Genomic DNA, 57,671 nt, shown 5'->3' with positions numbered 1-57,671 from the left:
ACGACTCTGGAGGAGCTGGGTCTTCTGAAAATGGATTTCCTGGGGCTTCGTACCCTGACGGTCATCCAGAATGCCCAGAAGGAGATCGAGCGAGAGACCGGCGTGGCCATTGACATGGACGCGATCGATTACGATGATAAAAAAGTGCTGGCTTCCCTGGGAACCGGCCATACGGACGGCGTGTTCCAGCTCGAAAGCGCGGGTATGAAAAGCTTCATGAAGGAGCTGAAACCCCAGAATCTGGAGGACGTGATCGCCGGTATCTCCCTGTACCGGCCGGGGCCCATGGATTTTATTCCGAAATACATTGAGGGAAAAAATAATCCCGAAAACATCCATTACGACTGCCCGCAGCTGCAGCCGATTCTGGAGCCTACCTACGGCTGTATCGTTTACCAGGAGCAGGTTATGCAGATCGTCCGGGCGCTGGGTGGCTACACGCTGGGGCGGAGTGACCTGGTGCGCCGTGCGATGTCAAAGAAGAAAGCGGCCGTCATGGAGAAAGAGCGCCAGAATTTCGTTTACGGAAACAGGGAAGAAGGCGTACCCGGCTGTATCGCCAACGGCATCGACGAAAAGACGGCCAACAAGATTTACGACGATATGATTGATTTCGCCAAATATGCCTTCAATAAATCCCATGCGGCGGCCTATGCGGTGGTATCTTATCAGACAGCCTGGCTAAAATATTATTATCCCACGGAGTTTATGGCGGCTCTTATGACCTCGGTCATCGATAACCCGGGAAAAGTTTCCGAGTATATCTATACCTGCCGTCAGATGAAAATCTCCATTCTCCCGCCGGATGTCAACACCGGAGAGGTAGGCTTTTCCGTGGAAAAAGGCGGCATCCGCTACGGGCTTTCCGCCATCAAGAGCGTGGGCCGTTCCTTCATCGAGGGCATGTTAAAAGAGAGAAGGGAAAACGGGGCCTTCCGCTCCATCAAAGATTTCGTGGAGCGCATGACTGGCAAGGATCTGAATAAACGTGTCATCGAAAACTTCATCAAGGCGGGAGCTCTGGATGGCCTCGGCGCTACCCGGCGTCAGCTCATGATGATCTACGCTTCACTCATGGATCAGGTGGCCCAGGAGCGGAAAAACAGCCTTTCCGGTCAGATGAGCCTCTTTGATTTCATGGGCGAAGAGGAGAAAAAGGAGTTTGAAGTCCACCTGCCTGACGTGGGTGAGTACGAGAAGGAAGAGCTCCTTTCTTTTGAAAAAGAAGTTTTGGGCATCTATATCAGCGGCCATCCGCTGGAAAAATACGAGACCATGTGGCGGAAAAACATTTCTGCCCTGACCAGCGATTTCCAGCTCGATGAGGAGACGAACAAGAGCCAGGTGGAGGACGAGTCCCGGCAAATCATCGGCGGTATGATCACGGCGAAAACCGTCAAGTACACGCGGACCGGAAAGCCCATGGCCTTTGTGACACTGGAGGATCTGGTGGGAACCGTGGAGGTTATCGTTTTCCCGAAGGATTATGAGAAGTACCGGAGTCTTCTCGATGAGGAGAAAAAGGTCTTCATCAAAGGTCACGTCAACGCCGAGGATGACCGGCCGAGCAAGCTGGTCTGCGAGCGTGTCTGGGCTTTCGAGGAGGTTCCGAAGGAACTCTGGATCCAGTTTGCGACCCTGGAGGATTTCAAGGCCAGAGAGCGGGAACTCTATGATATTCTTCGGACTTCCGACGGAAAAGATCATGTGGTTTTATACATCCGTTCCCCGAAAGCGGTGAAGAAACTGGCCGGAAGCTGGGATATCCTGGTGACGGAAGCACTCTGCCGGGAAATTGCATCGCATTTTGGGCAGCAGAATGTGAAAGTTGTGGAAAAGTCTATTGAAAATCTGGGAAAAATGAATTAAACTAATATCCATAGGCAAAAGAAAGGCAGAGTTTTCATGCCAATAAAACACCATTTATTTTTGGAGGGTTCAATCATGGCAAATGCGATTAAAACGATCGGAGTTCTTACAAGCGGCGGCGATGCACCTGGCATGAACGCTGCCATCCGTGCGGTTGTCCGCAGTGGTATTGCAAAAGGTCTGAATGTAAAAGGCATTTATAAAGGATACAATGGTCTGATCAACGGCGAGATCGAGGATCTGACAGCAAGATCTGTTTCTGATACGATTTCCCGCGGAGGTACGATGCTTTACACCGCCCGCTGTGCGGAGATGCGTACACCGGAAGGCCAGGCACAGGCTGCAAAGGTCTGCCGTGAAAACGGAATTGAGGGACTGGTAGTTATCGGTGGCGACGGTTCCTTCGCAGGAGCACAGAAACTGGCTGCTCTCGGCGTCAACACCATCGGTGTTCCGGGAACTATCGACCTGGATATCGCCTGCACCGAGTATACCATCGGTTTCGATACCGCAGTCAACACGGCAATGGAAGCCATCGATAAGGTTCGTGATACTTCCACCTCCCATGAGCGCTGCAGCATTATCGAGGTAATGGGACGTAACGCCGGTTATATCGCTCTCTGGTGCGGTATCGCCAACGGCGCGGAGGATATTCTTCTTCCTGAAAAGTACGATTACGACGAGCAGAAGCTCATCAACAATATCATCAACAACCGGAAACGCGGCAAAAAGCACCACATCATCATCAACGCTGAGGGTATCGGTCATTCCACCAGCATGGCACGCCGGATTGAGGCAGCCACCGGAATCGAGACCAGAGCGACGATCCTCGGTCACATGCAGCGAGGTGGAAGCCCGACCTGTAAAGACCGTGTATACGCTTCAATGATGGGCGCATACGCCGTAGATCTTCTGGCAGACGGCAAGACCAAACGGGTAGTCGGCTACAAAGGCGGCGAGTTTGTGGATTACGATATCGACGAGGCACTGGCTATGCAGAAAGAACTGCCGGAGTACTGGCTGAGAGTCGCTAAGGCGATGTCCGTATGATCACCAGCACATCCAACCAGCAGGTGAAAAATCTCCTTCAGCTTCAGAAAAAGTCCAAAGCCCGCAAGGAGCAGGGTGTTTTTGTGGTGGAAGGAGTCAAGATGTTCCGGGAAGCTCCGGCGGACTGGATCGTAAAAACCTATGTTTCCCAGGAATTTTTGAAAAAAGAAGAGGCCTCTGTCTTAAAAGGCAGGGAGTACGAGATCGTGGAGGACCGGGTTTTCAAGACCATGTCCGACACGATGACCCCCCAGGGAATCCTAGCGGTTGTGCGCCAGCCGGTGAGTAGCCTTGAGAAGCTTCTTAATGATCCAGCTCCCTTTTTCATGGTTCTGGAAAATATCCAGGATCCGGGAAACTTAGGCACTATCCTCCGCACGGCGGAAGGAGCAGGTGTCAATGGTATCCTCATGAGCCGTGACACCGTAGATATCTTCAACCCCAAGACTATCCGCAGCACGATGGGTTCCGTCTACCGGGTGCCCTTCCTCTATGTGGAGGATATCTGTGAGACGGTCCGGAAGCTGAAAAACAAAGGCATCTCAGCTTACGCCGCCCATTTAAAAGGCACCGGCTCCTACGATGAGCAGAATTACACAAAAGGCACAGCCTTCCTCATCGGTAACGAAGGAAACGGCCTCACCGATGAGCTGGCGGACCTCGCGGACACCTACATCCGCATTCCCATGTATGGAAAAGTAGAGTCTCTGAACGCGGCGATTGCGTCGGCGGTGCTGATGTATGAAGCGCAGAGGCAGAGAAGAAATATTGAAAGATGAATGGAAATACAGAGAAAAGATGGCTTTTAAGCTGTCTTTTCTTTTTTTGAAAGTTTTTCTGCCCTAACCCCTTGACGGAAATCGTTTTCCTCTGCTATAATACAGGCGATTCAGTGCAGTGCCGAAAGGCTGCTATCATAGCAATGGGAACGAAGTAGAAGCTTCGACAGCCCCCGCTACTGTAGGACGGACGAGTTTCTCTAGGAAGTCACTGTGAAAACGGGAAGACGGAGAAAGGTAGGATGAAGTCGAGTCAGGAGACCTGCTGTACTGAAACAGTGATCTTCGGTGGGAAGATATGCACTGTGCGGAAGTTTTATATCGTGGGTATTCTGGAGCAGCAAAGCAGAGTATGTGCGTATTTTGCTGTCCAGCCAATCACAGAATAGCTTTACGCAAGTGGAACCGGGGAGGTTCCTATTTTTGTGCCCAGCTCAGAGACAAGCAGATTTTTGCGTGTAAGTGCGAGTCATGCTTGCATGAACGAGCACTTATGCGCGGAAATCTATTTGGCGAGAGCCAACAGCGAGATGCAGCGAAGCGGAATCGAGCTGGCTTGCCTCTGAGCGTTCTCACTCCCCCTAAATTTCATCGGAAGATCTGCAATTAAAAACGCGGTCAGAATAGCCGCTCAGATCAAACGAAAGAGAGGAATCAACAAATGAAGAAACGTGTACTCACCCTGTTACTTGCCGGAATTATGGCTGTAAGCACCACTGGAGTGTCCAGCTTTGCTGCTGAAACCGAAACCGAGACTGCAACCGAGGCTGCAAGCGAAGCAGACGAGGAGTATGGCGAGGTTGTCATCGAGGACGGAGACCGTACCATCACCTTTACCGAGATGCCGAAAGGAATCCTTTGCCTGTACAGCGGCGAGGTTCTGATGAAACTGGGCTTAAAAGACTACATCGTTGCAACTAATGAGAACAACAAAGGACGCAAATCTCCGCTGGAAGGTGTTGCAGATGACTTCGAGGGAATCCCGGAGCTGGAGAAATCCCAGGAGAACGCTGTTGCATCCGGAGCTGACCTGATCATTGGCGAGATCAGCGCCTTCAAAGATACCAACTGGGGAACCTTTGAGTCTCTGGAAGATAAAGGAATCAACTGCTACGCTCTGAACGGTACCGTTGTAGCAGACGAGACCATGGACAGCATTTACCAGGATATCGAGAATATGGGTAAAATCTTCAAGGTAGAGGATAAGGCAGAGGCCCTCATCGAGGATACCAAAGCACAGATCTCCGAGATCCAGGATGCAGTCAAAGATGTCAAAGAAGAGGACAAAGTAAAAGCTTTCGTTATGGACAGCCTGAGCGGAAACGAGATTTACACCACCTCCGCAGGTCTTGAGAGCAACCTCATCGAGCTGGCTGGCGGAATCAACACCACCAAAGGAATGTCCGATTCCAGATGGTTTACCACCAGCGTTGAGACTCTGGTAACTGCAAATCCGGATGTTATCATCTTTAACGATTACGGCGTAGAGGGCCAGGTTCAGGAGAACATGGACTTCATCACCAACAATGCTGCTCTGGCAGACGTACCTGCTGTTAAAAACCAGAACTATGTGGTTGTTCCGCTGGCATATGTTATGCACGACCTGAGCGCAGTTGTTGCCTGCCAGGATTTCGCAGAAGCTTTCTATCCGGACTGCTTCACTGAGTAAGAGAGGTTTCTGGAAAAGATGAAAGAAATCAAACTTCGAGAGGGACTTCTGTTTCCGATTCTTATTGCGTTTCTTCTTTTTTCCATGGTTGCTGTCATATCGGTGGGCTCCGCGTCCATCGATATGGGCACCGTTTACCGGATTTTGGTTGACCAGCTCTTTTTCCAGGGAAAAGGAACAGAGGCGGGTCTGTGGGAGAAATCTTTTTATCAGATCGTATGGAATATCCGTCTGCCAAGAGTGCTCTTTGGTGTCTGCTGCGGCGCCGGCCTTTCGATTTGTGGAGCTGCCATGCAGGCGCTGGTACTGAACCCCATCGCAGAACCTTATATTTTGGGAGTTTCCTCCGGAGCATCGGCAGGAGCAGCCTGGGCGCTGCTGATGCCGATTCCTTTTTTCAGGGGACAGTATCAGACCACGGCTATGGCTCTCTGCGGCGCTTTGGTGGCCTTTGCCTGTGTTTACAGCATGGCGAAGATCGGAGGCGGCGGAAAAATTCAGCCCATGACGCTGCTTCTTTCCGGAACGGCAGTCAATGCAGTGATGAGCGCCATCACGAGCCTTCTCATCTTTCTGGCCAAGAGTCCGGAGAGCATTTCTGCCGTATACAACTGGCAGATGGGAAGCCTGGCGGCGGCTCAGTGGAATACCTTGTGGATTCCCGCGGTGGGCGTGCTGTCTGGCTGTATCTGCTTCACATGGAAAAGCGGCACCTTCAACCTCATGATGATGGGAGACGAGGACGCCGCCGCCATGGGTGTGGATGTGAAAAATTTCCGGCGCTGGATGTTTGTGGTCTGCGCCATTATCGTGGCTTCTCTGGTTTCTGTCACCGGAATCATCGGTTTCGTAGGCCTTATGGTGCCTCATATCGTGCGCCTCCTTTCCGGAACCAGCAACAATAAGGTAATCATTCCGCTGAGTGCGATCTTCGGAGCGACTTACCTGATCTGGGCGGATGCAGCTGCCCGCGGTCTTTTTGGCGCGGCAGAACTGCCCCTTGGTATTATCACAGCCTTTGTGGGAGCACCGTTTTTCTTCTATCTTATGGCTGCAAAGAGCAGAGGAGGGAACGGCCGTGGTGCTTGATTTTGAAAATATTCATGTGCAGTATGGGCGGAAGGAGATCCTCCACGGAGTTGATCTTTCCGTGGAAAAAGGCAAGATTACCGGTATCGTCGGCCCCAACGGCTGCGGAAAATCTACGCTGGTAAAGACCGTCTTCGGCATCGCGCCAATGAAAGAGGGAAAGATCATTCTGGAAGGACAGGACACCGGGAAAATGACCCGCAAGGAGCTTTCCGAAAAGCTCGGTTATGTGGGTCAGGAGACGGCCTGTGTCTTTGACTTCACCGTTGAAGATATCATCGGCATGGCCCTCTATAATCGGAAAAAAGAGAAAACTTCCTCCAAAGATATCATCCGCCATGCTATGGAGGAGCTGAAAATCACCGATTTTTCCGGGCGAAACATTCAGACACTCTCCGGCGGCGAGCGGAAAATGGTCTTCCTTGCCCGGGCGGTAGCCCAGGGTGTGGACACGATCATTCTTGACGAGCCCACGAACCACCTGGACATCTGCCATCAGCTCTTCCTTCTCAATTATCTGAAGCAGAGCGGCAAGACCATCCTCATCGTGATTCACGATCTGCGCCTGGCGTCCTACTACTGCGACACCCTCTACCTCATGGAAGAAGGCCGCGTCCTCAGCCACGGCACCCCCCAGAAAGTCCTGACCCGTGACCATGTGGAAAAAGTCTTCGGCATTTCCGGCTACATGGTGGAGAGAGAAGACGGAGAAGCAGACTTCGCCATTGATTTTGAAAAAAGAATAGAAAATTAAAATGCACGCAGAAGACTTGCAGAAAGGGAGAAGTCTTCTGCGTGTTTTTGCGTGCATTTTTTATTGCAAATAGATATAGTAGATGAAGGGAGGGCTTTGCCATGAAGAAACTGCCAGTTGGAATTGATGATTTCAGGAAAATCAGAGAAAACGACTACTACTATGTAGATAAGACGAATTTAATCAGGGATATTATCGACAATGGCTCGGAAGTGACACTTTTTACCAGGCCGCGCAGATTTGGCAAAACTCTGAATATGTCTATACTGAAGGCATTTTTTGAAATTGGAGCAGATCCTGCATGGTTTGAAGAGCTGAAAATTTCAAAAGAGAAAGATTTATGCGATAAACATCTGGGAAAATATCCGGTTATCTTTATGAGTTTAAAAGAAGTTTCCGGTTTGAATTATGAGGAAGCAGTAAGCAAATTTCGGAATCTTATGGCGGAGATTATTGGAAAATATGAATTTATGCTGTATGATCATAAGCTTTCTGCTTTCCAAAGGCAGCGCCTGGAGAAAATGCTTCTTGGGGATTGGAGCGGAGTCAATCTTTCTTTATCATTGAAAATATTGTCCGATATTTTGTTTCAATATTATGAAAGAAGAGTCATTATTCTGATTGATGAGCATGATGTTCCCCTGGATAAGGCGTATCAGTACGGTTATTATGAAGAGCTGGTCGCTTTTATCAGGAGCTTTTTTGGAGCTGCGTTGAAAAGCAACAGCAGTCTGGCCTTTGCAGTGTTGACCGGCTGTCTGAGAATTTCAAAAGAAAGCATTTTTACGGGGCTCAATAATTTTGATGTGAGGACGATTTCGGATGTTCAGTTTGACGAATGTTTTGGGCTGACGGATGCCGAAGTGCAGCAGATGATGGACGACTATCAGCTGAATGCCTATTATATGGAAGCAAAGGAATGGTACGATGGCTATGTGTTTGGCAGGAAATATGTCTATTGTCCATGGACTAAAATCGTAGATCATACCGCTGAAACTTTTGATTACTGGATAAACAGCAGCAGCAATTCCATTATAAGGGAATTTTTAAGCAAACGGGAATATGATGTGTCGGAAAAGTTCGAGAGACTGCTTCAGGGTGAGGCTATTCTGAAGGAGCTTTCGGAAAATCTGACTTATGATGAAGTGATGGATTCCGAGTCAAATATCTGGAGCCTGCTTTATGCATCCGGCTATCTGACGAAGGATTTATACAGGGACAGCTCTTTTGCAGGCAGAAAAAAATGCTTTTTAAAAATACCTAACAGAGAGATTGAAGATGTATTTGAGGAAACCATCAGAAAATGGACTACAGATACGATTAAAAGCAGCGATCGGACTTCCTTTTTTCAGCCTTTCTGGGAAAAGGATGACAAAAAATTAAGCCAGATTTTGTCAGATTTACTGTTTACGACCATCAGCTATCATGATTATTCGGAAAGCTTTTATCATGCAATCCTAGTCGGTCTCTTATCGAAAGCAGGCTATATTGTGGAGTCCAATTTTGAAAATGGCCTGGGGCGTTCTGATATTGCAGTGAAAGACAGAGCCGACAGGAAAGCGGTTGTGATCGAGGTAAAAGTCTCAGATTCAGAAGCTTGTTTGGAGGCAGATTGTGAGAAGGCACTGGCTCAGATCAGAGAAAAGAGATATGCAGATAAGATCAAAACAGAGGATTACAGAACGGTGCTGAGCTATGGGATGGCTTTTTATAAGAAGACTTGCCTGGTAAAGATAATGATAAACAAATAAAAGAAAAAGAACAAGTCGCCATAAGGCAGATAAAGAAAATCTGTTTTATGGCGACTTTTTTGGTATGAAATAAAGAGTGAAAATTGACGCTTTATAAAGGAAATGATATAATATCACTAATTATATCGAAAAAAATAGAGAAAAATCGGATAAAACGCACAGAAAGGCAGCAAAGGTATGTATGCAGATTTAAAAATGGAGTTAGACTCCCCAATACTTACATTTCAGCAGTCATCAAATTTGCAAGGGGTTATAATGGAAAATATTCAAGCGGAGTATGCGGAGAGATTGCATGAAAATCGTTTGAATCCGTATAGCCAGTGCCTTGTAAAAGAAAATGGAAAATTGGTCTGGCATATAAAAACACTGACAGAAGAAGCCTATGAAAACATCATTCTTCCAATGGCAAAATTGAATGAGTTGAACATAAAGAAAAAACAGTTGCTGGCTCCGATTAAACGAAAAAATGTAGAATTGTATGATGAAAGCAACCTGATAAAAGAATTTTACGATAAAAAGTGTGAAAGATATCTGGAAGTAAATTTTCTGACGCCAACAGCTTTTAAACGTGATGGAAAATATATGATTTATCCGGATTTACAGTTAATTTATGGAAGTTTAATGCGTAAATACAGCGAACTTTCAGCTGAACTGAATATGATAGATGAGGATACGCTAACGGAATTAACAGAAAAAAGTGAGATCAGAAGATATCGTCTGCAGACAGTTGCATTTCCACTGGAAAAGGTGCAGATTACAGGATTTGTTGGAAGCATTTGCATTCATATGGGAGGCACAGACACGCTGGCGAAATATGCGAGAATGTTATTAAAATTTGGGGAATTTTCTGGCATAGGAATAAAGACAGGTATTGGAATGGGCGCGATAAAATATGGCAGGAGGGAGAAGGATGAATGATCAGAAAGCAAAACTTGGTATAGGAGCACTTTTACATGATATAGGAAAGGTTATTTACAGGCAGGGGAATGACCGTAGAAATCATAGTACGTCGGGTTATGATTATTTAAAAACAGAAGCAGGAGTGAACGATTCGGAAGTTTTGAATTGTGTGCGATATCATCACGCGTCACATCTGAAGAATGCTTCCATTGCAGATGAAAGTCTGGCATATATCGTTTATATTGCGGATAATATCGCTGCCTTTGCTGATCGGAGAAAAAGAGAGAACACAGAGGAAAAGGGATTTGAAGTATCTGTTCCGCTGCAGAGTGTTTTTAATATTTTAAATGGGAACCAGGAGGAATTGTATTATCAGCCGGGAGACATGGACCCGAATGGAGAAATTAATTATCCATCAGCAGAAAAGAAAAAATTTTCGGAAAATTTTTATCAGAAAATACGGGCAAGACTTACAGATAATTTAAAAGGAATTGATTGGACAGAAGAGTATTTAAATTCATTGCTGGCGGTTATGGAAGCGAATTTGTCTTATGTACCTTCATCAACTGCGAAAGCAGAACTTACAGATATTTCTCTTTTTGATCATGTAAAAATGACAGCGGCAGTTGCTGCCTGCATTTATGATTATTTGAATGAAAAACAGTTGAACTATAAGGAAACACTTTTTACAAAAGAAAAAGAATTTTATGATCAAAAAGTATTTTTGCTGTTCTCTATGGATATTTCCGGAATCCAAAATTTTATTTATACAATCACATCTAAAAACGCATTGCGGACTTTAAGAGCCAGATCTTTTTACTTGGAAATTCTGATGGAACATATTATCGACTTGCTTTTGGAAAAATTGGAACTTTCCAGAACAAATTTAATTTATTCTGGAGGCGGACATTGTTATATGCTTTTGCCTAATACAGATGGTGCAAAAGCGAAGATTAAAGAATTTGAAGAAGAATTAAAAAATTGGTTTTTACGATATTTTCAAACAGAATTGTTTGTGGCTTGTGGTTATGCAATTTGTGATGCCAATACATTAAGAAACATTCCAGAGGGAAGTTATGCAGAAATATTTCAGACTGTCGCGAGAAGAATAGCAGAAAAGAAACAGCATCGGTATTCGGCAGAGGATATCATATGGTTAAATAATAGAAAGATAAATGATTATACAAGAGAATGCAAAGTATGTAAGAAAATTGGCAATGTAGATGAAGAAGGGGTATGCCCGTTATGCAGAAAAATAGAAAAATTTTCTGCAAATGTGTTATACAGTGATTTTTTTACTGTTGAGTTGGAGGGCGGCGAGGAAGGGCTGCCTCTTCCGGGAAACTGTTATCTTTTAGCTGATGGGGAAAGGTCATTAAAAAAGCGTATGGAAAAAGATCTGTATTTTGTAAGGACCTATGCGAAGAATCAGATGTTTACCGGAAAGCATGTGGCAACGAAACTCTGGGTAGGGGATTATACGACAGGAAATACCTTTGAAGAATTTGCCGAGGAGGCAGAAGGGATTAACCGGATCGGAATTTTGCGGGCAGATGTGGACAATTTAGGCCAGACATTTGTGGTCGGTTTTCCAGAACAATATACAACATTGAGCAGAACAGCAACTCTTTCAAGACAGTTGTCGATTTTCTTTAAGTATTTTATTCGTTCTATATTAGCAGAAGGGGAATTTAGTCTGACTGGGGAAAATAAGGGTGTAGAAAGAAAAGCAACGATTATTTATTCTGGCGGTGATGATGTATTTATTGTGGGAACTTGGAATGATGTAATAGAGCTGGCTGTAGATTTAGAGGAAAAGCTAAAGAAGTATACTCAAGGGACACTTTCTATTTCAGCGGGAATTGGCATTTATGAAAAATCTTATCCGATCAGTGCGATAGCGGAAGAAACTGGAGATTTGGAATCGAAGTCAAAAGATCTTCCAGGGAAAAATGCGGTAACGTTGTTTGAAGATGGAGAATCACATTTCCTTATTGATGGAAAGACAGAAGTCAGCGATGGAACCTATAAGTGGGAAGAATTTATCAATGGAGTAGTGGTTGAAAAATACCGGGTACTTGAAGATTTTTTTGGAAATTTAGAAGATAGAGGAATGGTCTTTTTGTATCGAATGTTGGAATTGATTCGGAATCAAAAAGAAAAGATTAATTTTGCCAGGTTTGTTTATCTGCTTTCGAGACTTGAACCGACGGATGAAGGGGAGAAAAAAGAAAAATACAGATGGTTTTCAAAAAAGATGTATGAATGGATTCAGTCAGAGAAAGACTGCAGAGAGTTAAAAACGGCTATGAATCTCTATGCTTACAGTCATCGCGAGAAAGGGGAATTTTAAAATGAGAATAAATGAAAGTACCTATGTAGATGCTGCAGAAAAAGTGATTATAGAATTAGTGGAGGAGTCAAAGCGAAAAAACAGAGGAAAAATAAACATTGTTACTACATCTAAAATCAGGAACCTGTTGGCTATGACGGCGGATATCTATAATCAGGTATTGACAAGCCAAAAAGAAAATTTAAATGAAGATTTGAATGGGCGCATTGAGTATCTTAGGGTCAGATTTATGTATGAGTGTGGACGAGAACCGAAAGTAAATGAGTTTGTACAAAAGGCACAGATTCTTGATATTCTGAAAGAAATTAAGCAGAGTAAAAAGAACTATCTGTTGTTTAGCAGATATATGGAGGCATTGATTGCGTTTCATAGATATTATGGCGGACGAGATGAATAAGAGAGGGGAAGAATTATGTACGCGAAGATAAAAATTTCAGGTGATATTTTATTAAAAACAGGAATGCATATTGGGGGAAGTGGAGCATTTGCAGCGATTGGGGCAGTTGATTCGCCTGTGATCAAAGATGTGCTTTCAGGTTATCCCATGATTCCAGGGAGCTCTTTAAAAGGAAAAATAAGAAGTCTTCTTGCCAGAGAATTAAATACTGTTGTAATAGATCCAGATGGGGACGATGAACGGATTTTGCGCTTGTTTGGATCGGCAGGAAAAGGTAAATCAAAAATTAGAAGAAGCCGTCTGTTATTTTCAGATATGGTTCTGGCAAATGAAAATGAATTGCGAAAAGCGGGGCTTCAGAGCATGACAGAGGTAAAATTTGAAAATTCCATTTCAAGGACAACAGCGGTAGCGAATCCCCGTCAGATCGAACGGGCAGTAAGGGGAACTATTTTTGAACTGGATCTTATTTATGAGTTGGAAGAGGAAAATGAGTTTATCGAGGATATGGAAACTCTGGCAGAAGGATTAAAGTTATTGCAATATGATTATCTGGGAGGAAGCGGTTCCAGAGGATATGGCAAGGTAGGATTTCAGGATCTCTATGCGGAAGTGGTAGTGGGAGAAGTCGCTGATGGATTGATGGATCAGTGTAATAAAATTTTGGAGGAAGCAGCAGGAGAGTAAAGGAGCATTTCTGTAATTCATTAAAAGCGCCAATTGAATAAAAAAGAACCTCAAGGTAAGATTGAGTTGCATCTTGGCGGATGTAAACAAAACAATCAAACACCGGAGGTCCCAAATGAATTATACACAGAATGAAAAGATTGAGCAAGTAATAGATTCAACAATGGTTGTCGGAGTTGATATCGGAAGCCAGATACATTATGCAAGAGCTTTTGACAACAGAGGGCGCGAACTTACAAAACGTGTTTTTTCTTTTTATAACGATCTGGAAGGTTTCAATTCTTTCAATCTTTGGGCTGAGACACTTAAGACTGAGAATAACAAGACCGCAGTTCTGATCGGCTGCGAGCTAACAGGTCATTACTGGTTTGCATTTGCGAAGTATGTAAATAATCATCAGAAAAGATTAGTAATGGTCAATTCATTCTCAGTTAAGAAGATCAAGGAACTTGATGATAACAGTCCAAAGAAAACGGATTCAAAAGATCCTAAAACAATTGCAAAACTGGTTGTGGATGGGAGATATTCAATCCCATACATGCCAGAAGGCATTTATGCCGAAATAAGAGACCTGGTATACAGCCGTGACAGGATCATGAAGCAGCACAACATATCTGCAAACAGGATCCAGAGATGGCTTGCAATACATTTCCCGGAGTATCTGGGATTATACACAAGATTTGATGCAATAAGCGGCCTGGCAGTGCTTGAAAAAGCACCATTGCCAAAAGATGTGATCGCACTTGGAGTAAATGGGATTCGAAAAATCTGGCATGACAAAAAGATGCGTGGCAGAGGAGTTACAGAAGATAGGGCAAAGACCCTGGTTGAAGCTGCGCACAACAGTGTTGGACTTGGCGGAGGGATTGGAACGAAAAGTGAATTATATATGCTGCTTGAGGAGCATCGCTTATGGACTTCACAGTTAGAAGCCGTCAATAAAGTACTTGAGAAAATGATCCTGAAAGTACCGTATGTGGAGAAGTTACTCGCCATTAAAGGAGTAGGGAGTATCACAATAGCAGGATTCATAGCTGAGGTTGGTGATATCAGACGCTTTGATTCACCAAAACAGATCCAGAAATATGCAGGACTGGAACTGGTGGAAAACAGTTCAGGAAAGCACAAAGGAAGAACGAGGATCAGCAAACGTGGGAGAAGGAAACTCAGAAAGATCCTGTATCAGGTAATGGTACCGTTGCTTGCAGGAAACAGAGAGTTCCGAGAGATCTATGATTGCTATGTAACCCGTGTAAAGAATCCGCTGAAACGAAGGCAGGCAATGGTTGCTGTCAGCTGTAAGCTGATCCGTGTGTTTTATGCGGTATTAACGAAAGGTGTAGACTATGACAGATTGAAAATGATGTCAGATATTCACCGGGAAGGCAACTTTATAGCAGCCTGAGCAATAAGTACTGTAAACAGGAAAGCGTCCGCCATCAATGGTGCTGTGAAACAGGAATGCAAAATATATAAGACAAAGTAGAGCCAGTAGCTGCGTTGACATTTTTAATAGGGCAACGACCCTGCAAAAGGAGCATGAGCAGCATCCAACTATGGATAAGCAGAAGGAAGGAATTTAGGACCCGTCAGAGGATGGTGATCCTGGTAGACATGAGAGGTTAGTTGCTGTAGGTGAATTTGGGAGACAAGAAGGCCTTCATAAGAAAAGACAAAGACGTTTTATTTCTTGTACCTAAAATCATCAGAAATGGACTCCACGAAGTCACCTCATATCCAGAAAACTCTATTTTGTAGATATATGTAACTTATTAACAGTTCAACAAAGTCAGTAAAATCAAGGCTTTTTGTTGAACATGCACTAAAAAGAATAGAGAGAATATGGTGGACTACAAATTGTATAAACTGGAATTTCAAAACGGTGTCCGTTTTGGAAAAGGAAATCTGGAAAATGCAGAGCTTACTTTTCATGCAGATACTTTGTTTTCAGCGCTTTTTATGGAAGCATTGAAATTGGGGATGGAAAGAGAGTTTCTTGGTTATGTCAGAAAAAATGAATTACTTTTTTCTGATGCTTTTCCCTATAAGGAAAGACGGTATTATATTCCAAAGCCAATGATTTCTTATAAAGCAGTAAAAGATGAAAAAAAGGGAAATTCAGTAGAAAAAAAGCGTTTTAAAAAAATGAAATATATTCCACAAGAATATCTGGAAAATTTTTTGAAAGGAGAATACCCGGAGGAAGAATTAAAAGAAGAACAAAAATTTGGCGTACATAGTATGAAAGTTTCAGTGGGACTTCGGGGAAATGAAGAGTCGGAGCCTTATCGGGTGAATGCATTTTATTTTTCAGAAGGAAATGGATTGTATTTGATTTTGGCTTATCAGGAACTGGAGGCAGTAGAATTATTTAAAAAATTGCTGGATAGTCTTTCTTATAGTGGGCTTGGAGGAAAGCGAAGCGCTGGTTTGGGCCGTTTTGAATATATGGAACATGAAATGCCAGATGAGCTAAAGGAAAAATTACAGAAAAAAGCGGATAAATATATGCTTCTTTCTGTTGCTTTGCCAGAAGATCAGGAGATGGAAAAGATTCTTGAAAATGCATCTTATAGTGTTTTGAAAAGAAGTGGATTTGTGAGTTCAGAGACCTATGCAGAGCAGCAAAGAAGAAAAAGAGATTTGTATGTTTTTGATGCCGGCTCATGCTTTGAAAAGATGTTTGAAGGAAGATTAATCGAAGAAAGAGAGGGTGGAAGACATTCAGTGTTTCGATATGAAAAGGCACTTTTTCTGGGGGTAGATATATGAATCGGTCGTTAAAAGTATATGATTTAAGTTTGAAAGTTCAGGGACCAGTTTTTGTGGGAAGCGGATATGAAATTCAGAAAAAAGAATATCTTTTTTTAAATCGAAGTACGGTTGGAATTGTTGATGCTGAAAAGTTATATCTGTTAGCGAAAAGGAGACATTTGGAGACAGAACTGGAACGGTTCATGGTAAAGGATACAAAAGAAGATTTGAAACATTGGGTTCAGAAAAATAAGATTCCGACCAAAGAAATAGAAAGCTGTATGAAATATGTGTTGAATGCTGGAGATATCCAGATGGAACGGGGGAAAATGCAGATTATGGCATGTATGGTAGATCCTTATGGAAATCCGTATATACCAGGCAGTTCTATTAAAGGTATGTTGAGAACTATTTTGTTGTGTGCGGACATTATACAGTATCCTGAAAAATATCGTATAGAACGAACAAGTATAAAACAAGATATTCAGATTCCATGCAATAGAAAACGGGTACTTTCAAAAAACATAGAAGCTATAGAGAATAAAGCATTTCATACTCTGAAAAAAAGTGAGAAAGTAAATGATATCATGGCGGGGCTTATAATTGGAGATAGTGATGTTTTGGAAAGAAAAGATATAATCCTTTGTCAGAAATGGGATCGCCATATAGATGGAAAGGAAGGAACGATCAATCTTTTGCGTGAATGTGTAAAGCCTGGAACTGTGATTCATACCAGCATGACAATAGATCAGAGTATTTGTCATCTTAACCCAGAAGAGATTTTAAAGGCAGTTGAAATTTTTTATGACAGATATTATGATGTATTTCAGAGTAAGTTTTCAGGGATGGACAGGGCATCCGATCAGACAGTGTTTTTAGGTGGCGGTTGTGGTTTTGTGTCAAAAACTATGACTTATGCAATGTTTGAAGGACAAGAAGGGGTAAGCATTGTAAAGGATATTTTTGAAAAAACTGGTGTGCCACGAGATCATAAACATGATGAAGATGTAAGAAAAGGTGTTTCACCACATGTGCTAAAATGTACTCGTTATAAAGGAAAAGAATATATGATGGGGCAATGCGAGTTATCAATTTCTTGATTTTCCCGCGCACCGCAGAAATATAACAAATTTTGAGCTTTTTTATAATTTCAAAAAGCTGTATTTCTCAAAATAATTTTTCTCACGCAAATTGTAAAATGAACCCAGATAAAATGCGAGGTTTCAAGGAGGGTGTTAGAGAAATACAGTCCCCGTTAGGGGACGGAAACTTTCTTAAATACGGCATTCTTACACCCCCTTGTTAATGTTAGAGAAATACAGTCCCCGTTAGGGGACGGAAACTTTGCCCTGGAGGAACATGCGGTCAACTTTTGCTTGTTAGAGAAATACAGTCCCCGTTAGGGGACGGAAACATCTGCATAAGTCATACGTTCCGCAAGAATTCTTTGTTAGAGAAATACAGTCCCCGTTAGGGGACGGAAACTTGTTCAATACCCTTTTTGTTTTTGGTGTAGTTGTATTCCGTTAGAGAAATACAGTCCCCGTTAGGGGACGGAAACCTTTCTTGCTTGTCAATCTATAAGTTGTCAATAGTCAGTTAGAGAAATACAGTCCCCGTTAGGGGACGGAAACAATTCTTTGCCGCAAATGACACATTTTGACATTTTATCAGGTTAGAGAAATACAGTCCCCGTTAGGGGACGGAAACTTGCTTGTGATAGTCTTTCCCCGTGTCGGTTTATGTGGTTAGAGAAATACAGTCCCCGTTAGGGGACGGAAACAAAACAGCTGTCTTTTTGGTAAAGGCAAAGTTAAACAGTTAGAGAAATACAGTCCCCGTTAGGGGACGGAAACTATTACTCAACCAGTTCGCAAGCTCTTCTCTATCCTTGGGTTAGAGAAATACAGTCCCCGTTAGGGGACGGAAACTGCTGAATCTCACGTTTGAGCGTTGTGAGTTCACGATTGTTAGAGAAATACAGTCCCCGTTAGGGGACGGAAACAATCATACCAACGGATGTCCATATGAAACTTTTCGTTAGAGAAATACAGTCCCCGTTAGGGGACGGAAACGTTAAACCTTCACTTGTTTTAATTACTTTTGCACTCATGGTTAGAGAAATACAGTCCCCGTTAGGGGACGGAAACCATTTAGTAAATCAATAGTTTTTTTCATATCAGTTAGAGAAATACAGTCCCCGTTAGGGGACGGAAACACGTTCCTTGTAGTCCATACGCACTCCCTCCTTTGGTTAGAGAAATACAGTCCCCGTTAGGGGACGGAAACGTATTGTAGTCTGGCATTCTGGCAAGACTGCTTTGGGTTAGAGAAATACAGTCCCCGTTAGGGGACGGAAACTCTTCCAACGAAGTAATCAAATTTACTTATCAGTTAGAGAAATACAGTCCCCGTTAGGGGACGGAAACCAGTGAGACTTTGTTCAATACCCTTCTTGTTTTTTTAGAGAAATACAGTCCCCGTTAGGGGACGGAAACCAATATCTCACACTTACATACAAGGCTTTCTATTATGAATTAGAGAAATACAGTCCCCGTTAGGGGACGGAAACTAAAGTTACCACTTGACAGACCTTGTAGAGTTGAGTTTAGAGAAATACAGTCCCCGTTAGGGGACGGAAACGTTTTCCGGGATGATTGTAGAGTTAATAGTTGCAAGTTAGAGAAATACAGTCCCCGTTAGGGGACGGAAACGGTTCTGCGTTGACATATAAGACACGAAGAGTTGGATTAGAGAAATACAGTTCCCGCTGGGGGACGGAAACGCCAAGCAGATTTCTGGAGTTTGGTTTTTAACATATTAGAGAAATATATTCCCCGTCAGGGGACGTGTTACATAGTTGGTAATGAAGGAGGAGATCTGTTATGGGTTTACTGTATGTAAATGAGAATGGGGCAGTAATTGGTGTAGAAGCAAATCAGTGTACGGTTACATACAAAGATGGAATGAAAAGGATGATTCCTATTGAATCTTTGGAAGCAATCACAATCATGGGTCAATCACAGATGACGACTCAATGTGCAGAAGAATGCATGGAACGAGGAATATCAGTATCTTATTTTTCTAAGGGTGGAAGATATTTTGGACGACTCATTTCTACTGGACATGTAAATACAGAACGACAGAGGAAACAAAGTGCTTTGTATGATACAGAATTTGCAGTAAAGATAGGGAAAAAGATCCTGAATGCAAAAATCAAAAATCAGAGTGTAGTTTTAAAACGATATGAAAAAAGTAAAGGAATTACTTTGAATGAAGAACAAAAAATGATGAATATTTGTAGGAATAAAGTTCTCGAATGCCAAAAAATAAGTGAAATGATTGGTTTTGAAGGACAGGCTGCAAAGTATTATTTTAAAGGTCTTTCTGAATGTATAGATAAACAATTTTATTTCCAAGGCAGAAGTAAAAGACCACCCAGAGATGAATTTAATTCTATGATAAGTCTGGGTTACTCTATCCTTATGAATGAAGTCTATTGTAAAATTGAAATGAAAGGGTTAAATCCATTTTTTGGATTTATTCATAGGGATGCAGAAAAACATCCAACTTTGGCCAGTGATTTAATGGAAGAATGGCGGGCAATTATTGTAGATGCTACGGTGATGAGTATGATCAATGGACACGAAATTGCTAAAGATGGTTTTATTTGTAATGAAGATCGGCCTGGGTGTTATATGACGAAAAATGGATTGAAAGTTTATTTGAATAAACTGGAAAGAAAATTTCAGACAGAAGTTCGCTATCTGAAATATATTGATTATCCAGTTAGTTTCAGAAGAGGCATCTTTTTACAGATGGAAAGTTTGGCAAAGGCAATTGAGGAGGGAGATGCAGAGCTTTATGAGCCAATTATCATTCGATGATGAGGATTATTATTTTCAGATAGCGGAAGAATTAGAAGATGATAAGCAGTTTATATTGATTATTTATGATATTGTAGATAATAAGCGTCGTGTAAAATTTGCAAAATTTTTAGAAGGTTATGGAAAAAGGGTTCAAAAATCTGCTTTTGAAGCAATGCTTTCTTCACAACGGTACGAAAAAATGGTCAGAGAAATTCCAAAATATATAGAATTAAAAGATAATGAAGATAATGTGCGGATTTATCGAATCACAGGAAAGGGTAAAGTAACATCCTGGGGAACAGTACCGGAATTTGAGGAAGAAATTATTTTGATTTAAAAAGGAAGGGAAAAATGGAAAAGAAATATTTATTTTCACCTGTGGGAAATACTGACCCGATAAAATATTTTCATGACGGGTCTTTACTTCATATTTGCAGGCACTATTTACCAGATGTGGTCTACTTATATCTTTCAAAAGAAATGTTGGAGAATCATAAAAAGGATAATCGTTATGTAAAAACATTGGAACTTTTAGGAGAAGCCTTACATCACGATTTTGAAGTTCATGTGATAGAAGCACCAGAGATGGTGCAAGTACAGCAATACGATGTTTTTTATAATGAATTTCGTAAGATCATAGGAGAAATAGAAGCAAAGAAAGGGAAAGAAGAGCAGTTGTTGTTAAATATGGCATCAGGAACTCCTAGTATGAAAAGTGCTCTTCTGGTGATGGCAACTTTGGCTGAGTATCGTTTTTTACCGATACAAGTCTCTACGCCTAAAAAAGAAAGTAATTTGGAACATGAAGAACGAAAAGAATATGATGTAGTGGCAAACTGGGAATTGAATCAAGATAACGAGATAGGTGCAGAAAACCGGTGTGTTGAGGTACGTTGTATCAATTTAATGAGACTTTTAAAAATTGATATTATAAAAAAACATTTATTATCTTATGATTATTCGGCAGCTTTAGAAGTAGGAAAAGATATTCGGGAAGATTTGTCATCAAGAGCATTTCGGTGGCTGGAAGCAGCAGAAGCACGATCTTCCCTAAATTGGGAAAAAATGAATCTTGTTTTACCGGAAAAAAATAGGGTTTTATCTGTTATTAAGGAGAATAATATTAAAAAGATTTTGTTCGAATATACACTTGTGCTAGACTTAAAGGTGAGAAGAAAAGAATATGCAGATTTTATTCGAGCAATTACACCGTTGGGAGTAGACCTGCTAGAGATAGTTCTTGAACAGTATTGTGATGTGGAAATTCAAAAGTATTATGCGAATGGAAACATACGAAAATGGAGCAGATCAAAACTGGAAGGAACAGAAATGTTGAGGTTGCTTCAGGGGGAGTATCTGCAATTCAATTTTGGACCAGTATATTCAGCACAGCTTAATAACGTAATACAGAAAAAATGTTCTTCGGAAAATCTTGCAAAACGAGTGCAGGATTTGGTTGATGTAGAGCACAATGTGCGTAATATTGCTGCTCATAATATTGTATCTGCTACACCTGATTGGGTGAAAGAGAAGACTGGAAAATCTATTTCAGAAATAATGGGTCTGATAAAATATATTTGTGAGCAGGTAAAAATTAATCTTAGAAAAGAAAACTGGGATTCTTATGACTTAATGAATCAAGAAATTATAAAAGAACTTGATCAATGTTAAGTAAAATTTTTCTAGAATTTTTATTTGTTTATGAAAAATGGTAGGCGTTAAAATAATGAGTATAGGAGAATGATGTTTATGGCATGGGTTGATATGAGATGTCCAAAATGTGGGGAAATATTGCCGGATTTTGTGGATAGTTGTTATACATGCGATTATAAGTTCATTGCAAAAGAATATGACCCGCAGACGTATCCGGACACACGAAAAAGAGACAAGGAATTATGGAAGTATAAATATGATACAATGAATTATCCAAATAGAGAGTTTGGTTATGCTTTTGATTATAAGTTGATTGACTGGTCAGATATTGTTTTAATGAATAATATAAAAGATATATATGACGATGAGGGAAAAATAAAAGAAAATTTAACTTTTGAAGAAGAATTAAAGCATTATAATATAGCAAGACCAACTAAACCCTCAGGATTGCCTGAAAATTATGAAAAATATGTAAATCGGCTGAAATATAAGGCAGAATACTTTGAAAACTTGGCTTTTATTTTTTTCTTTGTTCCAGCTATTATTTCGTTTATATTAGTTTATTGTTGTAGAGACTGGCCTTTGATTTTGGATCTTACTCCATTATGCTTGATGTTTCTATTTCCTGTAATGATAGAAGCTGGAAAATCGTCTCGTGAAGAATTAGATCGGTTATTACCACGGTTAAAACAATATGAAGAAGCAGAGATGGATTTTACGGCTTATGCCAAAAAGGAAATAACCAGATTTAAGAGAATGGAAGAGTTTCAGAATATGGTAAAACGAAAATGCCAAAAATCACGATCTGGAGAAATTATTTCTGGCGATCCGGAAATGGTGTGTATTTTTAATAAAGGTGAGTATAATCAATGTGAGTATAATTTGACGAGTTTTTATGCACGAATAATGGAAAATAAAGTAGATTCTGCTCAAATGAATCAAGTAATTCAAGAATTATCACAAATGACGGGCATTCTTCCAAGAGAGTTAAAAAAATTTATATATGAGACAAAAATCACAGGAATGTTTCCGGAAAAATATCAAGGAAAAACGATTGAAGAGGAGAAAGAAGAAAGAGAAGCGATAGCCATTGCGAGAGCGGAAAGTCGGATTGTGAGATGTCCAAAGTGCGGTTGTCAGGATATTGGAGTTTTAAATCGTGGATATGATCCGTTTTGGGGATGGGTTGGATCCGGAGAAGTTGTAGATGTTTGTAAAAAATGCGGATATAAATGGAAACCGTAAATAAAGGAGGCTATTTTTGCCACCCTTCCCCACCCCGAGAAATCAGTTGACAAACCCCTGTCATTATAGTAAAATGCTCCTGTAACAAAGTTTAACAAATTTGTAATATTTGTAACGGAATTGTAGAAAAAACAGCTTCTGCAATTCATTCAGGAGGTAATTTATGAAAGGTAATCATATAAAGAAGGTACTGATTTCTGCGGCGACCATTGCGGCCTGTTCGATTCTTACGGCGCTTCCGGTCTATGCGGATGATACATACAGCGACGATGTCTGGGCTTACCGGGCAGTGGCCAATGTGGTGGAGGCAGTAAATATCCGTGCGGCCGCTTCTGAGGACAGCACGATCGTCGGCTATCTGACGACGGCGGCTTCCGCTGATGTGATAGAGAGAGGGGAGACTTGGTCTCTTGTGATCTCCGGCGGCGTGGAAGGTTATGTAAGAAATGACTGCCTTGCCTTTGGCGAGGACGCAAAGAATCTTGCCGGTGTTTACGGTTCCGAGGGTGTAAAAACTTACTGGGATGGCGTGAGTCTTTTTGCAGCGCCGGACGGTTCTTCTGAGGTTCTGGCGACTGTGTCAGCAGGAAAAGAGTATGAGGTTCTCAGCAATGACGGCTCCTGGGTAGAGGTGCAGATGGATGACGCTACCGTGGCTTATGTGCCGGCTGAGGATGTGATGGAAACCACGATTCTGGATAAGGCTGTATCTACCGGAGATGCTTATGGCAGTGTGAGCGGTTCCAGCAATTCTGGCAGCTATGACGATGGAAGCAGCTATAGCGATAGCAGTTATGACAGCTATGATGACGGAAGCTCCTACAGCGACAATAGCTACGACACGAGCTATGATAGCAGCTACAGCGATACCAGCTACGATGACGGAAGTTCCTACACTGATAGCAGCTATGACACGAGCTACGACGATGGAAGTTCCTATGACACGAGCTATGACAACAGCTATACTGACAGCTCCTACGACGATGGCAGCTCTTATACCGACAGCAGCTCCGACACAAGTTACGATGATGGCAGCTCCTATGACAGCAGCTCCGACACAAGTTACGATGATGGCAGCTCCTATGACAGCAGCTCCGACACGAGTTACGATGACAGCAGCTCTTCTGACACCACCGACACATCCACCAGCGCCTCATCCAGCGACCGCGAGCTTCTCGCCGGCCTGATCTACTGCGAGGCAGGCAACCAGAGCTGGGACGGAAAAGTGGCCGTGGGCGCGGTTGTTCTGAACCGTGTGGCCAGCAGCTCCTTCGCAAGCACGATCAAAGGCGTTATCTATGAGAGTGGTCAGTTCAGCCCGGCAGGTTCCGGCTGGCTGGACAGCGTCATCGCAAATGGCTCCATCCCCAGTAGCTGTTATGATGCAGCAGACGCAGCTCTGGCAGGAGAGAATCCGATCGGAAGTGCCATGTACTTCAACACCGGTTCCGGCAAAGGAATCAAGATCGGAGCACATCAGTTCTATTAAGATATTCACCAAAGAAAAAAGCGTTGTACAAACAGCGCTTTTTTTGTTATACTAAACAGGGTATGACCTGTTTGATTTGAGGTGAAAAAATATGGAAAATATCATATACACAATCTGTGCGAAAGCGGATGAAGCTTCCATTCGCCAGGCTGGTCAGATTTTGAAAAGAGGAGGCCTGGTGGCATTCCCCACGGAGACCGTTTACGGCCTGGGGGCAGATGCGCTGAACGAGGATGCGGCGGCGAAGATCTACGCAGCCAAGGGACGGCCTTCCGATAACCCGTTGATCGTACATATCACAGAGCGAAAAATGCTGGATGCCATTGTCTCGGAGGTGTCACCCCAGGCGGAGCTCCTGATGGAAAAATTCTGGCCGGGTCCCATGACGCTGATTTTTAAGAAAAGTGACTTGGTGCCCTACGGAACCACCGGCGGGCTGGATACTGTGGCGGTGCGTATGCCCTCCCATCCGATCGCGCGGGCGGTCATCGATGCAGGCGGGGGCTATATTGCAGCTCCCAGCGCCAACACTTCCGGAAGACCAAGCCCCACAAAGGCTTCCCATGTGGAGGAAGACCTCTGCGGAAAGATCGACATGATTCTGGACGGCGGCGAGGTGGACATCGGTCTCGAGTCCACGATTGTGGATGTGAGTACGGATCAGCCGATGATTCTTCGACCGGGCTACATCAGCCAGGCGATGCTGAAGGAGGTCATCGGGCCGGTGGAGATTGACCGGGCGCTGCTTCTTGACAGCAGCAAGGCCCATCCCAAAGCGCCGGGCATGAAATACAAGCATTACGCTCCCAAGGCAGATCTCAAGATCGTCGAAGGCAGAGAAGACGAAGTCATCGCTGCCATTAACCGTCTGGTGGAGCAGGGAAACAAGGCTGGAGAAAAAGTCGGTGTCATCGCCACGGAGGAGACGAAAGGTCTCTACGAGGGCGGCATTGTAAAATCCATCGGAAGCCGGAAGGACGAGCTCAGTATTGCCCGCCATCTCTTCGGGATTCTCCGGGATTTCGACGAGCTGAAGGTAGACCGGATCTATTCGGAAGCTTTCGACACACCGAGAATGGGCCAGGCCATCATGAACCGCCTGATGAAGGCGGCGGGCCACCAGGTCATCAGTCTTGGGGAGAAAAAGGATGAAAAGGTTTGACAGATTGATTTTTGTGAGCAACAGCGATACCTGCCGCGCGCCCATGGCAAAAGGAATTATGCGGAGTAAATACCTTTTGAGCGATCTCGAGGTGGACTCGAGAGGGCTGGTGGTGCTTTTTCCGGAGCCTGTAAATCCCAAGGTGGAGGCGGTTATGGAAAAGCATAACCAGAGCCTGAAGGATCACACGGCGGAGGCGCTTCGGGAATCAGATTTTGATGAGAGAACTCTGATCCTCGCAGTGGATGAGGAGAATCAGAGGAAGGTTTTTGAAAACTATGAAAACGCGCAGAATGTATTTCTGCTTTCAAACTATGTGAGCAGTACGGAGGAGATCAAAGACCCCTACGGCGGTTCCCTGGAGGATTACGGGGCCTGCTACGATCTGATGGAGAGCCTGATCTCAAAACTGGTCGTGCTGTTAAATGAGGAGGAATTGTTATGTTAGCAATCGGATGCGATCACGCAGGATATGAACTGAAACAGGAGATCATCAAACATTTGGAAGAAAAAGGCATCGAGTATAAAGATTTCGGCTGCTACAGTGAGGAAGCCGTGGACTATCCCGTTTACGGCAAGCTGGTTGGCCATGCAGTAGCTGACGGCGAGTGTGAAAAAGGCATCCTGATCTGCGGAACCGGTATCGGTATCTCCATGGCAGCCAACAAGATCAAAGGCGTCCGCGCAGCTCTCTGTTCCGACTGCTTCAGCGCTGAGGCTACCCGTCTCCACAACGACGCGAACATCCTGGCTATGGGTGGAAGAGTCGTAGGCACCGGCCTGGCCCTGAAGATCGTAGATACCTTCCTGAATACGGAATTTTCCGGCGCGGAGCGTCACATCGCCCGAATCCGCCAGATTGAGGAAGATTGATTAAATGTTCAGGAGCCACTGTTCCGCGAGGTGTTTTGGCATGAATATGCCAAAATCCCGAGAGGTGCACGCAAAAATCCCATCGCCGAAGGCGATTTTTGTTGGATTTTTGCTCGTAACTGTGAAAATACTGAACAGTTACGACTGATCCTTGTAAGGGGGAAAAATATGATCGAAAACAAATCGGCAGCCATCATGGCAGAGATCACCAAAGCGGTGATCGGAAAAAATGACATTGTGGAAAAAATCCTCATGGCCGTTCTGGCCGGTGGACATGTGCTGATGGAAGATATTCCCGGCGTGGGAAAAACGACCATGGCTCTGGCTTTTTCCAGGGTACTGAGCCTGAAGGAAAACCGTATGCAGTTCACTCCGGACGTTATGCCCTCGGATATCACTGGTTTTTCCATTTTTCAGAAAGATAAAAACGAATTTGTATACCAGCCCGGTCCCATCATGTGCAACTTGTTCCTGGCAGATGAGATCAACCGTACCTCACCGAAGACCCAGTCGGCTCTTCTGGAGGTAATGGAGGAGGGTAACGTGACTGTGGACGGCGTGACGAGAGAGGTTCCGAAGCCCTTTATCGTGATCGCGACCCAGAACCCTATCGGTTCCGCCGGAACCCAGATGCTTCCCGATTCCCAGCTGGACCGCTTTATGATCTGTACCTCTCTTGGTTACCCGGATGTGGAGACAGAGATCGAGATCATCAAGCACAACAACGGCCAGAGTCCGCTGGACGGCCTCAAACCGGTGGTCAATGCGGAGGAACTTCTGGAGCTTCAGAAGGAAGTGGAGCAGGTCTTTGTCCATGATGTGATTTTCCAGTATGTGGCCCATCTGGTGGCAGCGACGAGAGAGCATCCGATGTTGGACCTTGGCATCAGCCCCAGAGGAACCATCGCCCTCACCCGTATGGCGAAGGCTTCCGCTTATATAAAAGGAAGAAACTATGTGGTTCCCACGGATGTTTCCGATGTGTTTAAGGAGGTAGCCGTTCATCGTCTGCAGCTCTCAGCCAAGGCCAGAGTCAACCATGTGACGGCGGAGGGCATCATTTCCACGATTCTTGAGAGCGTGCCGCAGCCTCTTCCGGAGAAAAGACAGGGGTAGCCTATGAGGAAGATCGCATATCTGATCCTGACGACGGTGAGTTTTTACCTTTGTATCATGTATGACGGGGCGGCTCCTTTTTATCTCTTGGGCTTTCTGCTTCTTCTGGCGGCGGCTCTGTACGGGAGTTCCTGGTATCTCCGGGCGCATCTTAAGATTCATCTGAACGTGCAGATTCCCGTGGTGGAAAAAGGCCAGGAGTTTCCAGTAGAAATCTGGGTGGAAAATACCGGCTTTCTTCCTATGCCGAAGATCCGCCTGACTCTGCTCCACGACAGCGATTATGTGGGAAAACCGGAGAAAAAACGACTGACGCTTGGCATTGGTCCGAAGAAAAAAGAACGGCAGAAAGAGAAATTTACGATGAAATATGCCGGCCGCTATTATTTCTATGTGACGGAGGCCAGAGTCTACGATGCTATCCGGCTTTTTTCAAAAAAAGTCCAGGTCCGGGATGACAATGTGTTTGTGAACGTCCTGCCCACGATCCGGGAGATACCTGTGGAGGTGGATCCGCGGACCAGACAGCATATGCCGGACAGCGACGAGTACGCCACGGACCGGAAGGGCGAGGATGTTTCCGAGATTTACGCGATCCGGGAATACCGACCCGGCGATTCCATGAAAGCGATCCACTGGAAGCTCAGCGCCCGTACGGAGCACTGGATGGTGAAGGAATTTTCCTTCCCCCAGGGCGTGCAGGTGCTTTTGCTGCTGGATCTTTACACAGCCAGCACGAAAAACTTCCGGGAGGAGGAGATGGATGCCCTTCTGGGAAATTTTTCCTCCCTTTCTTACAGTCTGGCGGGAAAAGGCGTGAGCCATGTGGCGGCCTGGTATGACGATGCGGCGGGAGAACTTCGCCGCTGCAGGATCGACGACGAGGAAGGGACCTATGCCATGGTGGACCAGCTTTTGGCTGCCGTCCCCTACGGCTGGCAATATGATATTGAAAACGGCTACGACAAGGAATATCCGGGCGAAGTTTTTGCGGCCACCCTGATTTTTGATACGGAAGGAAAGCTTCAGAACAACGGAAGGGTGATCGCAGAATTTGGAACGGAAGGCCAGGAGCAGCAGGTGATTGTATGATACAGGATTTTCAAGTTTTTCTGAATATCGTCGGACAGGGACTGTCCTGGTTTTTCGGTCTGGAGCTTTCGGACTGGTGGGCTGCTCTGGTGCAGAATGGGACGGATAAATTCTGGGTGGCCGGAATTGTGATTTTTCTCGGGCTCATTCTGGTGGGCGGCTTCTTTTTCTGGGGACTTCGCTTCCTGTCCTACTGCCTCATCGCCAGTTATCTCGGCCTGATTCTGGCAGGTGGCGAGAGTCCGTCGGTCTGGACCATGACGGCAGCGATCCTCTATGTGACTGTCACGCTGGCAGCCGGGACCGGGAAAAGAGGAAAGCATTTCAAAATGGCCGGGAGCAGTGCTTTGTCTGTCCTGATCTTAAGCGGCGTTCTTCTGGTGGCGAGCGCCCAGATCGGAGTACCCCTCCTTCAGAAGGCTTTCGGCGATGTGCTTCCCCTGCGGACACGAATCCAGCAGACCTCACTTCTCCATGTGTTGAACCAGTTTCTGCCGGAAGAACTGAAATTTCAGGACGGAACCGGCGAGTACGAAGGTGGAAGCCTGGAGGTGCAGGGCGACGGACCGGATTTCAGCGGACGGACGGTGGTCACGGTGGAGAGCGATCAGAAGCCCGAGAACCCGGTCTACTGGTCCCGCTATATGGGAAATCTGTATACAGGTTACAGCTTCAACGACGAGGGCGATCTGGATGACCAGAAAAACCGTTACAACATCCAGTATCCGAAGCGAAAACTGGCAGAGCTGAAAGCTTTCTGTGATGCCAATCCCCAGGAGACGCCGCAGGATATCGTTGATTTTATCGTAAATACCCTGAGAGACAACACGGTATACAACCTTCAGGTGGATTCCCCGCCGGATGGGAAGGATTTCATCGAGTATTTCTTTTTTGAGAAAAAGGAAGGCTACTGTATTCATTATGCAGCTACGGCCGTGATGATGCTTCGGATGTACGGGATTCCGGCCCGCTATGTGACGGGCTTTCTGATTCCACCTTCCCTCTTTTATCTCAACGATGAGGGAGTCTGGCAGGCAGATGTTCCCGATGACCATGCCCATGCCTGGGCGGAGGCCTACATTGATGGCCGCTGGGTACGGGTGGAGACTACGCCATCCGGAGGCTTCACAGCGGATGTGCAGGAGGCCATGGGAGAGGAACCTGAGACAGAAAACGCGACAGAGATGGAAACACAGACCGAAGGGGACAGCCCGGAGGCCGGAACCGAACTAGCAGCTGAAATAGAGGGCGGCAGTGAAAATGCAGCGTCCTCCGGAAATGAAAATCAGACGGAAAACGGCGGGGCAGCAGGGACCCTTGGAGAACTTGAGGCCTCTGGCGGTCTTCCGGAAAACATCGGTCCTTCCTGGGTTTTCCTGCCTGTGGTTCTTCTGCTGGCAATGGTTTTGATTTGTATTGGTCTTTTTATCCGCCGTTTCATGATTCTTGAGAAACGGAAAAAAGCTTCTGTGCAGGAGGTCTTTGCAGCTATCTTCGAGGTGTTGACCGTGGGAGGCCTTCCGGCTTCCTACAGTCTTCTGACGGAAAATCTGGAGGATGAGATTCTGGAACGGTTTGTCTGGATTCAGGAGCCGGAACTTCACCGTGTACTGGAGATTGTTCTCCGCACGACCTACGGACCGGAGACGGCCACAGAAGAGGAGCGGAGAGAGGTCCAGAACCTTTACCGGGCCATCTGCCGTCAGCTTGGCAGAGAACAGAAGGGCATGTCGAGATTTGCCTTCTATCTCATTGACGTATGGATTTAACGAAAAGAGCAGCTTTGAAAAAGGCTGCTTTTTTCACGCCCATTTTGTCCCGGGCATATCCTTATTATGGGGGTGAAGGAATGAATTTTGAGATGATCACGCCAAAGGAACTGGACCGGTATCTCCATCGCGGGGATACCTTTATCATAGATCTTCGGCCGCCGAAGGAGTACCGGGAACGCCATCTGAAAGGAGCAGTAAACATTCCCTATGAGAAGCTTTCTGGCTGCTGTCTTTTTCCAAGGGACCGTCTTCTTCTCTTTTACTGCGACCGGGGCTCCATGAGTATGGCGGCGGCCAGGGAATATGCGGAAAAAGGCTATCGGACCAAAACGGTGGTGGGCGGTTTTCTGGCCTATCAGGGCCGGGAGACAGAATCTTTCCGTTGACAGAGTCGCATTTCCTAACTAAGATAGAAGAGAAACAAGAAACAAGAGAAGTAAAGAACAGGAGGATAGGCTTATTATGAAGCTTATGTTTGCATCCGATATCCACGGCTCCGCTTATTACTGCAGAAAAATGCTGGAGGCGTTTCAGGAAGAGAAGGCAGAGCGTCTGGTTCTGCTTGGAGATATTTTATACCACGGACCGCGCAATGACCTGCCAAAGGAATATGCGCCCAAGGAGGTCATTGCTCTTTTAAATCCCATGAAAGACAAGATCTATGCCGTACGGGGAAACTGTGAGGCGGAAGTCGATCAGATGGTTCTGAATTTTCCGGTGATGGCAGACTACTGCGTGATCCTGGCTGACGGAAAAGCGATTTACGCCACCCACGGCCATATCTATAATGAAAACAATCTGCCGCCGCTGAGTGAGGGTGATGTGCTGATCCACGGCCATACCCATGTGCTGAAAGCCGAGCGCCGGGAAGGCTACACCCTCTTAAATCCGGGCTCCGTTTCCATCCCCAAGGAGGGCAACATCCCGACCTATGCGATTCTGGAGGACGGCATTTTTACTATCAAGGGCTTTGAGGGCGAGATCGTGAAGACTCTGGATCTGAATGAGAAAGGAACAGAAAAAGCATGAAAATGATTGAACTGGTAGCACCCTGTCATTTTGGAATGGAGGCCGTGCTGAAACGGGAAATCCTGGATCTGGGCTATGAGATCAGCCAGGTGGAGGATGGCAGAGTGACCTTTCTGGGAGATCTGGAGGCGGTGGCCTACGCCAACGTCTTTCTCCGTACCACGGAGCGTATCCTGATCAAAGTGGGAAAAATCCACGCGGAAACCTTCGACGAACTTTTCGAGGGAACCAAGGCCCTGCCCTGGGAGGATTTTATTCCCGAGGACGGAAAATTCTGGGTGGCAAAGGCCAACTCCATCAAGAGTAAGCTTTTCAGCCCTTCCGATATCCAGTCCATCATGAAAAAAGCGATGGTGGAGCGCCTGAAGACCGTTTATCACCGGGAGCGTTTCGAGGAGACCGGGGCGGAATATCCGATCCGCGTTTCGATTTTGAAGGACGAGGTTCTTATCGGTCTGGACACGAGCGGCGTTTCTCTTCATAAGAGAGGCTACCGCCAGATGACGGCTCCGGCTCCGATCACGGAGACGCTGGCCTCCGCGCTGATTCTTTTCACCCCCTGGAAAAAAGACCGGATTCTGGTGGATCCCTTCTGCGGAAGCGGCACTTTTCCCATCGAGGCGGCTATGTTGGCAGCAAACATGGCTCCGGGCATGAAACGTCATTTCCTGGCGGAAAAATGGGAAAATCTTATTCCGATCCGTCATTTCCAGGATGCGAAAGAGGAAGCAGCCGATCTTGTGGATTTGTCAGTGGAGACCGATATTCAGGGTTACGACATCGACGGCGAGATCATCAAGGCGGCCCGGGCCAACGCTAAAATGGCCGGTGTGGATCATCTGATCCATTTCCAACAGCGCCCGGTGTCCGAGCTTTCCCATCCGAAAAAGTACGGCTTTGTCATCACAAATCCGCCCTACGGCGAGCGTCTGGAGGAGAAAAAGAACCTTCCTGCTCTCTATAAGGAGATGGGCGACGCCTTCCGCCGCCTCGATTCCTGGTCCGAGTATGTGATCACGGCCTATGAGGACGCGGAGAAATACATCGGAAGAAAAGCGGACAAGAACCGCAAGATTTATAATGGTATGATGAAAACCTATTTCTATCAGTTTCTGGGGCCGAGACCTCCGAAACGGAAACAAGAGGAGAACGCTTGATCAAAAAGTTAGAAGGAATTTTGCGGCTGGCGATCCTCTGCCTGGGCGTTTATCTGGTTTATACCTTATACCGGCCCCAGGCGGACCGACTGATCCGAGAAGTGAAGGAGCAGGTCTTTACCACGACGGAAAATCCTGCCGCTCTTCTGACGGAGGAGAGGCAGGAAGAAACGGAAGCGCAAAAAACACTCTCCTTTCCGGCGCGCTACGATTCCAGAGATTACGGCCGGGCGCCTGACGTACGGAACCAGGGAAGCCTTGGTACCTGCTGGGCGGTGGCGGCTGTCTCCGCATTGGAGGCGTCGCTGCTCCCTGAGGAGCACCTTCGTTTTTCGGCGGATCATCTGTCGCTGCAGAACGGTTATGCGAAAAGCCAGGATGACGGCGGGGCCTACACGATGACGATGGCTTACCTCACGGCCTGGAAGGGACCCGTGCTGGCGGAGGAAGATCCTTACGGGGACGGCTACTCGCCGGAAGGCTTAAGTCCCAGGAAGCATGTGCAGGAAATTCAGATTTTGAGGGACCGTGCCTCTATCAAGGAAGTGGTTCAGGCCCATGGGGCGGTTCAGACCTCTCTATATATGGATGTGCAGTCGGATTACAGTTCCGTTTATTATAATGAAAGAACGGCTTCTTACTGTTACCCGAAGGAGGAAGCGCCGAATCATGATATTCTCATCATCGGCTGGGACGACAATTTTCCGGCTTCCGGTTTTACCTACAATGTCAAGGGAAACGGGGCCTATATCTGTCAGAACAGCTGGGGAACCTCTTATGGGGAAAACGGAATCTTTTACGTTTCCTATGAGGATCCCAATATCGCGGGCTATGCGCTGGCCTATTCAAGGGTGGAAGAGCCGGATAATTACGATTCGGTCTATCAGTCGGACCTTTTAGGCTGGGTGGGTCAGCTGGGCTACGGGACCGACAGCTGCTATTTTGCCAACGTCTATACGAGCCGCGGGGCAGAAGAGCTGAAAGCTGTAGGTTTTTACGCCGTGGGGGAGAATACGGAATATGAGATCGCTATTGTGGATGAATTTCAGAATGAACTCTCGCTCTCGGCCTTTTCACCGGTGCAGACCGGAACGCTTGTCCATGCAGGTTTTTACACGATCGATCTTAACGAGCCAGTGTCTTTGAGTGAGGGGCAGCGCTTTGCCGTGGCCGTGAAGGTGCGGACGCCGGGGGAAAGTTATCCAGCAGCAACCGAATACAAAGCGGACGAATACACGGAGACTGTGGACCTTTCCGACGGGGAGGGCTATATCAGTATGAAGGGCTATCAGTGGACGCGGACGGAGACAGAATACAGCTGCAACATCTGTCTGAAAGCCTATACAGATAAGGAAGGATAAAAAATGAAACGAATTGTTTTTGCAACAGGAAATGAAGGAAAAATGAAAGAGATCCGCATGATTCTGGCGGATCTTCAGGTGTCGGTCCTCTCCATGAAAGAGGCGGGCCTTCAGATCGATGTGGAGGAAAATGGAAAAAGCTTTGCGGAAAATGCGGATATCAAGGCCACGGCTATTCAGAAGCTTTCTCCCGGGGATATCGTTCTTGCCGATGATTCCGGTCTGGAGATCGACGCCCTGAACGGAGAGCCGGGCATCTATTCAGCCCGCTATATGGGCGAGGACACCTCCTACCGGATCAAGAATGCGAACCTCATCGAGCGCTTAAACGGGGTTCCAGATGAAAAAAGGACCGCCCGGTTCGTCTGTGCCATCTCCGCAGCCCTGCCCGGCGGAAAAATCTTGAGAAGCCGCGGAACCATCGAAGGCCGGATCGGCTATGAGGAGAGAGGGGCCAACGGTTTCGGCTACGATCCGATTTTCTATCTGCCGGAGTACGGCTGCTCTACCGCAGAGCTGGATCCCGAGACAAAGAACAAACTGAGCCACAGAGGCAAAGCCCTGGAAGCCATCAAAGAAGAGCTTCGCCCCTTCCTTGAGGAGGAAAAAAGATGAAGATACTCATCGTCAGCGATACCCACGGTCAGGAAAAGAACCTGGAAGAGGTCCTGAAAAAAGAAGAACCCATCGACGCTCTGATCCATCTGGGAGATCTGGAGGGCGGAGAGGATTTTATCAGCACCCATGTGAAATGTCCCGTTTATCTGGTCAGCGGAAATAATGATTTCTTTTGCTCTCTTCCGAGAGAGCGGGAGATCACCCTGGGAAAATATAAGGTGCTCATCACCCACGGCCATTATTACTATGTGTCCCTGGGCGTGGAGGAGCTCCGGCGGCAGGCTGTGGCCCGGGGCTATCAGGTGGCGATGTTCGGCCACACCCACAAGCCTTATCTGGAGACGAAGGACGGCGTCACGATCCTGAATCCCGGAAGTCTGTCCTATCCCCGGCAGGAAGGACGGCGGCCAAGCTACATGATCATGGACATCGATGAGGCGGGGGAAGCCCATTACACCCAGAAGTATCTTTAAAAAAGCTGTCCGGCGGCGGGAAAACAGCCCTGTTGCCGGGCGGAAAATGTTGAATTTTCGCATAGTTCTAATAGTTTGAAAAACTTTGAAAATTTTTTAAAAAAAGGTGTTGACATTTAAGAGACCTTATAATATAATATGTCTTGCGTCAGGGAAAAGACGCAGGACAAGAGCGCCAAGAACGGGGTGTGGCTCAGCTTGGCTAGAGCGCCTGGTTTGGGACCAGGAGGCCGCAGGTTCGAATCCTGTCACCCCGACTAAATTTTAACACTTGCGGGTGTAGTTCAATGGTAGAACACCAGCCTTCCAAGCTGGATACGTGGGTTCGATTCCCATCACCCGCTTTGAGTCTGTAGCTCAGTTGGATAGAGCAACGGCCTTCTAAGCCGTGGGTCGGGGGTTCGAATCCCTTCAGGCTCGTTTGCACGACCTGTGCAAGGAATATGGTGGATATAGCGCAGTTGGTTAGCGCGCCAGATTGTGGCTCTGGAGGCCTAGGGTTCGAATCCCTATATCCACCCTTTCTTTTTGGGCTATCGCCAAGCGGTAAGGCACAGGACTTTGACTCCTGCATTCGCCGGTTCGAATCCGGCTAGCCCAGCTAGGCGATAAGCCAGTTGGGGCAGAAGAAAAAAGAAGTCCTTTCTTATATAAATTGAATATGGGGTATTAGCTCAGTCGGTAGAGCACTTGACTTTTAATCAAGTTGTCCGGGGTTCGAATCCCCGATGCCTCACTCTTTGAAAGTGGCGGAAACTCAGCAGTTATGCGGGTTTCCGCTGTTTTTGCGTGTATTAACGAGTTAAAAGTTTCTTTTTGTTGCACATGATTTTAGAAGACGTCTGCATGGCGAAAAGTCCTGTTTTTAAGAGCTTCCAACAGAACCCAATCTGCTGAAAGCTGTTTTCTATTTATGCGGCCAGTGGGACTTGAACCCACACATCTTTCGATACAGGAACCTAAATCCTGCGCGTCTGCCAATTCCGCCATGGCCGCCGACCCATTCATTATACCCGGAAGGCGGCGGCCTGTCAACTCTTCCAACGGGCCGTTTACAGCAGCTTTTTCTTCTTGAAATAGAGAATCTCCAGAACGATAATTAGGATACTGATGAAGATGACGGTTGGATACCCATATTTCCAGCCAAATTCCGGCATGCCGGGAAAATTCATGCCATACCAGCCTGCGATCAGGGTCAGGGGAAGGAAAATGGTGGTAACAACGGTCAGGATACTCATGACGCGGTTTTGCTGGACTTCAATCTGGGACTGGTACAGTTCCCTCAGCTGCAGGAGATATTCCCGGAGCATTTCCACATGGTCATGGAGGCGCTCGCTTCGTCCGGCATATAGCTGCCAGCCGGCACATTCCTCCCGGGTCAGGGCCTGACTGATATTTGCCTGCATGAGATCTCCCATATTCATCAGCTGTTCATAGTAAGAGTGAAGTCCGGAGAGCTTTTTCCGATATCGGAGGAGCTCTTCATTGAAATGCTGAGGCTGTCTGGAAAGAAGCATTTCTTCTACCTGATTCAGCCGTTCTTCAAATTTCTGAAGATAGAGAACATCCTCCTCAATGAGGAGTTCAAAGAAATTCAGGAGAAACTGATTCAGGGTACAGCCCTTTGTGGAATCTTTTCGCATCCGATCCAGATAAGATTTAAGTTCGCCGGTCTCTGTGATGAGAATCAGCGTCTGGTCTTTCTGATAAAAACCAAAAAGCAGCAGAGAAGTGTTCTCCTGTTTTACGGGGATCTTCATGGTTCCCTGGATGCAATCGGAAAAAGTTTCGATTTTACAGTACTGGACAGGTGAGAGGCTTCTTTTTAACGTTTTCCGGTGGGGATAGTCCCCGGAAAGATCGCTGAATTCTTTCTCGTCCATAAGCAGGACTTCCCAGCTTGCCGGGAGCGTCTGGCTGTCATTTTCTTTCGCCGGCCGGAGCTGGCCGCGTTCCATATCAAAAACATATCGGATCATACTCTGCCTCCTGTAAAAATAATATTTTTATCCTACCACATTTTCATAGAAAGTCCATAAGATTTCATGAAGATTCTGTGTCATCTCTTGACAAAGGAAGAAACAGGTATTTATACTGATTTCAGAAACTGTTGACTGCTTAAGAAAGGCAGGAATGTAGATTGTCCGAAAAGAAAGAAATCTGCCTGAAAAACGAAGAGGAGTTTTTCAGGATCTTAAAAGAGGTAAAAAAAGAATCCAGACTTCAGGAGACGGACCAGTATCTCCAGCATGGTGTGACCAGCGTCTACCGGCACAGTCTGGCCGTGGCTTATTTCAGCTGTTATCTGGCAGAGAAGATGCACCTGAAAGTCCGGACCAGAGAGATGATCCGGGGAGCCCTTCTTCACGATTATTTTCTCTATGACTGGCATGAAAAGTCAAAGGACCACCGGCTCCACGGCTTCACCCATCCGGCCAGAGCCTTGAAGAATGCGGAGCAGATCTTTGACCTCACGCCCGTGGAAAAAGATATCATCAAACGTCATATGTTTCCTCTGACACCGGTTCCTCCGGCCTATCGGGAGAGCTATCTGGTCTGCCTGGCTGATAAGATCTGTTCCTCGTATGAAACTTTCCACCGGGACCGGGTGGACTGGCTTCTCTACCATCTCAAAACCCGCGCAGCCAATGCCAAATGATTACAGGGCATTATGCAGGAAAGTGGAAGGTACTGTAAAAGGAAACTGTCGAAAATAGACAAAGGAGAAAGAAAAAAACGCGTAAAAAGCAGTGCAAATTTTTGTTAAAGTATTGACAAAAGGAAAAATGTGGTGTATACTGATGCCATCATATGAAGAAGTTCTGATTACTGACGGATGATTGTGGAGTACCACAGGGGAATCAGAATTATAAAGGGTCGACCGTCTGGGCAGCATTCCATCACGGGAGTGTTGCTTTTTTTCGCGATAAGGTCCGGAAAATCCGCCGGGCTGGACGCCAGTTGAAGTGGAATATTAAATTTTACCCAAGTAGAGTAGATGTTATACGTTAAGTGTCACAGGAGGGGAAGACTTCCTGCGAACGAAGGTTCAGCCGCGTTATAATATCGCTTCCGCTACTGCGAAATTTTTCACTCTTGAGCCGTATGTGAGATACGGACGGAGTCATGAGAGATGCTTCCAGTGTATGGAAGTCGCATGGCGCCTGAATTTAATTAAAAAAGCGGATATTTAATTATTGAAAGGAGATATTATATCATGGGTTACAAATCAGACATTGAGATCGCACAGGAAACTGTCATGGAGCCGATTACCGCTATTGCAGAGAAAGCAGGTATCGATCCGAAATATCTGGAGCAGTATGGTAATTACAAGGCAAAAATCGACTACAACCTGTTAAGAGAGACAGAGGGCAAGGATGGCAAGCTGATCCTGGTTACCGCTATCAACCCGACACCCGCAGGAGAAGGAAAAACCACTACTACCGTAGGTCTGGCAGATGCTATGCAGAAGCTTGGCAAGAACGTAATGGTAGCTCTTCGTGAGCCGTCCCTCGGACCTGTATTCGGAGTAAAAGGCGGAGCAGCAGGCGGCGGATATGCCCAGGTAGTTCCCATGGAGGACATCAACCTGCACTTCACCGGTGATTTCCATGCGATCGGCGCGGCAAACAACCTGCTGGCAGCAATGATCGACAACCACATTTTCCAGGGCAATGCTCTGAACATTGATCCGAGAAAGATCACCTGGAGAAGATGCGTAGATATGAACGACCGTCAGCTTCGTAACGTAGTAGATGGTCTTGGCGGAAGAACAAATGGCATGCCGAGAGAGGATGGCTACGATATCACCGTTGCATCCGAGATCATGGCTGTTCTCTGCCTTGCAAAAGACATTACGGACCTGAAAGAAAGACTTGGAAGAATTATCATTGGATATACATATGGAAAACCGTCTGAGCAGAAACCGGTTACCGCAGCAGACCTGCACGCACAGGGCGCTATGGCAGCTCTTCTGAAAGACGCTCTGAAACCGAACCTGGTTCAGACTCTGGAGCATGTACCGGCAATCGTACACGGCGGTCCCTTCGCAAATATCGCACACGGCTGTAACTCCGTAACCGCTACGAAGATGGCTCTTCGTCTTGCTGACTATGCCATCACAGAGGCTGGTTTCGGTGCAGACCTTGGTGCAGAGAAATTCCTGGATATCAAATGCCGTATGGCAGGTCTGAAACCCAACGCAGTTGTTATCGTAGCTACTGTTCGTGCTCTGAAATACAACGGCGGCGTTCCGAAGGCTGACTTGAACCAGGAGAACCTGGAGGCTCTGGAGAAAGGACTTCCGAACCTTCTGAAACATGTAAACAACATCAAAAATGTATACAAACTGCCTTGCGTAGTTGCTATCAATGCATTCCCGACCGATACCAAAGCCGAGCTGGATCTGGTAGAGGCTAAATGTAAAGAGCTGGGTGTAAACGTTGCTCTGTCCGAGGTTTGGGCAAAAGGCGGCGAGGGCGGTATCGCTCTGGCAGAGGAAGTTATCCGTCTGGTAGAGGAGCCGAACGACTTCACCTACTCCTACGAGCTGGAAGGAAGCATCGAGGATAAACTGAACCAGATCGTTCAGAAAGTATACGGCGGTAAGAGAGTTGTTCTGACTGCTAACGCTAAGAAACAGGCTGCTCAGCTGGAAGCTCAGGGCTTCGGCAACTGCCCGATCTGTGTAGCTAAGACTCAGTACAGCCTGACAGACGACCCGACAAAACTGGGTGCTCCGACTGACTTTGAAGTTACCGTTCGTAACCTGAAGATCTCCGCTGGTGCAGGCTTCATCGTAGCTCTGACCGGTGATATCATGACCATGCCTGGTCTGCCGAAAGTTCCGGCTGCTGAGAGAATTGATGTAGACGAGACCGGTAAGATCACAGGACTGTTCTAATCAGAAAAATTTAAAATCAGGAGTTCTCCGCTCGATTTTGGGCGGAGAGCTTAGGAAATAGCATGAGAGCTCTGGGCCCGCATTGTTTCTCATGCTATTTTTGTAACCATTTGTCCATGCTGCTGTTTTTCCGAGTATGGCTGGTGTTTTTTTGATTCAGGTATGCGGAATGTCTGCGGATCAGACAAAAAAATTCCGCTGATCCGCGGCAGAAAAAAGGCATTCTGCATATCCCAAATACAGGAGGTAGGAATATGTATCAGGATGCATTTGAGGCAGTCTGTAACGCTGCCAAAGCGAAAACGAATTTATTTAAGAAAAACCCGCTGGGATATTTTGTATCTGCCATGGTTGCTGGTATGTTTATTGCCTTTGGTGCTTTCATCAGCAACGCAGCTGCGGCTCCTTTTGCGGATGCACAGGATCCCATGCAGAAATTTATGAACTCTATGACCTTCAGTGCCGCACTGAGTATGGTATTGATGGCAGGAGCTGATCTTTTCACCGGAAATAACTTCATCCTTTCCTCTGCGGCTTTTGCCAAAAAGATGAAATGGAGCGATGTGGTGAAGATCTGGGTGGTATGTTATCTTGGAAACCTGGTGGGAAGCCTGATCGCAGCCTTTATTTTCCAGGCCAGCGGAGCTGCTTCCGGAACCGTCGGGCAGCTTTTTGCAGCGGCAGCAGAGAAGAAGATGACCGCGCAGGCCATCAATCTCGTACTGAAAGGTCTGCTCTGCAACACTCTGGTATGTATCGCCGTATGGTGCAGCATTAAGCTGAAAAGCGAGGCCGGAAAGCTCATCATGATTATGTGGTGTATCCTTACCTTCATGCTCTGCGGCTTTGAGCACAGCATCGCAAATATGACAACCATGGCAGTCGGAATGATGAATTCCACGAGCGGAACCCTGACCATCGGCGGTTATATTTACAACCTCGTCTGCGTTACCATCGGAAATATGATCGGCGGCGTTGTCTTCGTGGCTCTGCCCTATTATCTGATTTCCAAAAAAACAGAAGCATAAAAAATAAGAAAGAGTACAGACAGAACATGGGAAAAATCCTGTGGACTGTCTGTATTTTTTGTGCTCTGCTAACCTCGTTAAAATAAGTTGTTACATAAATATTACAAAAAGGTTGCGTAAATGATAGAAAATATGTTATAATGATTTAAACGCGAAGATTTTTACAAGGAGGAGCAGTATGAGAGAGCGAATGAAAAAGTTTTTTATGGCAGGGATTTTTCTGCTGTTTCTGATCGTTCTGACCATACCGGCTGAGAGCCAGGCCGCCGTACGTTATAATCTCATCAAAGATGTGACCAGACAGGAGACTCCGGAAGGACAGCTGATCGATGTGGCAGGAAAGAAACGATACCTTCTCAACTCCGGCACTTACCTCAAAAATCAGTGGATCAGCACGAATGCAAGGATTTATCATTTTAACAGATATGGGTATGCCGATACCGGATGGATTACTTATCAGGGAAATAAATATTTTTTACGGGCATCCGGAGCGCTTCATCAGGGAGGCCTTTTGTGGATCAAAGGAAGGATTTACCTTTTCAGGTACGGATATGGCCATCTGATCACCGGCTGGGTGACGCTGAGAGGGGAACAATACTATTTCCGCGAGACCAACAACAACGGAGCTATGATTAAAAACTGGTGGGTGGATGAAAAGTGCCTGGGCCCGGATGGAAAAATGAAGAAAAACGCCTGGGTCGGCCAGTATTATGTGGGCGAGGATGGCGTACGGGTGAAGGATGCCTGGGTTGATGACTGCTACCTTGGCTCTAATGGAAAGAAAGTGACCAACAGCTGGGTGGGAGACTACTATGTGGGCGAGAACGGAAAGAAGCTTACGAACACCTGGCAGGATGGCTATTATCTGGATGAAGAGGGAAAGATCACGAGAAACGCCTGGGTCGGCGATACCTACCTCGGTGAGGACGGACTGCCTGCGACGCCTCCGGATTCCGATGTGAGCAATGAGGTGAAGCGGATTTTTGTGGGAGATTCAAGGACCGTGGGCCTCTATCAGATCATGACGGAGGATACGCTGGTGAAAGCAGGCTCCACACAGTCAGCATTGAATCAGCTGGCCAAGGGCCGTACGGACCTCTATATAGGAAAGGTTGGAATGGGATACGACTGGCTGGCTGCTTCCGCTGTGGAAGAGCTGAAGACCGTACTGATGCGTTATCCGAAATCAAAAGTGGTTCTCCGTATGGGAATCAACGATCTGGGAAACATCAGCGCCTACATTGCTCTCTATAAAGAACTCATGAATCAGTATCCAAACGCTTCCTTTTATACAGAGTCTGTGACGCCGGTGGATGAGACCCTCGGAAGGCAGAATGGCTACTCTGTCACCAACAAGCAGATCCTCCAGTTTAATGTCCGCCTCAAAGCGGCTTTTCCGCAGAATTACATCAGCTCTTACAACTATGTGGTGAAGAACAAAGGAAAGACCGTGGACGGCATTCATTATATGCCGGATACCTACCGGATGATCTATCGTTTTCTTGATTCCGTGGTATAACGACAGCTGTCTTTATATACCGTGAAAACCTTGTAAAATACAGGAAAAATGAGAAGAAAGCCCTTGACACGGGGGCTTTCTTCTTTTATAATGACCTAGGTGCGCGAAAAACAGTGTTTTTGCGCCCTGATATGAATTTTTCCTAAGCAACCACAATACTACAGGAGGTGAAAGGAATGCCAACATTTAACCAGTTAGTAAGAAAAGGCAGACAGACTTCTCAGAAGAAATCTACTGCACCCGCACTTCAGAAAGGATTTAACTCCCTGAAGAAAAAAACTACAGATACTTCCGCTCCGCAGAAACGTGGCGTGTGTACTGCAGTAAAGACCGCTACCCCGAAGAAACCGAACTCAGCTCTTCGTAAGATCGCCAGAGTACGTCTTTCCAACGGAATCGAAGTAACCAGCTACATCCCCGGTGAAGGACATAACCTTCAGGAGCATAGCGTGGTTCTGATCCGTGGAGGCCGTGTTAAGGACCTTCCGGGTACCCGTTACCATATCATCCGTGGTACTCTCGATACCGCAGGTGTTGCTAAGAGACGTCAGGCCCGTTCCAAATACGGTGCTAAGAGACCGAAAGACGCTAAGAAATAATCAATATCGATTCACGAACAGAACTATTACCGCGTAAGCGGAGAGTGCCGGGATTCTATTCACCAGGTGGTTGCAGGTTAAAGATAGAATATACTGGCATGAACACAATAGAACGACACATTGTGAGTACCGATGAATTAATCAGCAGTCTGTACAGGCTGTGTAAATTGTTAAGGAGGGAAGTACCGTGCCACGTAAAGGACATACTCAGAAAAGAGACGTATTAGTCGATCCGTTATACAATAACAAAGTGGTTACCAAACTGATCAATAACATCATGTTAGACGGTAAGAGAGGTATCGCACAGAAAATTGTATACGGAGCATTCGATCGTGTTGCAGCTAAGACTGACAAACCCGCTATCGAAGTATTCGAAGAGGCTATGAACAACATCATGCCTGTTCTGGAAGTTAAAGCAAGACGTATTGGTGGAGCTACCTACCAGGTACCCATCGAGGTAAGAGCTGACAGACGTCAGGCTCTGGCTCTTCGCTGGATCACTACCTACTCCCGTAAGAGAGGCGAGAAGACCATGGAAGAGAGACTGGCTAACGAGATCATGGATGCTGCTAACAACACCGGAGCATCTGTGAAGAAAAAAGAAGACATGCACAAAATGGCAGAGGCCAACAAAGCATTCGCGCACTACAGATTCTAATCCAATCTGCCGCGGGATGGACTTCATCCGTCCCGCAGTGCTGCTTTTTCTGCGTATTATAAATAGGAGGAAAAAACCTTGGCTGGAAGAGAATATCCCTTAGAGAGAACCAGAAATATTGGTATTATGGCTCATATCGATGCTGGTAAAACAACACTGACTGAGCGTATCCTGTATTACACTGGTGTAAACTACAAAATTGGTGATACTCACGAAGGTACTGCTACCATGGACTGGATGGAGCAGGAGCAGGAAAGAGGTATTACCATTACTTCAGCCGCTACGACCTGTCACTGGACCCATCAGCTCGAGTGCAAACCTGCACCGGGTGCTCTGGAGCATCGTATCAACATCATCGACACTCCGGGCCACGTTGACTTCACCGTAGAGGTTGAGCGTTCTCTGCGAGTACTGGATGGCGCTGTCGGTGTATTCTGTGCAAAGGGTGGTGTAGAGCCGCAGTCTGAGAACGTATGGCGTCAGGCTGATACCTACAACGTTCCCCGTATGGCATTCATCAACAAGATGGATATCATGGGTGCAGATTTCTACAATGCTGTTGAGCAGATCAAAACCAGACTGGGCAAAAATGCAATCTGCATCGAGCTGCCCATCGGTAAAGAGAATGATTTCAAGGGCGTCATCGACCTGTTTGAGATGAAAGCTTACATCTACAACGATGACAAGGGTGAGGATATCACCATTGAAGAGATTCCGGATGACATGAAAGACGATGCAGAGCTGTATCATACCGAGATGGTAGAGAAGATCTGTGAGCTGGATGACGACCTCATGATGGCTTATCTTGAGGGTGAGGAGCCCAGCGTCGACGAGATGAAAGCCGCTCTTCGTAAAGGTACCTGTGAGTGTACCGCTGTTCCGGTTTGCTGCGGAAGCGCTTACCGTAACAAAGGTGTTCAGAAACTTCTGGATGCTATTCTGGACTTCATGCCGGCTCCGACCGATATCCCGTCTATCAAGGGTACCGATCTGGAAGGCAATGAGGTTGTAAGACATTCTTCTGATGAAGAGCCCTTCTCCGCTCTGGTATTCAAAATCATGGCTGACCCGTTCGTTGGTAAGCTGGCATTCTTCCGTGTATATTCCGGAACCATGAACTCCGGTTCTTACGTTCTGAATGCAACGAAAGATAAAAAAGAGCGTGTTGGACGTATCCTTCAGATGCATGCAAACAAGAGACAGGAGCTGGATAAAGTTTATTCCGGAGATATCGCAGCAGCAGTAGGATTTAAGTTCTCTGGTACTGGTGATACCATCTGTGATGAGCAGCATCCGGTAATCCTTGAGTCCATGGAGTTCCCGGAGCCCGTTATCGAGCTGGCTATCGAGCCGAAGACTAAAGCTGGTCAGGGTAAGATGGGTGAGGCTCTTGCAAAACTGGCTGAGGAGGACCCGACTTTCCGTGCTCATACTGATCAGGAGACCGGTCAGACCATCATCGCTGGTATGGGTGAGCTTCATCTGGAGATCATCGTTGACCGTCTGCTTCGTGAGTTCAAGGTAGAAGCTAACGTTGGTGCACCGCAGGTTGCATACAAAGAGGCTATTACCAAGGAAGTAAACGTAGACAGCAAATATGCAAAACAGTCCGGTGGTCGTGGACAGTACGGTCATTGTAAAGTTATCTTCACTCCGATGGATCCGAATGGCGAGGAGACCTTCAAATTTGAGTCTACTGTAGTCGGCGGTGCTATTCCGAAGGAGTACATCCCCGCTGTAGGCGAAGGTATCGAAGAGGCTACAAAGGCTGGTATCCTTGGCGGATTCCCGGTTCTGGGTGTTCACGCTAACGTATATGATGGTTCTTACCATGAGGTCGACTCTTCTGAGATGGCATTCCACATTGCCGGTTCTCTGGCATTCAAAGAAGCAATGCAGAAGGGTGCTCCGGTACTTCTTGAGCCGATCATGAAGGTTGAGGTTACTATGCCTGAGGAATACATGGGCGATATCATCGGTGACCTGAACTCCCGTCGTGGCCGTATCGAGGGTATGGATGACCTTGGCGGCGGTAAGATCGTAAAAGCATATGTTCCGCTGGCTGAGATGTTCGGATATTCCACAGACCTTCGTTCCAAGACCCAGGGTCGTGGTAACTACTCCATGTTCTTCGAGAAATATGAGCAGGTTCCGAAGTCTGTACAGGAGAAAGTCCTGAGCGCGAAAGCGAAATAATTGAAAAAAATTAGGCTTGCAAATATCTTAGATTTGAAATATAATCTAAGATAGCCTGATATAAAGAAAATTAAAGGTATGCCGTAAGGCGAGATTTTTAAGGAGGACAATCAAAATGGCAAAAGCTAAGTTTGACAGAAAAAAACCGCATTGTAATATCGGTACCATTGGTCACGTTGACCATGGTAAAACTACTCTGACCGCTGCTATCACAAAAGTACTTGCTGCTAGAGTAGCTGGTAACACTGCTACTGATTTCGAGAATATCGATAAAGCTCCGGAAGAGAGAGAGCGTGGTATCACCATCTCTACCGCACACGTTGAGTACGAGACCGAGCACAGACATTACGCACACGTTGACTGCCCGGGCCATGCTGACTATGTAAAGAACATGATCACTGGTGCAGCTCAGATGGATGGTGCTATCCTTGTAGTAGCAGCTACTGATGGTGTTATGGCTCAGACTAAAGAGCACATCCTTCTTTCCCGTCAGGTAGGTGTTCCCTACATCGTTGTATTCCTGAACAAATGTGATATGGTTGACGATGAGGAGCTCCTTGAGCTGGTTGAGATGGAAGTTACCGAGCAGCTGGAAGAGTACGGATTCAACGATTGCCCGATCATCAGAGGTTCAGCTCTGAAAGCTCTGGAAGATCCGAATGGTCCGTGGGGCGACAAGATCATGGAGCTTATGGATACCGTAGATTCCTACATCCCGGATCCGCAGCGTGATACCGACAAACCGTTCCTTATGCCTGTCGAGGACGTATTCACCATCACTGGCCGTGGTACTGTAGCTACCGGTCGTGTAGAGCGTGGTGTTCTTCATCTGAACGATGAGGTTGAAATCCTTGGCGTTAAAGAGGAGAAGAAGAAAACTGTTGTAACCGGTATCGAGATGTTCCGTAAACTCCTGGATGAGGCACAGGCTGGTGATAACATCGGTGCTCTGCTTCGTGGTGTTCAGAGAACAGATATCGTTCGTGGACAGGTTATTGCTAAACCGGGTACTGTTACCTGCCATACCAAATTCACCGCTCAGGTTTACGTTCTGACCAAAGATGAGGGTGGCCGTCATACTCCGTTCTTCAATAACTACAGACCGCAGTTCTACTTCCGTACCACCGATGTAACTGGCGTTATCAGCCTGCCGGAAGGCACCGAGATGTGCATGCCTGGTGATAACGTAGAGATGACCATCGAGCTGATCCACCCGATCGCTATGGAGCAGGGTCTTACTTTCGCTATCCGTGAAGGTGGACGTACTGTAGGATCAGGACGTGTTGCTACAATCATCGAGTAATCACTGATTAATATATATTGAGTACCGCAAGGTACATGTGTCCAAACGTAAGATACCCCGGAACCGCAAGGTTTCCGGGGTTTTTCTGTTGTGTAAAAAGTTTAAAATAAGGCTGTAAAGAATAGCGAATAAATTAAAAACAGGCAGGTATAGGAAGAAAATGAAAATCTTCGCATATCTGCCTGTGATACTGTTATGATACTATTTCTGTTCGTTATTGGAAAATTTCTGTGTTAAAAGTTCATCTCGTTTACGGATTCGTGTCTCAAAATCCAGTTCTTCAATTTCTTTATGGGTGACAGGTTTGGAAGTGTAGTATTCCAACGTCTGCTTTTTCCACATATCAAACATATCTTTGCCTGTGAAATAAGATTCCAGGCTTTCTCTGTTCTCCTGCAGATCAGCAAGAAAATTACACATATCTGCGTTTAAAGAATGTTCCGGATCATTTCCATAAAAGCGAAGTCCGGCATACCATTTCTGTGTTTCTGTTTCTATATCACCGGGAAGTTTATTATTTATATCCAGTTCATACCGGAGTTCATTGGATTCATTCATCTGCAGTAAAACCCAAAGAATATCGCTGAGAGTGGAAATCTGTACTTTATTTTCAGATAATCCAAATAACCAGTCCAGTGAGACATGAAATTTCTGAGCAATAGTCAATAACACATCATTGGAGGGAGTAACCACACCATTTTCATAACTGGATAAAGTTGACTGACGTATACCAATAGCTGCGGAAAAGTTTTTTTGATTCATCTTCAGATCAGTTCGTAGCTCTTTTATTTTTTCTGAAATAGATGATTCCTGCATATTATCCACCTCCTTAAAAGCTATGATTAGTATATCACAAATGATAAAAATCAACAATATAGAAAAATATCATTCACACAGATAAAAACCATTGACAATGATTATTTAAAATGATATAGTATCAGTGAAAATGATAATTATAGACAAGGAGGAAATGATATGCAGAGACAGAACTATATGATTACAGCGGAAGAAGTTGCAGAGAGCATGGGGATTTCACTTGGATATGCTTACAAGCTGCTTCGCAAACTGAACAAAGAGCTTGCAGATCAGGGATATGTAACCGTTGCGGGCAAGATACCGAGGGCATTCTGGGAAAAGAAATTTTATGGATATTCCCAGATTGCAATGTAAGGGGGTGAGAAAGTATGGCAGCATACAAAGATGAAGAAAGAGGAACCTGGTATGTTTCATTTTATTATGAGGACTGGACAGGAGCCAAAAAGCGAAAAGTAAAAAGAGGATTCCGCACTAAGAAAGAAGCATTAAATTTTGAAGCGGAGTATAAAAGAACAGCGAAAGCAGACATGGATATGACAATGGGAGAGTTTGTAGAAGTCTACTTCCGAGACAAGTCTCAGTCATTGAAGGACAGGAGTATCAAGAACAAAAGAGATACGATGAATGCTCAACTGTTACCGTATTTTAAGGACAGACCGATGAACAGTATCACACCAGCAGAGATTATCCAGTGGCAGAATACGATTATTGAAAAAGGATATTCAGATGATTATCTGAAAACAATACAGAATCAGATGACGGCATTGTTTAATCATGCGAAGAATATTTACAATCTGGCAGATAATCCCTGTGACAAAGTAAAACGTATGGGAAAGACTTCAAAAAAGAAAATGAAGTTTTGGACAATTGAAGAATATCGGCAGTTTATGACCGGAATAGAACCGGGAAGCAAATATTATGTGCTGTTTGAATTATTATTCTGGACAGGAGCGAGAGAAGGCGAAGCACTCAGCATTACACCTGCTGACATTGATTTTGAAAGGAATCTACTTCATATCAATAAAACTTACTACCGTATGCATGGAGAGGACGTGATTACATCTCCCAAAACAGAAGAATCGAACCGTACGATTTCCATACCGGAATTTCTGAAAAAAGAGATTCAGGACTATATTAGCAGACTGTATGAGTTGCCCGAAGATGAACGGATTTTTCCAATGGTTCATGAAGCGGTACAGCATAAGTTAAAACAGGTGGTTCAAAAGACCGGAGTAAAAAAGATAAGAGTACACGACATTCGTCACAGTCATGCGGCATTTCTGATTAATAAGGGAGTGCAACCATTGATGATTAAAGAAAGGTTTGGACATACGGACATTCGCATTACATTGAATACTTATGGGCACTTATATCCAGATCAGCAGAAAGTGGTGGCAGATATGCTGGATGATGAAAATATAAAAAGCTCCGGAAGTACGAACAACCGGAGCAATGTGACAAATGGGGACGAATCCACAAATGTCAACCCTAGACAAGTTGATTATAGCAGGGATTCTTCCAGAGAACAACAGATAATTGGCGAGAATAGTTTGAAAAATGGAGGAATTTATGGAACAGAGAAATGAGAATAAAACAGAATTGAAAATGATAAAGATGTCAGATGTCCAGTCCCAGACAGTGGACTGGCTCTGGTATCCATTTATCCCTTATGGGAAATTAACGATCATTCAGGGTGATCCGGGCGATGGAAAAACTACGCTGATATTAAATATTGCAGCGAGATTGTCTAAAGGAGAAGGTCTGGATAACGATATGAAAGTAACAGAACCAGTAAAGATTATTTATCAGACAGCGGAAGATGGGCTGGCAGATACGGTAAAACCCAGACTGGAGCTGGCAGAAGCGGTCTGTGAAAGAATCATGGTTATAGATGAAACAGAAAAATCACTTTCCATGATAGATGAGAGACTGGAAACTGCTATCAAACGGACTGGTGCGAGAGTGCTTATTTTAGATCCGATTCAGGCATACCTTGGAGGAACAATGGATATGAACCGGGCAAATGAAGCAAGGGATATGACAAAAAGATTGAGCTTGCTGGCAGAAAAGTATAAATGTGCAATTTTATTAATCGGACATATGAATAAAGCTGGTGGAAATAAAGCTGCATATAGAGGAATGGGTTCGATTGACTTTTTTGCAGTAGCCAGAAGCGTATTACTGGTAGGAAGAATAGAGGGAGAACCGGACTTAAGAGCAGTGGTTCAGATTAAAAATAATCTGGCTGCATTTGGACATTCCAAAGCATTTCGCCTGATAGAAACCGGATTTGAGTGGATAGGTGACTATGAAATCACAGCAGATGAGGTGCTTGGTGGAATTGCTCCAAAGGTAAATAAACTGGAACAGGCAAAAAAGATGCTGAGGGAACTGGCAGAAACATCAAATTCTGTGCAAAGCAGTGAAATCTTTGATATGGCAGAAGAGTTGAATATTTCTAAAAGAACACTGGAAAATGCAAAAAAGGAACTTGGAATTAAGGCAAGACGAATCGGTAATTCCTGGTATTGGGATTTAGATAAAGTTAAGCCAGAATAAATTAAGGGTGCAACATTGCAGAGTATATAGAAAATGCGGAATTAAATGCAAGGTTGCAATCTGTAAAGACATTGCAGTGTTGCGTCCTTACATAAATTGTAAGAAGGTGAGAACTTGAAAAACGTTATGATTCCAGAGGAGTTATTTGGAAAGATTATAAAATATCATTTACTGGATCAGGAACAGGAAGCAGATGATATAAGAAAAGGTCTGGAGAAAAAGCTGGATGCAATGGTAAATCGTGAGGTATACAGTAAATCCAAAACTGCACGAACAGAAGAAGAACGGGAAAAGTTCCGGCAGGAGTATCTGGACAGAAAAGGAATGCAAGAGAGCTTTCGATGGTAACAGTTCTTATTGACTATCTTTTTACAGGAGCGTGTCACGCACCTGTGAGAAGTAAACAAGGAGAAAGTTGGTAAGGTGCAGACGGAAAACTATGGCTGGAATGTGAGATTACTGTAAATTTGATAGTTGTGAAGAAGGGAGAAAGATACAATGAAACAGGGAAGATTAGGATATAACAGTAGCAATGACAGATATGGATTGTTGGCATCAGACTTATGGATTGATACGGGATTTCACTGTGGAGAAGGTCTTGAGGTGTTGGTTGATGATAAGTGGGTACGGACAAGAATGGAGATGAATCCAGCAAGAGAATGGTATTTGGTAGGAACACCGTACTGTGGAGATCTGGAATATGTGCAGGCAAGAATACCAGAATAATTTAGCCGAGAGAGTAACGCAGAAGCCAACCGACTAACGGGAGGAATAAAATAGGTCTTCGCTCCGCTTCGGTCTGTTCTGCACCCCCGGAGGGCGCAAGGGTACTTTTGATGGACGGAACGGCTGTCGAAAGTGCTTTTGCGTTACTTTTGACAAAAGTAACAAAACCGCCGTATCCGGCGAAGATTTCTTTTTATACTATAGCTGGTAAAGATACAAATTTATGTGCCATGTCTGGCACTGGTTTTAGAAAGTAGGGTGACGAACATGAAGCTGAAACGAACAATTAGTGGTATGATCGGGACAGGTTCTCTGGCTCATAATAGAAGGGAATTTATAGCAGAAAATGTTGATCCAGACAGAGTGCAACTAAATATTTGCTATCAGAATGAGAATTTAAAAGAAGTTTATAAAGAACTGTTTGATGAAGCTGTAGAACGATATAATATCGGGAAAAGAAAAGATAGACAGATTACAAATTACTATGAAAAAATCCGACAGGGAAAACAAGAGAAGTTGTTCCACGAAGTGATTCTTCAAATTGGAAATCGAGAAGATATGGCTGTCGGAACAGCAGAAGGAAATCTGGCTATAAAAGTGCTGGATGAGTATGTAAAAGACTTCCAAAAACGGAATCCAACACTACGGGTATTTGGGTGTTATCTACATCAGGATGAAGCTACTCCACATTTACATATTGATTTTATTCCTTATGTGACTGATTGGAAAGGAAAAGGAATGGACACCAGAGTTTCGTTGAAACAGGCATTAAAAAGTCTTGGATTTCAAGGTGGAAATAAACATGATACAGAGTTGAACCAGTGGATGAACCACGAAAAAGAGATCCTGGCAGAGATTGCAAAACAGCATGGCATTGAATGGGAACGGAAAGGTACTCATGAGGAACATTTGGATGTTTATAACTTCAAGAAGAAAGAGCGAAAAAAGGAAGTACAGGAGTTGGAGCAGGAGAAAGAGCATCTAACTGCAGAAAAAGAAGAACTGACAGCACAAATTGCGGAATCCAGAGTAGATATCCAGACTTTAAAGGAGGACAAGGAACAGGCAATCAAGGAGAAACAGGAAGCAGAAAAAAGGGCAGAGGACGCAGAAAAAGAATTAAAAAGTCTGGAAGAGCGTCGAGATATGCTGCAGCCGATTATGGATAATGCCAGTAAGGAAATAAAAGAATATGGAATGATTAAGACGTTTTTACCGGAGGCAGGAACATTTGAACGTGCAGTACCTTACAGAGAAAATAAAATCAAGCCATTGTTTATCAAGATGAAGAATCAGATTGCTGCATTAGCTGGAAAGGTTGTAGAACTTAACAAAACGGTAGAAAGCTGGAAAAACAAATATCAAAAATCTGCGGAGAAATGTGTTGATATTCAGAAGCAGTTAGATGATGTGCGTAAAGAAAATGGAAAATTATCAAATGATAATCAACATTTACAAGAGAACTCGGACAGATATGACAGAGTGGTGCGTATTCTGGGAACAGAAGCTGTAGAGGATGTGGTGCAGCAGGATATTAAAGAACAAAAGGAATTGGAAGAGCAGCGTCGAATGGAACAAATGCCAAAGGGAAGCGTTCTGAAACAGTTAGAATGGGCTACTCAAAAGAGGCAGATGGAAAATCAACAGCATAAAAAGAACAAAACAAAATATAGAGGATTGGAGATTTAATGTTATGAAAAAACAGATTTATGATGAGAAAAACGGAATGAGTTATACGTTGCATGGAGATTACTATTTGCCGGATCTGGTTTTGAGCGAAGCAGAACCGACATATGGAAAATATGGAATGTTACGAAAGCAGTTCTTAAAAGAACACAGATCAGCAAGATATCAGTATCTGTTATTGACTGGAAAGCTGAATGAACATCTGAATCAGGCTGATCAGGAAGCTAGAGAACAGGTGGAAACGCTTATGGAACAGATGGCAGAAAAACAGAGGGTAACAGAAGAATTAAAGTCACAGGATCAGATGAAGTGGGCTCGGTTAATGAATAATATAAAAGCCAGTGCAGAAGAAATTGTATTGAAAAACCTGGTATGTGTGTGATTGTAAGTGACAGTCGATAAGATTGCCCTTTTACACTTTTGTATATATTAGAATAGCACTTTAGAAAGCACTATGGTAAAATAAAGTGAAGGTAAATCGGAATTTGGAGGATTGAATTATGTGGAATGAATTAGGTATAAGTGGAGGAACCGCAATTGTTATTTTGATTGCGCTGTATTTCGTTATCAAATGGGCAGTGAAAAATGGCATCAAAGAAGCCTACAGTGCTATCACTGGAAAGAAAACTGTTGAAGATATCCAAAACGAAAAAGAGCTGAAAGAACTTGGATTGGATTCAGAAGATCAATAACTTCAAGTTTGTGGAATCGACTGAAAGGAAGTATTATATGTTCTATATTGTTTTTGACTTTACAATGGCAGTGATCATGCTTTTATTTGGAATATGGTTTTATAGGTCAAAAGGACAAGCATCCAAATTCTTGTCTGGTTATAATATGAAATCAGCAGAAGAACGAAAAAAATATGATGAAAATGCTATGTGTAAGGCATATGGGAAGAGAATGATGTTTATGTCAATTCCTTTTATTGCTGGAATGATTATGGATATTTGGCATATAGGAATCGGTTGTTTAATTGCATGGGTGATATGGTTTGTTATGTTTATTATGCTGCTTATTGATAGACATAAAAGAGAAGGTTAATTTATAGAGGAATAGAATGCTTTTGGGGTGAAAATACCGTTTATTTGTTTTAGACATACGATGTCCGGTTGAAAATTAGCGGATTCTCGTTTTATGTCGTGGTAATTTTGGCATATATTGGTAAGCTGTAAATGGAAGAGAGGTAGAGACATGGATACAAAAAAGATTGGAGCTTTTTTAAAGCAATGTCGTAAAGAAAAGAATCTTACACAAGAGCAGCTTGCTGAAAAGTTTGGAGTATCTGCAAGAACAGTTTCCAGATGGGAAACAGGAATAAATATGCCAGATCTCAGTATACTTGTTCAACTTGCTGAGTATTACGATGTTGAGATGAGAGAGCTCCTGGATGGAGAAAGGAGCCAGACTATGAATAAAGAGATGAAAGAAATATTGGACAAAGTTGCGGTGTATGAAGAATGGGTGAAACAAAAAGCATTAAAGGCTGGAAATCTTGCATTTGCATCAATGTTTGTGATTAGTGTGTTAGCGATTATTATTCAGATGTTATTAACGGTGGATATTCGCTTGGTTTTAGGAGAGACAGCAACTGCTTTAGTAGGAGGAATCCTGTATGCCTCTATTATGGTGTATAATGGAATATGGGATAAATGTTTGCCAAAAAGTGCTACTATATGGAGAGATTTTCTCACCAGTGTGATATGTGCAGGAATTTTTACAGTCATCTATGGCATATGTTTATTTAGAATGGGAGCTACAGAAACACAGGTAACACAATTAGCATTGGGATTTCTGATTGGTATTACTATTGTGGCATTTATTGTTCTTAGGCTCTTGGCACTTATTAATCGAAAAAGAAACCAGAATTCGTCAAATGTTCAGGAGAAAAAGGAAACTTCCCTATCTAAGGCAGAATGGACAAAAATTTATAATGCACAGAATATAGTAGAGACAGAACAACTCGTAGAAATGTTAAAGCAAAATGGAATAGCAGCTTTTTCACAGGAAGCAGGTGCGAATGTTGCAATGCATGGGGCACCTGGATTTGGAATATATGGTGTGGATATATTCGTGAAAACCGATGATGCAGAGAATGCAGTAAAGGTGCTTAAAGGTTACTTCTCGGGGGATATATAAAGTTTTGCGAGATAAAAATTTTGACATTTTTAGAGATAGGTGCTATTTTTTTAATTATAGTGATATTGAATTTACCGCTTAGTTATATAGCTAAGCGGTGTTTTTATAAGTATTTACAAGCGAGAAAAAAGAGCAGCTAAACTAAAATAAGCATAAAATATGGAAAAAGCAAAAAAATAATGGACGCTGCGCTTGACAAAATAATAAATAGAGTATAGTATGAAGAAAAGGAGACGTGAAAAATGAATATAAATCAGAAACTAATTAGGGCTGCAGAATTTAACCCTACAGAAAAATCGCATAAATTAACAGTTTTAAGTATGTGTCAGCAAATTGAAAAACAGCAAATAACTTTACCGTTATATCAGAGAGACATGAGTTGGAATTTGCATAAATGCATTTCTCTTTTAAATTATCAATTATTAGGAAAAGCTCCGGTTTCGCCACTTTCAGTTAATGCGATTAATGATCTGCAGGATTACGTGCCACAAGTATCATTTATAACGAGAGAAATAGTTAAGGATATGAGTAGAACTCAAATTTCAATTGTAGATGGACAGCAAAGACTGACAACGAACTATAAAGCATATACGGATAGTGAGGATTTTCGAAATATAGTTTTGGATTTAATAAAAGGAAGATTTCTTCTGGTAGAGGGAGCAATAGAAAGATATCAGATTCCAGTTGGAAAGCTGCTCAATAAAGAAGATAGCGTGTTTTATTCGTATGTTATGAATTCTAAATACCTAAGAAAAGAAAATGTTTTACCTGTTTTATTACAGTGCCGGACTAAAATTAGAAATTATTATTATACAATTAATCAAGCAGATGATTTGTCAGAAGATGAACAAATAGAATGGTTTGAAGTATTAAATAATGCAGGAAGTCGTGTAAGTGCTTTACAAATGAGATTTTCAAAGATGAAAATTCATGGAATTGATATCTATACGCAATATACGAATATTTTCAGAGATAGACTTTTGGAACATGGTTATAACTTCTTTGTCCCTAAAAAAACAGAGGTCTCTTATCCAATTGCTACTTTAAATTCGGCATATGAAATTATAACAGGTAAGGAACATACAGAAGCATATACTCCTATTCCATCTGATACAAAAGAGAACCAGTTGTGTAGTCTTAAACCTTCAGAAATTCAAAGATGCTTTGAATTGACATTGAAAGCACTAGATAAAGCACTTCAGTTTATTCAGGAACACAATTTGCAAGAACCAGATAGAATAGATTATATAACATATTTAACAGGATATTTTGTATATTATCCAGATAATATGGGAAAAGAAGTTGAAAATAAATTGTGTGAGTGGTATATGAATGTTAATTTTAAAAACCAATCTAATACTGGACGACGTACAGAATTCAAGAAGCTGTTAAATATTAAGTCATAAAGGGAGATACGGATGAAGAAGGTTATTAATGGATGCATTTATGCAATAGATTTAGGGGGAACAGAAGAATACGAATTTAAAGGGGTACACCCGGCGATGGTTGTACGGATGCTAAAAGAAGAAAAAATGTATTATGTTGTACCCTTAACGACGTATACAAAAGAGCGGTGGGAAAAATGTAAAAGACAAGGCTTTGGGTGTAGAATCGTTTCAACTAATTCTATTGCTCGAGTTGATAAGATTAATATTGTTACAGAAAAACAAATACATAGTAGATATTACAATTCTGAAAAATTAGTATGTGCGGAACCGGCGGAAATTGAAAAGGTAATTTTGCGGGTGGAAGAATACTTTAAATTGTCGAATCAAAAGGGATTGAATGAGTATAAGAAATTTTATTCAGAGAAAAAAGTTTTTGAAAATAAAATGTATCAATTTTGGATTGACAATAAATTTGATGATGTTTATTATAATGTAAAAATAGAAAAAGGCTCTATTGAATTAGAGTTAGGAAAAGATGAAATTCGAAATCTGACCTTTAATGATATAGTACAGGTATTATCTGAATTGTTAGATGCTTCAAAGCTTCATTTCGAGAAAAAAGGTAATCAAAGTATAATAATATGTTTTAATGTCGATCACAAAATAGCATTGACTTTTCAAGAAAAATATGATAAATTTAAATCACAGAAGGGTAGTGTAGAAGCGTAAAGCCAGCTGTGAATAATAAGTGCGTAGAAGGGTTGTATTTAATATACGTAAAGCCAGCTACATAAAAAGTAAGCTAGTTTAGTTTACTTTTTTTATTTAGTGCATATCATAGATAATGGAAGGGCAGCTAATAGCGTAAGACCAGCCACTAATTTCGAGGGATTGGGAGACCAATCCTTCGTTTTGAATGTATTACTTATTTTGTGATACTATTTTGATACTAAAAAATGAAAAGAATAAAAATACAACTTGGAAAATTCACAATACAGGACAATATAGACACGAAAATCATAGAAAATAATGAGATTTTAAGAACCTCACAAACGTGAAGGTGGACGTACTGTAGGATCAGGACGTGTTGCTACAATCATCGAGTAATCACTGACTAAAACTTCCCACACCGTATCGGTGTGTTGAACCTTGAAAATTCAATATTTCAGCCAATAAAAAAGGCATAAATC

At 44.3% G+C, this 57,671-nt stretch carries 53 protein-coding genes, 7 tRNA genes, 1 CRISPR repeat array and 3 riboswitches (1 of these 64 running past the window's edge); of the genes, 57 read left to right on the top strand and 3 right to left on the bottom strand.

The features are described 5' to 3' along the window. The 37 genes from LKD71_RS06040 to LKD71_RS05860 all read left to right on the top strand — a co-directional run. Positions 1-1,869 carry the 3' portion of a DNA polymerase III subunit alpha gene (locus LKD71_RS06040; protein WP_178046537.1) on the top strand. The gene continues 1,614 nt to the left of window position 1, outside the view, so only the last 1,869 of its 3,483 coding nucleotides appear in the window; the start codon falls outside the window, past its left edge; the stop codon is at positions 1,867-1,869. A 75-nt stretch (positions 1,870-1,944) separates the two neighbouring features. Beyond that, positions 1,945-2,919: a 6-phosphofructokinase gene (gene pfkA, locus LKD71_RS06035; RefSeq protein ID WP_178046536.1), complete on the top strand. Its 975-nt coding sequence runs from the start codon at positions 1,945-1,947 to the stop codon at positions 2,917-2,919. Beyond that, a complete protein-coding gene (locus LKD71_RS06030) occupies positions 2,916-3,698 on the top strand; it encodes a TrmH family RNA methyltransferase (protein ID WP_227614728.1) in 783 nt (260 codons plus the stop codon). The genes pfkA and LKD71_RS06030 overlap by 4 nt, the downstream gene beginning before the upstream one ends. 99 nt (positions 3,699-3,797) lie before the next feature. Further along, positions 3,798-3,982, top strand: a riboswitch (cobalamin riboswitch). Positions 3,983-4,359: 377 nt separating this feature from the next. After that, positions 4,360-5,367: an ABC transporter substrate-binding protein gene (locus tag LKD71_RS06025; protein WP_178046534.1), complete on the top strand. Its 1,008-nt coding sequence runs from the start codon at positions 4,360-4,362 to the stop codon at positions 5,365-5,367. 18 nt (positions 5,368-5,385) lie between these two features. Continuing rightward, positions 5,386-6,456: a FecCD family ABC transporter permease gene (locus tag LKD71_RS06020; RefSeq protein ID WP_227614727.1), complete on the top strand. Its 1,071-nt coding sequence runs from the start codon at positions 5,386-5,388 to the stop codon at positions 6,454-6,456. Beyond that, positions 6,446-7,210, top strand: a complete 765-nt coding sequence (locus tag LKD71_RS06015; RefSeq protein WP_227614726.1) for an ABC transporter ATP-binding protein — start codon at positions 6,446-6,448, stop codon at positions 7,208-7,210. Before LKD71_RS06020 ends, LKD71_RS06015 begins: the two co-directional genes overlap by 11 nt. Positions 7,211-7,311: 101 nt before the next feature. Next, positions 7,312-8,961 (top strand): AAA family ATPase, encoded by a 1,650-nt coding sequence (locus tag LKD71_RS06010; RefSeq protein ID WP_227614725.1) that lies wholly within the window; start codon positions 7,312-7,314, stop codon positions 8,959-8,961. Positions 8,962-9,138: 177 nt separating this feature from the next. Continuing rightward, positions 9,139-9,879 (top strand): CRISPR-associated endoribonuclease Cas6, encoded by a 741-nt coding sequence (gene cas6, locus LKD71_RS06005; protein ID WP_227614724.1) that lies wholly within the window; start codon positions 9,139-9,141, stop codon positions 9,877-9,879. Further along, positions 9,872-12,214, top strand: a complete 2,343-nt coding sequence (gene cas10 / locus LKD71_RS06000) for a type III-A CRISPR-associated protein Cas10/Csm1 (protein ID WP_227614723.1) — start codon at positions 9,872-9,874, stop codon at positions 12,212-12,214. The genes cas6 and cas10 overlap by 8 nt, the downstream gene beginning before the upstream one ends. Before the next feature lies 1 nt (position 12,215). Next, on the top strand, positions 12,216-12,611 hold the full coding sequence (csm2, locus tag LKD71_RS05995) for a type III-A CRISPR-associated protein Csm2 (protein WP_227614722.1): 396 nt from the start codon (positions 12,216-12,218) through the stop codon (positions 12,609-12,611). Between the two features lie 15 nt (positions 12,612-12,626). Next, positions 12,627-13,298 (top strand): type III-A CRISPR-associated RAMP protein Csm3, encoded by a 672-nt coding sequence (csm3, locus tag LKD71_RS05990; protein ID WP_227614721.1) that lies wholly within the window; start codon positions 12,627-12,629, stop codon positions 13,296-13,298. A gap of 115 nt (positions 13,299-13,413) precedes the next feature. Next, positions 13,414-14,703, top strand: a complete 1,290-nt coding sequence (locus tag LKD71_RS05985) for an IS110 family RNA-guided transposase (RefSeq protein ID WP_227614720.1) — start codon at positions 13,414-13,416, stop codon at positions 14,701-14,703. Between the two features lie 452 nt (positions 14,704-15,155). Continuing rightward, on the top strand, positions 15,156-16,070 hold the full coding sequence (gene csm4, locus LKD71_RS05980; RefSeq protein ID WP_227614719.1) for a type III-A CRISPR-associated RAMP protein Csm4: 915 nt from the start codon (positions 15,156-15,158) through the stop codon (positions 16,068-16,070). Next, on the top strand, positions 16,067-17,152 hold the full coding sequence (csm5, locus tag LKD71_RS05975; protein WP_227614718.1) for a type III-A CRISPR-associated RAMP protein Csm5: 1,086 nt from the start codon (positions 16,067-16,069) through the stop codon (positions 17,150-17,152). The genes csm4 and csm5 overlap by 4 nt, the downstream gene beginning before the upstream one ends. A gap of 134 nt (positions 17,153-17,286) precedes the next feature. Continuing rightward, a CRISPR array of direct repeats spans positions 17,287-18,837; the repeat unit is 36 nt; unit sequence GTTAGAGAAATACAGTCCCCGTTAGGGGACGGAAAC. Positions 18,838-18,937: 100 nt separating this feature from the next. Further along, entirely contained in the window at positions 18,938-19,939 is a 1,002-nt protein-coding gene (cas1, locus tag LKD71_RS05970) for a CRISPR-associated endonuclease Cas1 (RefSeq protein ID WP_227614717.1), read from the top strand. Next, the gene (gene cas2, locus LKD71_RS05965) at positions 19,917-20,258 is read left to right on the top strand and encodes a CRISPR-associated endonuclease Cas2 (RefSeq protein WP_227614716.1); all 342 of its coding nucleotides are present in this window, start codon (positions 19,917-19,919) and stop codon (positions 20,256-20,258) included. Before cas1 ends, cas2 begins: the two co-directional genes overlap by 23 nt. 14 nt (positions 20,259-20,272) lie before the next feature. Then, a complete protein-coding gene (csm6, locus tag LKD71_RS05960; RefSeq protein ID WP_227614715.1) occupies positions 20,273-21,592 on the top strand; it encodes a type III-A CRISPR-associated CARF protein Csm6 in 1,320 nt (439 codons plus the stop codon). A gap of 78 nt (positions 21,593-21,670) precedes the next feature. Continuing rightward, positions 21,671-22,819, top strand: coding sequence for a hypothetical protein (locus LKD71_RS05955; RefSeq protein WP_227614714.1), 1,149 nt, complete (start codon positions 21,671-21,673; stop codon positions 22,817-22,819). A 163-nt stretch (positions 22,820-22,982) separates the two neighbouring features. Beyond that, positions 22,983-24,308 (top strand): cell wall hydrolase, encoded by a 1,326-nt coding sequence (locus tag LKD71_RS05950; RefSeq protein ID WP_227614713.1) that lies wholly within the window; start codon positions 22,983-22,985, stop codon positions 24,306-24,308. A 91-nt stretch (positions 24,309-24,399) separates the two neighbouring features. Then, positions 24,400-25,470 (top strand): L-threonylcarbamoyladenylate synthase, encoded by a 1,071-nt coding sequence (locus LKD71_RS05945; RefSeq protein WP_178046529.1) that lies wholly within the window; start codon positions 24,400-24,402, stop codon positions 25,468-25,470. Then, positions 25,457-25,918, top strand: a complete 462-nt coding sequence (locus LKD71_RS05940) for an arsenate reductase/protein-tyrosine-phosphatase family protein (protein ID WP_178046528.1) — start codon at positions 25,457-25,459, stop codon at positions 25,916-25,918. Before LKD71_RS05945 ends, LKD71_RS05940 begins: the two co-directional genes overlap by 14 nt. After that, positions 25,912-26,343 (top strand): ribose 5-phosphate isomerase B, encoded by a 432-nt coding sequence (gene rpiB / locus LKD71_RS05935; protein WP_178046527.1) that lies wholly within the window; start codon positions 25,912-25,914, stop codon positions 26,341-26,343. The genes LKD71_RS05940 and rpiB overlap by 7 nt, the downstream gene beginning before the upstream one ends. A gap of 168 nt (positions 26,344-26,511) precedes the next feature. Next, complete coding sequence (locus tag LKD71_RS05930; RefSeq protein ID WP_178046526.1) at positions 26,512-27,459, top strand: AAA family ATPase; 948 nt, start codon at positions 26,512-26,514, stop codon at positions 27,457-27,459. A gap of 3 nt (positions 27,460-27,462) precedes the next feature. Then, a complete protein-coding gene (locus LKD71_RS05925) occupies positions 27,463-28,551 on the top strand; it encodes a DUF58 domain-containing protein (RefSeq protein WP_227614712.1) in 1,089 nt (362 codons plus the stop codon). Continuing rightward, positions 28,548-30,320, top strand: a complete 1,773-nt coding sequence (locus LKD71_RS05920) for a transglutaminase-like domain-containing protein (RefSeq protein ID WP_227614711.1) — start codon at positions 28,548-28,550, stop codon at positions 30,318-30,320. Before LKD71_RS05925 ends, LKD71_RS05920 begins: the two co-directional genes overlap by 4 nt. Before the next feature lie 80 nt (positions 30,321-30,400). After that, positions 30,401-30,709, top strand: coding sequence for a rhodanese-like domain-containing protein (locus LKD71_RS05915; protein WP_178046523.1), 309 nt, complete (start codon positions 30,401-30,403; stop codon positions 30,707-30,709). 76 nt (positions 30,710-30,785) lie between these two features. Beyond that, positions 30,786-31,352, top strand: a complete 567-nt coding sequence (gene yfcE, locus LKD71_RS05910; protein ID WP_178046522.1) for a phosphodiesterase — start codon at positions 30,786-30,788, stop codon at positions 31,350-31,352. Continuing rightward, entirely contained in the window at positions 31,349-32,509 is a 1,161-nt protein-coding gene (locus LKD71_RS05905) for a THUMP domain-containing class I SAM-dependent RNA methyltransferase (protein ID WP_227614710.1), read from the top strand. The genes yfcE and LKD71_RS05905 overlap by 4 nt, the downstream gene beginning before the upstream one ends. Next, positions 32,506-33,870 (top strand): lectin like domain-containing protein, encoded by a 1,365-nt coding sequence (locus LKD71_RS05900; protein ID WP_227614709.1) that lies wholly within the window; start codon positions 32,506-32,508, stop codon positions 33,868-33,870. Before LKD71_RS05905 ends, LKD71_RS05900 begins: the two co-directional genes overlap by 4 nt. Positions 33,871-33,873: 3 nt before the next feature. Further along, on the top strand, positions 33,874-34,485 hold the full coding sequence (locus LKD71_RS05895) for an XTP/dITP diphosphatase (protein ID WP_178046519.1): 612 nt from the start codon (positions 33,874-33,876) through the stop codon (positions 34,483-34,485). Then, entirely contained in the window at positions 34,482-34,961 is a 480-nt protein-coding gene (locus tag LKD71_RS05890; RefSeq protein WP_227614708.1) for a metallophosphoesterase family protein, read from the top strand. Before LKD71_RS05895 ends, LKD71_RS05890 begins: the two co-directional genes overlap by 4 nt. Positions 34,962-35,143: 182 nt before the next feature. Further along, positions 35,144-35,218: transfer RNA gene (locus tag LKD71_RS05885), tRNA-Pro, on the top strand. 16 nt (positions 35,219-35,234) lie between these two features. Next, positions 35,235-35,305, top strand: a tRNA-Gly gene (locus LKD71_RS05880). Between the two features lie 2 nt (positions 35,306-35,307). Further along, a tRNA-Arg gene (locus tag LKD71_RS05875) sits at positions 35,308-35,381 on the top strand. A gap of 26 nt (positions 35,382-35,407) precedes the next feature. Then, positions 35,408-35,481: transfer RNA gene (locus LKD71_RS05870), tRNA-His, on the top strand. Positions 35,482-35,490: 9 nt separating this feature from the next. Beyond that, positions 35,491-35,562, top strand: a tRNA-Gln gene (locus LKD71_RS05865). 62 nt (positions 35,563-35,624) lie between these two features. Beyond that, positions 35,625-35,697, top strand: a tRNA-Lys gene (locus LKD71_RS05860). A gap of 178 nt (positions 35,698-35,875) precedes the next feature. On the opposite strand, the gene LKD71_RS05855 is transcribed toward LKD71_RS05860, so the two are convergent. Continuing rightward, positions 35,876-35,957 (bottom strand) — tRNA-Leu (locus LKD71_RS05855). A 56-nt stretch (positions 35,958-36,013) separates the two neighbouring features. Continuing rightward, positions 36,014-36,940, bottom strand: coding sequence for a magnesium transporter CorA family protein (locus tag LKD71_RS05850; RefSeq protein WP_227614707.1), 927 nt, complete (start codon positions 36,938-36,940; stop codon positions 36,014-36,016). Between the two features lie 161 nt (positions 36,941-37,101). On the opposite strand from LKD71_RS05850, the gene LKD71_RS05845 reads away from it, so the two are divergent. The 8 genes from LKD71_RS05845 to tuf all read left to right on the top strand — a co-directional run bounded on the left by LKD71_RS05845 (position 37,102) and on the right by tuf (position 47,167). Then, complete coding sequence (locus LKD71_RS05845; RefSeq protein WP_227614706.1) at positions 37,102-37,620, top strand: HD domain-containing protein; 519 nt, start codon at positions 37,102-37,104, stop codon at positions 37,618-37,620. A 156-nt stretch (positions 37,621-37,776) separates the two neighbouring features. Beyond that, positions 37,777-37,859: riboswitch (ZMP/ZTP riboswitch) on the top strand. 90 nt (positions 37,860-37,949) lie between these two features. Beyond that, a riboswitch (THF riboswitch) is annotated at positions 37,950-38,041 on the top strand. 137 nt (positions 38,042-38,178) lie between these two features. Next, positions 38,179-39,864: a formate--tetrahydrofolate ligase gene (locus LKD71_RS05840; protein WP_178046402.1), complete on the top strand. Its 1,686-nt coding sequence runs from the start codon at positions 38,179-38,181 to the stop codon at positions 39,862-39,864. A gap of 254 nt (positions 39,865-40,118) precedes the next feature. Then, on the top strand, positions 40,119-40,892 hold the full coding sequence (locus tag LKD71_RS05835; RefSeq protein WP_227614705.1) for a formate/nitrite transporter family protein: 774 nt from the start codon (positions 40,119-40,121) through the stop codon (positions 40,890-40,892). A 178-nt stretch (positions 40,893-41,070) separates the two neighbouring features. Beyond that, on the top strand, positions 41,071-42,411 hold the full coding sequence (locus LKD71_RS05830; protein ID WP_227614704.1) for a hypothetical protein: 1,341 nt from the start codon (positions 41,071-41,073) through the stop codon (positions 42,409-42,411). 176 nt (positions 42,412-42,587) lie between these two features. Then, positions 42,588-43,010 carry a 30S ribosomal protein S12 gene (rpsL, locus tag LKD71_RS05825; RefSeq protein WP_117767267.1) on the top strand — a complete coding sequence of 141 codons (423 nt, stop codon included), beginning with the start codon at positions 42,588-42,590 and terminating at the stop codon, positions 43,008-43,010. 187 nt (positions 43,011-43,197) lie between these two features. Next, complete coding sequence (rpsG, locus tag LKD71_RS05820; protein WP_178046398.1) at positions 43,198-43,668, top strand: 30S ribosomal protein S7; 471 nt, start codon at positions 43,198-43,200, stop codon at positions 43,666-43,668. A gap of 78 nt (positions 43,669-43,746) precedes the next feature. Continuing rightward, positions 43,747-45,864, top strand: a complete 2,118-nt coding sequence (gene fusA / locus LKD71_RS05815) for an elongation factor G (RefSeq protein WP_178046397.1) — start codon at positions 43,747-43,749, stop codon at positions 45,862-45,864. 115 nt (positions 45,865-45,979) lie between these two features. Beyond that, positions 45,980-47,167, top strand: coding sequence for an elongation factor Tu (tuf, locus tag LKD71_RS05810; protein ID WP_227614703.1), 1,188 nt, complete (start codon positions 45,980-45,982; stop codon positions 47,165-47,167). Positions 47,168-47,368: 201 nt separating this feature from the next. On the opposite strand, the gene LKD71_RS05805 is transcribed toward tuf, so the two are convergent. Further along, the gene (locus LKD71_RS05805) at positions 47,369-47,983 is read right to left on the bottom strand and encodes a helix-turn-helix domain-containing protein (RefSeq protein WP_070100139.1); all 615 of its coding nucleotides are present in this window, start codon (positions 47,981-47,983) and stop codon (positions 47,369-47,371) included. A gap of 159 nt (positions 47,984-48,142) precedes the next feature. Between LKD71_RS05805 and LKD71_RS05800 the strand changes: the two genes are divergently transcribed. From LKD71_RS05800 to LKD71_RS05745, 12 genes are all read left to right on the top strand, one after another. Continuing rightward, positions 48,143-48,337, top strand: coding sequence for a helix-turn-helix domain-containing protein (locus LKD71_RS05800; RefSeq protein WP_055053915.1), 195 nt, complete (start codon positions 48,143-48,145; stop codon positions 48,335-48,337). 14 nt (positions 48,338-48,351) lie between these two features. After that, positions 48,352-49,569, top strand: a complete 1,218-nt coding sequence (locus tag LKD71_RS05795; RefSeq protein ID WP_055053914.1) for a site-specific integrase — start codon at positions 48,352-48,354, stop codon at positions 49,567-49,569. Continuing rightward, on the top strand, positions 49,541-50,542 hold the full coding sequence (locus LKD71_RS05790; RefSeq protein ID WP_227614702.1) for an AAA family ATPase: 1,002 nt from the start codon (positions 49,541-49,543) through the stop codon (positions 50,540-50,542). The genes LKD71_RS05795 and LKD71_RS05790 overlap by 29 nt, the downstream gene beginning before the upstream one ends. A 126-nt stretch (positions 50,543-50,668) precedes the next feature. Beyond that, the gene (locus LKD71_RS05785) at positions 50,669-50,890 is read left to right on the top strand and encodes a hypothetical protein (protein WP_055053938.1); all 222 of its coding nucleotides are present in this window, start codon (positions 50,669-50,671) and stop codon (positions 50,888-50,890) included. 150 nt (positions 50,891-51,040) lie between these two features. After that, on the top strand, positions 51,041-51,268 hold the full coding sequence (locus LKD71_RS05780) for a DUF5348 domain-containing protein (RefSeq protein ID WP_055053912.1): 228 nt from the start codon (positions 51,041-51,043) through the stop codon (positions 51,266-51,268). 267 nt (positions 51,269-51,535) lie between these two features. Next, positions 51,536-52,957 carry a plasmid recombination protein gene (locus LKD71_RS05775; RefSeq protein WP_055053911.1) on the top strand — a complete coding sequence of 474 codons (1,422 nt, stop codon included), beginning with the start codon at positions 51,536-51,538 and terminating at the stop codon, positions 52,955-52,957. A gap of 4 nt (positions 52,958-52,961) precedes the next feature. Continuing rightward, on the top strand, positions 52,962-53,336 hold the full coding sequence (locus LKD71_RS05770) for a TnpV protein (RefSeq protein WP_227614701.1): 375 nt from the start codon (positions 52,962-52,964) through the stop codon (positions 53,334-53,336). Between the two features lie 118 nt (positions 53,337-53,454). Further along, positions 53,455-53,646, top strand: a complete 192-nt coding sequence (locus LKD71_RS05765; RefSeq protein ID WP_008373533.1) for a DUF6019 family protein — start codon at positions 53,455-53,457, stop codon at positions 53,644-53,646. Between the two features lie 37 nt (positions 53,647-53,683). Beyond that, positions 53,684-53,998, top strand: a complete 315-nt coding sequence (locus LKD71_RS05760; RefSeq protein ID WP_055053909.1) for a DUF3784 domain-containing protein — start codon at positions 53,684-53,686, stop codon at positions 53,996-53,998. A gap of 150 nt (positions 53,999-54,148) precedes the next feature. Next, positions 54,149-55,093 carry a helix-turn-helix domain-containing protein gene (locus LKD71_RS05755; protein ID WP_227614700.1) on the top strand — a complete coding sequence of 315 codons (945 nt, stop codon included), beginning with the start codon at positions 54,149-54,151 and terminating at the stop codon, positions 55,091-55,093. A 242-nt stretch (positions 55,094-55,335) separates the two neighbouring features. Beyond that, positions 55,336-56,499 carry a GmrSD restriction endonuclease domain-containing protein gene (locus LKD71_RS05750; protein ID WP_081017107.1) on the top strand — a complete coding sequence of 388 codons (1,164 nt, stop codon included), beginning with the start codon at positions 55,336-55,338 and terminating at the stop codon, positions 56,497-56,499. Between the two features lie 12 nt (positions 56,500-56,511). Continuing rightward, positions 56,512-57,210, top strand: a complete 699-nt coding sequence (locus LKD71_RS05745; protein WP_055053907.1) for a hypothetical protein — start codon at positions 56,512-56,514, stop codon at positions 57,208-57,210. Positions 57,211-57,671 lie beyond the last annotated feature (461 nt).

Origin of the sequence: Fusicatenibacter faecihominis, assembly GCF_020686945.1 — a bacterium.
GTDB lineage: Bacteria > Bacillota > Clostridia > Lachnospirales > Lachnospiraceae > Limivivens > Limivivens faecihominis.
This window is presented reverse-complemented; position numbering and strand designations above follow the sequence as displayed.

Bases quoted from the DNA above. Each gene is read 5' to 3' on its own strand.
- LKD71_RS05795 (WP_055053914.1), top strand. From the start codon at position 48,352: ATGGCAGCATACAAAGATGAAGAAAGAGGAACCTGGTATGTTTCATTT.
- LKD71_RS05800 (WP_055053915.1), top strand. From the start codon at position 48,143: ATGCAGAGACAGAACTATATGATTACAGCGGAAGAAGTTGCAGAGAGC.
- LKD71_RS05850 (WP_227614707.1), bottom strand. From the start codon at position 36,940: ATGATCCGATATGTTTTTGATATGGAACGCGGCCAGCTCCGGCCGGCG.
- tuf (WP_227614703.1), top strand. From the start codon at position 45,980: ATGGCAAAAGCTAAGTTTGACAGAAAAAAACCGCATTGTAATATCGGT.
- LKD71_RS05955 (WP_227614714.1), top strand. From the start codon at position 21,671: ATGGCATGGGTTGATATGAGATGTCCAAAATGTGGGGAAATATTGCCG.
- LKD71_RS05790 (WP_227614702.1), top strand. From the start codon at position 49,541: ATGGAGGAATTTATGGAACAGAGAAATGAGAATAAAACAGAATTGAAA.
- LKD71_RS05840 (WP_178046402.1), top strand. From the start codon at position 38,179: ATGGGTTACAAATCAGACATTGAGATCGCACAGGAAACTGTCATGGAG.
- LKD71_RS05785 (WP_055053938.1), top strand. From the start codon at position 50,669: ATGATTCCAGAGGAGTTATTTGGAAAGATTATAAAATATCATTTACTG.
- csm6 (WP_227614715.1), top strand. From the start codon at position 20,273: ATGGAAAAGAAATATTTATTTTCACCTGTGGGAAATACTGACCCGATA.
- rpsL (WP_117767267.1), top strand. From the start codon at position 42,588: ATGCCAACATTTAACCAGTTAGTAAGAAAAGGCAGACAGACTTCTCAG.
- LKD71_RS06030 (WP_227614728.1), top strand. From the start codon at position 2,916: ATGATCACCAGCACATCCAACCAGCAGGTGAAAAATCTCCTTCAGCTT.
- LKD71_RS05950 (WP_227614713.1), top strand. From the start codon at position 22,983: ATGAAAGGTAATCATATAAAGAAGGTACTGATTTCTGCGGCGACCATT.
- cas2 (WP_227614716.1), top strand. From the start codon at position 19,917: ATGAGCCAATTATCATTCGATGATGAGGATTATTATTTTCAGATAGCG.
- LKD71_RS05755 (WP_227614700.1), top strand. From the start codon at position 54,149: ATGGATACAAAAAAGATTGGAGCTTTTTTAAAGCAATGTCGTAAAGAA.
- LKD71_RS05765 (WP_008373533.1), top strand. From the start codon at position 53,455: ATGTGGAATGAATTAGGTATAAGTGGAGGAACCGCAATTGTTATTTTG.
- LKD71_RS05775 (WP_055053911.1), top strand. From the start codon at position 51,536: ATGAAGCTGAAACGAACAATTAGTGGTATGATCGGGACAGGTTCTCTG.
- LKD71_RS05780 (WP_055053912.1), top strand. From the start codon at position 51,041: ATGAAACAGGGAAGATTAGGATATAACAGTAGCAATGACAGATATGGA.
- LKD71_RS05985 (WP_227614720.1), top strand. From the start codon at position 13,414: ATGAATTATACACAGAATGAAAAGATTGAGCAAGTAATAGATTCAACA.
- LKD71_RS05925 (WP_227614712.1), top strand. From the start codon at position 27,463: ATGAGGAAGATCGCATATCTGATCCTGACGACGGTGAGTTTTTACCTT.
- LKD71_RS05895 (WP_178046519.1), top strand. From the start codon at position 33,874: ATGAAACGAATTGTTTTTGCAACAGGAAATGAAGGAAAAATGAAAGAG.
- yfcE (WP_178046522.1), top strand. From the start codon at position 30,786: ATGAAGCTTATGTTTGCATCCGATATCCACGGCTCCGCTTATTACTGC.
- LKD71_RS06020 (WP_227614727.1), top strand. From the start codon at position 5,386: ATGAAAGAAATCAAACTTCGAGAGGGACTTCTGTTTCCGATTCTTATT.
- csm3 (WP_227614721.1), top strand. From the start codon at position 12,627: ATGTACGCGAAGATAAAAATTTCAGGTGATATTTTATTAAAAACAGGA.
- LKD71_RS06025 (WP_178046534.1), top strand. From the start codon at position 4,360: ATGAAGAAACGTGTACTCACCCTGTTACTTGCCGGAATTATGGCTGTA.
- rpiB (WP_178046527.1), top strand. From the start codon at position 25,912: ATGTTAGCAATCGGATGCGATCACGCAGGATATGAACTGAAACAGGAG.
- LKD71_RS05835 (WP_227614705.1), top strand. From the start codon at position 40,119: ATGTATCAGGATGCATTTGAGGCAGTCTGTAACGCTGCCAAAGCGAAA.
- cas10 (WP_227614723.1), top strand. From the start codon at position 9,872: ATGAATGATCAGAAAGCAAAACTTGGTATAGGAGCACTTTTACATGAT.
- LKD71_RS05945 (WP_178046529.1), top strand. From the start codon at position 24,400: ATGGAAAATATCATATACACAATCTGTGCGAAAGCGGATGAAGCTTCC.
- LKD71_RS05920 (WP_227614711.1), top strand. From the start codon at position 28,548: ATGATACAGGATTTTCAAGTTTTTCTGAATATCGTCGGACAGGGACTG.
- cas6 (WP_227614724.1), top strand. From the start codon at position 9,139: ATGTATGCAGATTTAAAAATGGAGTTAGACTCCCCAATACTTACATTT.
- LKD71_RS05750 (WP_081017107.1), top strand. From the start codon at position 55,336: ATGAATATAAATCAGAAACTAATTAGGGCTGCAGAATTTAACCCTACA.
- LKD71_RS05930 (WP_178046526.1), top strand. From the start codon at position 26,512: ATGATCGAAAACAAATCGGCAGCCATCATGGCAGAGATCACCAAAGCG.
- LKD71_RS05940 (WP_178046528.1), top strand. From the start codon at position 25,457: ATGAAAAGGTTTGACAGATTGATTTTTGTGAGCAACAGCGATACCTGC.
- csm2 (WP_227614722.1), top strand. From the start codon at position 12,216: ATGAGAATAAATGAAAGTACCTATGTAGATGCTGCAGAAAAAGTGATT.
- cas1 (WP_227614717.1), top strand. From the start codon at position 18,938: ATGGGTTTACTGTATGTAAATGAGAATGGGGCAGTAATTGGTGTAGAA.
- LKD71_RS05905 (WP_227614710.1), top strand. From the start codon at position 31,349: ATGAAAATGATTGAACTGGTAGCACCCTGTCATTTTGGAATGGAGGCC.
- csm5 (WP_227614718.1), top strand. From the start codon at position 16,067: ATGAATCGGTCGTTAAAAGTATATGATTTAAGTTTGAAAGTTCAGGGA.
- LKD71_RS05770 (WP_227614701.1), top strand. From the start codon at position 52,962: ATGAAAAAACAGATTTATGATGAGAAAAACGGAATGAGTTATACGTTG.
- pfkA (WP_178046536.1), top strand. From the start codon at position 1,945: ATGGCAAATGCGATTAAAACGATCGGAGTTCTTACAAGCGGCGGCGAT.
- LKD71_RS05830 (WP_227614704.1), top strand. From the start codon at position 41,071: ATGAGAGAGCGAATGAAAAAGTTTTTTATGGCAGGGATTTTTCTGCTG.
- LKD71_RS05890 (WP_227614708.1), top strand. From the start codon at position 34,482: ATGAAGATACTCATCGTCAGCGATACCCACGGTCAGGAAAAGAACCTG.
- LKD71_RS06010 (WP_227614725.1), top strand. From the start codon at position 7,312: ATGAAGAAACTGCCAGTTGGAATTGATGATTTCAGGAAAATCAGAGAA.
- LKD71_RS05805 (WP_070100139.1), bottom strand. From the start codon at position 47,983: ATGCAGGAATCATCTATTTCAGAAAAAATAAAAGAGCTACGAACTGAT.
- LKD71_RS05915 (WP_178046523.1), top strand. From the start codon at position 30,401: ATGAATTTTGAGATGATCACGCCAAAGGAACTGGACCGGTATCTCCAT.
- LKD71_RS05760 (WP_055053909.1), top strand. From the start codon at position 53,684: ATGTTCTATATTGTTTTTGACTTTACAATGGCAGTGATCATGCTTTTA.
- LKD71_RS05745 (WP_055053907.1), top strand. From the start codon at position 56,512: ATGAAGAAGGTTATTAATGGATGCATTTATGCAATAGATTTAGGGGGA.